Genomic DNA, 55,260 nt, shown 5'->3' on the forward strand with positions numbered 1-55,260 from the left:
ATCACGGTCCCGGCCTGGTGCAGCGCATCAAGTCCGGCCTGGTCAAGCGGCTTCAGGCCGATGGGTTCGTTTCGGTCGCTGAAGCGGTCGGGGTCGATTGCAACCGGCGCTCAAGCGACGGGTAAGCGATGACCAGCGTGCCGCCGCGCGCGATATAGAAAACCAGAAATGCCAGCCAGACGCCATGATTGCCGAGCGGCGTGGCCAGCAGGGCGTCGGCGATCAGATAGACCAGCAGGGATGCGAGCCCCGCATTGCGCAGGATCTTGCCGCTTGTCGTGCCGATAAAGACACCGTCCATCAACCAGGCGCCTGCGCCCAGGAATGGAACAATGGCGCACCAAGGCAGATAGCGGATCGCCGCTGCGCGCGCGTCGGCATCCTCGATCAGCAGGGTCAGCAATTGCGCGCCGAACAGCCAGGTCAGAACCGCGAAGATCGCACCAGCGGCGAACATTGGCTCGCCCGTCAGGCGCACGGCCCGGCGCAGACCGTCCAGCGAGCGGCGGCCATAGGCGCGGCCGGCCTCGGTCTCGGCGACGAAGGCGAAGGCGTCGAGCACGAAGGCCCAAAGCGTGATCACCTGTAGCAGAACATGATTGCCGGCCAGGATGGCGGTGCCCTGCCGGGCGCCGGCATTGGCAAACCAGGTGAAGCCGATCACCAGGCTCCAGGTGCGGATCATCAGATTGATATTGACGCTGAACATCTGCGCGATGGCGTGGCGGTCGAGCAGGCTGGCGCGATTGAGCACGCCGCCGGCCCAGCCACCCTGGCGCATCAACGTGTGGGCGACGAAGCCAAGTCCGACCAGAAGTCCGGCCCATTCGGCAATCGCGGTGGCGGCGCCCACGCCGCCCGGGCCATAGCCGAGCCCGAGGACGAACCAGAGATCGAGCCCGATATTGATGGCGCTGAACACGGCGTAGATGGCCAGTGTCGCACTATTGCGGCCCAGCCCGATCAGCCAGCCGGTCAGGGCGAAGGTCGCCAGCGCGGCCGGTGCACCCCAGGCCCGGGCCAGCAGATAGTCTGCGCCCTTGGCCTCGACGCCAGGCTGCCCCTGCAAGACGGCAAAGCCGCCCCAGGCGATCGGATGGCGCAGCAGCCAGACCGCGATGCCGAGCAGGGCGGCGATGGCGACGGCACGGATCAGTATGCGCTGGGTTTCGGCCCGGTCATGGGCGCCGTCGGCCTGGGCCGTCAGCCCGGTCGTGCCCATGCGAAGGAAGTAGAAACTCCAGTAGAAGACCGAGAAGATCGCGCCGCCCAGCGCCACACCGCCGAGATCGCTCTTGTCGCCCGACAGGCCCAGCACGAAGGTATCCACGACCCCGGCCAGGGGGACGGTGGCATTGGCTGCGACCAGCGGCAGGGCGCGCTTGATTACCTCGAGACGGGTGAGGTCAGGCCGGGTGGCTTCAGTGTGGCTGGACATGATCCGCCACTAGCCCGCTCCGCGACAGCTGGCAAGCTGCCAGCGTATCGTTGTTCAAAAGCTCACAAGTCGGCCATTCACGAGGCGCTAGACGCCACACACACCGTCGCGGCATTGATCGCGAGGCCGCAGCGGGGCGAGCCGGCGATACAAGGCGTCGAGCGGGATCCGGATCGGGGCCGGGCGTGTCAGCGAGGCGAGCAGGCCCCAGCCGGGGACGCGCTCCCAGATCGCAATGAAGGCGGCCCAGCCATCGACCAGCTGACCATCGGGGAGGCGGACATGGAGGGATGCCAGCGCCGCCTCCCGATCGACATCATCGGGCAGATCATCATTCGCATCGTGCAGGCGAATGATGTGGTCACCATGACGGGCATATCGCGCCATCTCGCCGCGGCAGAGCGGGCAAAGAGCGTCATAATAGGCGATCAGCGGGCCGGTGGTGTCCATGGGTTCAATCTGCACCGGCGAACCGGGCGCGGCCAGCGGTCATCGGGTCGCATGTGACGCGGTGCCGCGGCGGGGCTTAGCCTGCCGGGTCCGTGCGCCCCGGTGTGATCAGGAAATGACCATGCAGGGTGGCGACGGGGGCGCCGCTGCGGCCCTGCCAGGCTTCGGCCCGGACATTGGCGACGCGGCGGCCGCTGCGATTGACGATGGCGCGGGCATAGACGTCGGCCGCGCGGCCGGGACGCAGATAGTCTATCGCCACATCAATCGGTCGCGGCAGACGCTCCAGGGATTGACCGGCCAGCAGGGAAGCCGATGCGACGATCTCGAGAAAGGCACCGATGGCGCCGCCATGCAGGGCGGGGATGAGGGGATTGCCGACCAGGATTTCGGAATAGGGCAATATGCCGGTCAGTTCATCGCCCTTTTGTTCGAGGCGAACGCCGAAGCGCGCGACATAGGGCGCGGCCAGCAGGGTTTCGATCAGGGCATGGCTCATAAGGGCTGTCCCGAGCGCAGGGCTTCGACCGCGCGTTCCTGTGCCGCCTTCGACGCACCGGTCACCATGAAGGCGGCCTGGGCGGTTGCGACGGGATCATCGATATCGCCATCATGGGCGGTGGCGCGGACAAAAGCGACCAGACCATGGGATTTCAGGCAGATCGCCTCGGCGGTGACATCGAGCCCGGGCTTGGCCGGGCGCATGTAATCGAGACGCAGATCGAGTGTCGCCGGGGTGTCCTGCCCGCCAAAACCACTGAATGCCGCAAGGCCGCAGACATGGTCGAGCAGGGCTGTGATGACCCCGCCATGCAGGATGCCCGAGTCCGGGTCACCGACCAGATCAGCCGAATAGGGCGCGCGCATCACGGCCAGGCCGGGCTTTAGCGAGACCAGGGTGAGGCCGAGCGCGACCGCATGCGGCGAGCCATCGACGAGCAGGGGCGCCAGCTCGTCGAGCAGGGCCTGTAGATCGCCGGGATTATCAGGGTCGGACATGCGCCACTTCTATTGCAGCGCGGACGCGCTCGCCAGATGCAATTCAGCGCTGGCCAAGGCGTTTGTCGACGATCATTTCCAGTCCGGTCACGACCGGATCGCGAAGTGGGTCGCCATTGTCCGCCATACGGGTGAGCAGAGCCAGCGCGGCGCGGTGCATTTCAACCACTTCCGACTCGGCAGACGTATAAGTGTCCTGCAGGGCGATGAAGCGTTGCAGGGAGCGCCCGACACGAATGGCGAGCGGATCGCCGCTCAGCCGGGTTTCATGCGCCAGCGCCAGCGCGGCCCTGCGGGCGGCCTCCATCGGCGTGGTCAGTCCGGCTTCGACATCGGAGCTTCGTTTGAAACCGGGCTTGCGCTCACGGCGCGGCCGGCGGCGTCTATCGGGGCCGGCAAAGCGCGAGGAATCGACGAAAGCTCGCTGGTCTGTTTGCAGGGATTTGAGACGATTGATCAGCGTGATCGGCGCCAGTGGCGTCACGAGATATTCGCTGGCACCGGCGTCACGTGCGCGCTCGATATCGGCACGCGGCCGCGGCGCAGACATCAGGATCACCGGGGTTTCGCGATAGTGTGAGCCTTGAGAAGCGCGAATGCGCTGCAATAGTCGCACACGGTCTTCATCGGGATCGGCCTGCTCGGCCCAGTCGGCGACAATCAGCGCCGGCGAGATTTCGCGCAAGGCATGCATGGCGCGGCTGGCGTGAGTCTCGACCATGATGTCGCGGACGCCGGCATCACGCAGCACATTGATCAGGATATTGCGCATGAAACTGTTGGAATTGAGCACAAGCGTCGGCCTGCGACTCCAGTCGCGAACAATGGGTGCCGGAGGAGCGGTGTCCGCTTCGGTCAGTCTGATGGGCTCAATATTCATGCCGGCAGGCTAGCGCACGGAAGTTTCGAACCTGCCAAGAAGAGTGGTTAACAGGTGGGAAATCCGGCGTTTAGGCCAGATTTGAGCCCACAATGCCGCGGCCCTAGTCGCGTCGCAATGCCTTCACGACCCGGACCACGATCCAGATCGGCACCACGAGGACAGCACCGAGCAGGAGATAGTCCACAGCCCACAATGCGCTATCGCTGATGAAGCCGATAAACCGGCTCCAGGATTCCGCCAGCGTGCCGAAAAAGTCGACCCAGAGGCGTCGCGGGTTGACGTGGAAAGCCGCTAGGAAGAAACCCGCCAGCACACACAGGAAGATCAGCCGGATCAGATCCGACGGCGCGAAGCGCAACAGGCGTTGCACAAAGCTGCGCCGGGGCTGAGCTGTCGTTTCGGGTCGGGTTTCATTGTGTTCGGTCATGCGGTCACTTTAGCGCTAATTGCGGCGCAATCGGGGCCGCAGCCCCGATTGCCGGCAGGGTTCAGGATTTGCGGGTGATGTGAACTTCGTGCGGGTAGGGAATGGAGATGCCATCCTTGTCGAAGGCTTCCTTGACGTTCTTCATCGCGTCGAAGAAGACGCCCCAGTAATCGCCGGTCGCACACCAGGCACGACAGACAATATCGACCGAGGAGGCGCCATGCGCCTTGACCGCAGTGAACACGGCCGGGTCCTTCAAGACGCGCTTGTCGGCTTCGAGCACTTTGGTGATCGTCGCCATCGCCTTGTCGATATCATCGCCATAATCGATCGAGAAACCCAGATCGACGCGGCGCGTTTCATTGGCGGAATAATTGACGATCACACTGCCCCAGCCTTCGCCATTGGGCACGATCACCTTCTTGTTGTCGCCGGTCGCCAGAATAGTGGTGAAGAGATTGATGTCCTTCACGGTACCCGATTGTCCGGCTACCTCGACCCAGTCGCCCAGCCCGTAGGGGCGGAACAGCACGATCATCACGCCGGCAGCGAGATTGGACAAAGTCCCTTGCAGCGCCAGACCGATCGCCAGGGTCGCCGCACCGAGTGTCGCCACAAGGCTGGTGGTCTCGACCCCGAAACGCGCCAGCACCGCGATCAGCACCATGATCATCAGGCCCCAATAGGCCAGCGAGGCAAAGAAGCTGCCGAGCGTATTGTCGATCCGGTCGCTCTTGTGCACCGCCTTGACGACCGCCTTGCGGACCGTGCCGGCGACAATCATCCCGACAATCAGGATCAAGGATGCGAGCACGAGGCTGGTCCCGGCATCAAGCGCGCGCTGGGTCAGTACGGCAATGGTTTCGGGGTTGAAAAAGTCTTCGGGAATCATGGGGCGTGTCCTGTTTGGTAATTACCGCCGGACGGGTAGCAAAGTTTGCGTGTCAGGGGAATGGGGGAGGGCTGGCCGGCTGATGCCGTCCGCGCCTGCGGCCCGTTGGTATCTGGCCGGCGATCCCCTACGGTGGACAGAACGCTATTCGAGCCGTCAGGGGACAGCATGTTTGGAAGTCGGTTCTTTTTCGCACTCAAGACCCTGCGCGAACGTCTCTGGGTGAGGCCGCTGACCTATGTGTTGATGGCGGTCGGCCTGATCTTCCTGGCGCAGTCCGCGGACCGCTTGCCCGAACATATACCGCTGCCCGATATCAGCGCCGACACCATCGAAAAGCTCCTGACCGTGATCTCCGCCAGCATGCTCGGCGTTGCCACATTCGCCGTTGCATCAATGGTGTCCGCCTATGCAGCCGCTGGCCGGAGCGCGACGCCGCGCGCTTTCTCCCTGGTGATCGCCGACCAGGTGTCGCAGACCGCGTTGTCGAGTTTCATCGGCGCTTTCATCTACTCGATTGTCGGTATTGTCGCGATCCGGGTCGGCCTCTACGAGACCGCCGGGCGTTTCACCATCTTCATCACCACACTGGGCATATTCAGCTGGGTGGTCCTGACTTTCGTACGTTGGGTCGACAATATCGCCAGGCTTGGACGACTCGGAAACACCATTGAAAAAGCCGAGGCGGCGACCCGGGCCGCCTTCCGGCCCTGGAGCGGCTCAACCGCCCTGGGCGGGGTGGCGGTCCTGGACATGAGCGAAGGCGGTGCGCCGGTGTGCCCGGCAGCGTTCGGCTATATCCAGCATATCGATATGGATGGCTTGCAGAGCTGGGCCGAAGAGCAGGATGTCTGGCTCGATTTGCGTTCAGTTCCGGGAGCCTTTGTCTCGCCGGCGCGGGCCTTGCTGACGATTGACTGGCCGGGTGCGCCGCGTGAACTTGAGGATGCGGAGCGCGAATGTCTGGTTCGCGCCTTTGTCATCGGCAGCAAGCGGACGTTCGACGAGGATCCGCGCTTCGGGCTGATTGTGCTGTCAGAGATCGGGTCGCGGGCCCTGTCCCCGGCGATCAATGATCCCGGAACGGCGATCGAAATCCTCAACAAGCTGACCCATATCCTCCTGGAGCGGGATGGTGCAGCGAAGCAGGAGGAGGCGAGCGCGCCGCGCTGCAGTCGGATCCGTGTGCCGGCGCTTAGCCCGGATGATCTGTTGGAGGACGCGTTCGCGGCGATCGAAAAGGACGGCGTCAACGCTGTGGAACTGGGAATTCGGCTGCAGAAATCCTACAGCCTGCTGGCCAGGGCGCAGGATAGCCGTATGCGCGAAGCTGCAAAACGGCGGTCGGGCCTCGCCCTGCAACGTGCCGAACACGCGCTGACCTTCCCCGATGATCTCGAGCGCGTGGTCCGCGCGGCCCGTGATGGCGCGGGCGGTCTGGTCGATGGAAAATCAGCGAACGCTGGGGACTGACGCCCTGGCTGGCGCCTCAATGCGCCCCCACAGCCACTGCACCTGTACTCGCCGTGACCGCAGCGACCATTGCCGCTTGGGCCGCCAGGATTGCGGCGAGATCGCCGGCCGCTGCGATCGGTCTGGCCGTGCCGGCCCGGGCCTGGGCGAGCCGCAGGGCGAGGCGGGCAGCGGTTTGGCTTGCCGGTTTGGGTTTGAGTTTCGCGACGGCTTCAAAAGCCTCCACCAGTGCATCCGCCATGGCGGGACCATTGCCGCTGGCAGCGAGGATGGCGAGGCCGGTCTTGCCGGTGCCATGGCGCAGGGCGGGGCGGCCGCGCACGGCGATATTGAGACTGGTCCAGGCACCGGCGAGTCCAGCCGGGTCGGGCTGACTCATGGCGACTTCATAGGAGGCCGCTTCGGCATGATGGCGCGGCACGCCGGCGGTAATCAGGGCCTGGCGGGCGCGGGTCAGATGATTGACCGCGTCCTCTGGCGTTTCGCCCATGGCCGTGAAGGCGGCGGCGAGGACTTCCTCGCGCGGGGCATCGCGCTGCCACCAGGGCGCGGCTATGGCGTCAAGTACATCAAAGAACTGGTCGGCCTGCCAGGCATGCCCGCCGGCTGTGACCAGGGAGAGGGCCGCGCAGGAGCCACCATGGGCGAGACTGCGTGCGCCGCGGGTCTTGCGCTGCAGCGCCAGGGCGCGGCGCGCTTCAAGGAATTGTTGTGCCGTGCGACCGCCCGCGACCAGCGCCGCGGCGAAGACCAGGCGCATCGGCCGGTTTGGCGAGCGCCAGGGCCCGAGCCCGGCATTGAGTTCATCGCGGGTCCGGAAACAGTTTTCAATCAGGGTTTCCAGATCGAGCGGGGCATTGAGCACCGCCAGGGCTGCGAAGCGGGCCTGCAGGCGTTCGCCGCGCGGTGCGCGCGTGTGAAACGCGGCGTCGAGGGCCCGAAAGCGTTGCGTGATCGCATGTCCCATGCCGAAAATTCCCTCAATCATCCAGTTCAGGCCAACTCTATGCCGCACATGGCGCGGGTGCGGCAGAGGGACGGTTTTGTGCTTTGTCCCCCCATCTCTGGCGCGCTAAGTCACAGATATGAGCCCCGTCACCGCGCCCTCGTCCCTGCCGCCCGTCTTCCAGGCCTGGTTTGCCGCGCGTGGCTGGACGGTGCGCCCGCATCAGCTGGCGATGATCGAGGCCGCGGCCCGCGGCGAGGATGCGCTGCTGATCGCACCGACCGGCGGCGGCAAGACGCTGGGTGGCTTCCTGCCCAGCCTGATCGAACTCGCCGCATTGTCGGAAACCACTCCGAAGCAACGCCCCCACCGGCTGCACACCCTCTATATCTCGCCGCTCAAGGCGCTCTCGGTCGATGTCGCGCGTAACCTGACCACGCCCGTCGCCGACATGGGGCTCAATCTGCGCATCGAGACTCGCACCGGCGACACCTCGCCGTCCAAGCGTCAGCGTCAGCGTGCCTCACCGCCCGATATATTGCTGACGACGCCCGAACAGCTGGCCCTGTTTTGCGCCTCGCCGAATGTCTCGACCTTTTTTGCCGACCTGAAGCATATCGTGATCGACGAGATCCACGCCCTCGCACCGCAAAAGCGCGGCGACCTTCTGTCCCTGGCGCTGGCCGCGATCTCGCGCTGGGCGCCTGATGCGCGTCGCGTCGGCCTGTCGGCGACGATCAAGGATGAGGGTGAGCTGGCGCGCTGGCTGACGCCGCAGAATCCCGGCGAGCCGGAGCGGCAGGCGGCGATCATCCGCGGGGCACCCGGCGCACGGCCGGAGGTCGAAATTCTTGAGCCAGAGGAACGCATACCCTGGGCGGGGCATTCGGCCCGCCACGCGATGGGCGATGTCTATCAGCGCATCAAGGCCGCACGGTTGGCGCTGGTCTTCGTCAACACGCGCTCCCAGGCCGAGTTCACTTTCCAGGAGCTCTGGCGTCTGAATGAGGACAAGCTGGCGATTGCCCTGCACCACGGGTCCTTGGCCCCGGAGCAGCGGCGCAAGGTCGAGGCGGCGATGGCGGCGGGCCAGCTTGATGCGGTGGTGTGTACCTCGACGCTCGATCTGGGCATTGACTGGGGCGATGTCGATCTGGTCATCCAGATGGGCGCGCCGAAGGGCTCTTCACGCCTGATCCAGCGGCTCGGCCGTTCCAATCACCAGCTCGACAAGCCCTCTCGCGCCTTGCTGGCGCCCAGCAATCGTTTCGAGCACCTGGAATGCGAGGCCGCGCGCGAGGCCGTCGCTGCCAATGCGCTTGATGGCGAGCCGCTGCACGCCGGCGCGCTCGACGTCCTGGCCCAGCACATTATGGGCCGTGCCTGCGGCGAGCCGTTTGCGGCTGATGCGCTGTTCGACGAAATCCGCACCGCCGCTCCCTATGCCGGGCTGGACCGTGACACATTCGACCGGGTGCTCGATTTTGCTGCGACCGGCGGCTATGCGCTGAACAGCTATGAGCGTTTCCGCCGCATGGTGAAAACGCGCGACGGCTTGTGGGCCGCGCGCGCGCCGCAAATCGCCCAGCGCCACCGGCTCAATGTCGGCACCATTGTTGAAGCGCCGATGCTGGACGTCGTGGTCTCCTCGCGTGGCCGCGGCGGACAGCGACTGGGTCAGGTGGAAGAGTATTTCATCGAGCAATTGGCACCGGGTGACACCTTCCTGTTTGCCGGCCAGGTGCTGCGTTTTGAAGCCATCGAGGAGATGACGGCGCGGGTTACGCGCAGCCAGGATACGACGCCGAAAATCCCCAGCTATAATGGCGGCAAATTCCCGCTTTCCACCTATCTCGCTGCGCGGGTGCGCGAGATTGTGCAGGACCCGGCGCGGTGGGCCACCCTGCCGGACCAGGTGTGCGACTGGCTCGACATCCAGCGCCTGCGCTCAAGCTTGCCACGAGCCGACGGTCTGCTGGTTGAGACCTTCCCGCGCGCAGCGCATTTCTATCTCGTCTGCTATCCGTTCGAAGGCCGTCTGGCGCACCAGACGCTGGGCATGCTTCTGACACGGCGGCTGGAACGTCTGCGCATGCGGCCGATGGGCTTTGTCGCCAATGAATATGCTCTCGCGGTCTGGGGGCTGCGCGATATGTCGGGGCTCGATCTCGACGCCCTGTTTGCTGAAGACATGCTCGGTGATGATCTCGAGGCCTGGCTGGCCGAGAGCGATCTGATGAAGCGGACCTTCCGCAATTGCGCGATTATCGCCGGCCTGATCGAGCGCCGCTTTCCCGGCCAGGAGAAGAGCGGCCGCCAGATCACCTTCTCGACCGATCTGATCTACAATGTCCTGCGCGAGCACGAGCCTGACCATATCCTGTTGCGCGCGGCCTGGATTGATGCCGGTACCGGACTGCTGGATATCCACCGGCTCGGCGAAGCCTTGGCCCGTGTTCGCGGCCATATCGAACACCAGGCGCTCGCCCGCATCTCGCCGCTGGCCGTGCCGGTGATGCTGGAAATCGGCCGCGAATCCGTTCGGGGTGAGGGGCAGGAGAGCATTCTGGTGGATGCCGCTGATGATCTGATCGCGGAGGCGACGCGCCTTGACTGACCCCGTCCGCCCCCGGGCCCATGCCTTCCGCCTCAATGGTGTCGACGCGCTTGCGGATGCCGCCGGGGTGCTGATCCTGCCGGCCAGTGAAACCCTGATCGTCTCCGACCTGCATTTCGAGAAGGGCTCGGCCTATGCTGCGCGCGGCCAGCTCATCCCGCCCTATGATACACGTTCGACCCTGCGACGTTTGGCGGAGCGCATTGCCGATCACCGGCCGCAGCGCGTGATCGCGCTGGGGGACAGTTTTCACGATCTTGGCGCCGATGGCCGCATGGATGATGCCGATGCGGGGGCGCTGCAGGCCCTGGTCGCTTCGGTTGCGGACTGGGTCTGGATCGAAGGCAATCACGACCCCGCCCCGCCGCCGCGCTTTGGCGGCACCATCATGCATGAGTTGAACATTGACGCGTTGACCCTGCGGCATCTGCCCGCCGAGAGTGCGGCACCGGGCGAGATTGCCGGGCATTTGCATCCCTGTGCCAAGGTGAGGGGCAAGGGCCGCGCCGTGCGGGCGCGTTGTTTCGCCACCAATGGCACACGTCTGGTCATGCCCGCCTTCGGGGCATTTACCGGCGGGCTGAATGTGTGTGATGCCGCCTATGATCGCTGTTTTGGTGCCACGCCGGACGCGCTGATCATGGGGGCTGACACGGTCTACCCGGTGGCTGCGGCGAAACTCATCCCTGACAGGGCTCAGTCGCGGCCGAAAATCACCGCCGCGAGATAGCCGGCCAGCATCGCCAGGGCGACACAGAACAGGCCGTAAATCATCGGCGCATTGTGGGCGAATTCATAGACCAGACGCTCGAACCCGGCCTTCTCCACGCGCAAGCTGGTGGTCCGGCTGGCGACCGGTCGGCCGTCGCGGAACAGATAGACCTCGGCTGTGTAGTTGCCGACCGGTGTGCGCGGCGGCATTTTCAGCACGGCGCGGAACAGGCCGCCATCAAGGACATCGACGCCGCCGGGCGTTTCCGCGTAGAGCGCATCGCGGCTGCCGGCGCGCAGGACCGCGGCACGGTAGTTTTCCAGTTCCGCCTCATCGGGGCTGTCCTCGTCCGGACCGGTCTGCGGATGCAGCAGGCTGTCGAGTCCGATGCCATTGCGCGCCAGGGATTCGGGCGGGGCGATGACGTCAATCGGCAGGGAGCTGGCCATCGCGTAATAGCTGGGCACGGTGGGGAAATCGACCGGCGTCGTATTGACCCAGATGCCGAAACTGCGGCGCTTGCGCATGACGCGCAGGTCCTGATCGGGGCCACGCAGAACAACCACAATCTCGTCACGCAAGGTCAGGCCGCGCGTGGCGCCGTAGAGCACCAGCGATGTGCCGGCGAAATTTTCACGGATCTCCACCGTTTCCTGGGTCAGGGCGGCCATGATGCCAGGCGCTTCATTGACCATGGGCTGCTGCACCAGTAGCGCGAGGGCGAGCATCATCATCAGCTGCCCCCTCCGCCATGCGGCAAAACGACAAACATGTCAGCCGGGGTCACGACCAGATCGAGCCCCAGCTTGATGCAGACGCCGACGACCATGATCGCCAGCAGGGCGCGCAATTCCTCGGCCTTGACGTGGCGGCCCGCCCGGGCGCCGAACTGGGCGCCGATCACGCCGCCGACCGTGAGCATCATCGCCAGCACGACATCGACGGTCTGGTTCTGGGCCGCCTGCAGGAAGGTGGTCAGTGCGGTGACGAACAGGATCTGGAACAGCGAGGTGCCGACCACGACATTGGTTGGCATGCGCAGGATGTAGATCATTGCCGGCACGATCACGAAGCCGCCGCCGACACCCATGATGGCTGACAGCGCGCCAACGAAGAACCCGATCAGGACGGGGGGGATGACGGAGATATAGAGGCCCGAGCGCGGGAAACGCATCTTGAAGGGCAGGGAGTCGATCCAGCCACGCTTGCCACGCTTCACTCCACCCTCGCGCCGTTCCGGCGTCTGGTTGCGGCGCAGGATCGAGCGTACGCTCTCGATGAACATCAGCGCGCCAATCGTGCCGAGGAAGCCGACATAGCTGAGCGAAATGATCAGGTCGATCTGGCCGAGCTCGCGCATGGCGGTGAATATCTGGACGCCGACAATCGAGCCGGCAGCGCCTCCGACCAGCAGCAATGTGCCCATTTTCGGGTCGAGTGTCTGGCGGCGCCAGTGGACCAGCGCGCCGGAAGCCGAGGAGGCGACGATCTGATTGGCCTGGCTCGAAACGGCGACGGCCGGCGGGATGCCGATGAAGAAGAGCAGGGGGGTCAGGAGGAAACCGCCGCCGACACCAAACATGCCCGACAGAAAACCCACACCCGTACCCAGTCCCAACAGCAAGAAGATGTTTACCGAGATCTCGGCGATCGGGAGATATATTTGCACCGCCCGCTACCCCGCCGCAGCGCGTTCGAGCCGGTCGAGCAGGCCGGAATCAACACGCCCGGTTTGCGGTAATCCCTGATCGACTTCGAAGGCCATCACGGCGTCATAGGTCTGGCCGCCGATCATGCCGTCAATCGGTCCCGGCGAATACCCCAGTGCGGCCAGGAAGCCCTGGGCGCGGTAGACGTCATCGGTATTGGCCACCGGTGCCTGTTCCCACGGCAGATCGCGATAGAGGCCATTGGCCTGGGCATCGATTGGGCGGGGCTGGAAGGAGGAGGTGATGCGGCGAGCTTCCACGAGGGCGGCCGGCTCCATCATTTCCTCAAGCGCGGCGGCGCGCTGGGAGGCGGTCGGGTCAGATTCGCTGGCGGCAATCGAATACCAGGTGAAAGCATCGGGCACGCTCAATGGCACACCCTGGCCGCTCTCGAACAACAGGGCGAGATTGAACTGGGAATCGCGCAGGCCGAGTAGGGCCGCTTCCTGGAACCAGCGGGCGGCCTCGTCGAAATTCACGGCTGTGCCGGTTCCGTAATAATGCATCACGGCCAGATTATGCATCGCCCGGCGGTGGCCGGCATTGGCGGCGCGTTCGGTCCAGCGGCGGGCCGCTTCCAGATCGATGCTGACACCTTCGCCGGTCTCGAGCAATTTGCCATAGCGGTACTGCGCTGACGGGACGCCCTGTTCGGCGGCGCGGCGCAGCAGGATGGCGGCGGTCGCGGTATCGCCGCTATCCAGACTGCGCATGCCGAGCAAATAGCGCGCCACAGGATTTCCATCGGCAGCGGCACTTTCGAGCGTGTTGGCGCCACTATTTGTAGTGCTGCGTGCCGCGGTTCGGCTGGGCTCCTGCGGCGTGGGCATGGTGAGCGGAATGGTATTGCCCGAAGCGTCGGCGACGGCATTGGCAGGCGCCGTCTGACGCGTGGCTGTCGTGTCGCTGGTGGTGGCGCGAGGCTCGGTACCGGCGCTATCGCCGGGATTAGCTGCTGGGTTCGGCGTCGTTTCGGTCGTGGCCGGATCGGCGGCAGTTGCGGGCGCGGCTGTGCCTGGTGCGGCGAGATCTGCAGTGGCAAAACCGGCTTCGACCGAGGCAACGAAACTGCGCTCTTGCACAGCATTGGCCGCCTGGCTGGCGGCATCGCCGCGAATGGCTTCCCAAACCAGGATGGCGCCGGCTCCACCGAGCATGACCAGGGCGACGACGGGCAAGGCGATGAGCAGGGTGCGGCCGAGCTTGGACGGGCGGCTGCCCTGATCATAATCGACGGTCGAGCTCTGGGTGCGGGTGCGTTCGCGCGCTGAAGCCAGGAAGTCGGCATCCGCCGTGGCGCCAATCCGCTGGCCCGGACGTGGTCCCGATTGTTGTGGTGCGGCCTGCGGCGCGGGTTCTGGTCTTGCCGGTACCGGTTGCGGCACAGCCTGCAATGTGGGGTGAGGCGCGGCTTGTGGGGCGGGCGCGGCGGGCGGACGCACGGGCTGTGAGATGGCGGATTGCGGCGCCGTCGCAGCGGCGACCGGGCGTGGCTGTGGTGCCGGCTGAGGCGCCGGTGCCGAGGCGGGCTGGGGGGCGCGCAAGACCGGTGCGGCCAGCGGTTGAGCGGCCGCGGCTGGCTGCGCTGGTGGCTCGGGCGTCAGGAAAGGATCGGCATCGTCGGGCGCGTAGTGGCTGCGGGGCGTTTCGGCCTGGGGCGGCGGTGCCAGCGGTGTGTCGAAGTCGATCGGCTCGGCCACAGGTGCTGGCGCGCCGACTTCAGCGACAATGGCCTCCGCTTCGGCCTCGGCCTCAGCGCCAGAATCGGCGTCGTCCTCCTGCTTGCGGGCCTCGCTGGCTTCGAGCCGGTCGGCCAAGGCTGACATGGCGCGTTGCACCGGCGAGAGGACTTCTTCTGTATCGGCACGCACCGTGGCGAGGCGATCCTTGACGCCACTCATCGCATCCTCGATGCGCTGGGCGGTCCGTTCCTCGGACTGGCGCAGCCGGTCGGCCAATGCTTCGTCGGAGGCTGCCTTCTTCTCGTCCAGACGGGCAATGACCTCGGCCATCCGGTCGGTCGCAGCGGCGACGGCGGTCGAGGATTGCGCCTCGGCATAGCTGATGCGATCGGCCAGCGCCTTGCCCATACGGGTGACTTCATCACCCATCCGGCGCAGCGATTCCTTGCCCTCCTGGCGGACATCATCCAGCCGGCGGTCGATATTCTGTTCCGCACGCGTATCGCGTAGCGCGTCCTGCGTGCGGCGCTCATTCTCTGTCAGGCGCCGTTCGATGGCGCCGGCCAGCTTGGTCAGCTCATGGCCGAGCTTGTGCATGCCATCACCCTGGCGGCGTTCGGCATCATCAATGCGGCCCAGTGCCTGGGTAAGCGCGTTCTCGAGCCGGTCGACCCGGGGCTCGGCTGCAACATTGCTCAGGGCGCTGGCGAGCTGGGAGCGGGTCTCGGCAATCATGCCGGCGACTTCGCTGGACAGGCGGTCGAAGCGGCGTTCCAGTTCGACATTATCCCCGGAATTGCGCGATTCCAGAGTCTTGAGTCGGCCTTCAAGGCGCGCGACCGTGGTGTCGAGCGTGCGCGCGGCATCATTGGTCTGGCGCTCGGCGCCCTCAACCCGCAGGCGCAGGCTGTCGGTCGCGCGGTGCAGTCCGTTGAGAACCTCGCCCGAGCGCTCATCGCGCCGCTTGGCCTGGTCGGCCAGATCGGCGGCGCGGTGCTCGGCCCGTTCCAGCTTCAGCGCCAGCGCCTCGGCGGATTTGCGGGCGGCCTCGCCCTGATCCTTGACATGCTGGCCGGTGTCGTGGAGCCGCGCGGCCACGTCGTTCTCATGTTCATAGAGCCGGCGTGCCAGTTTCATGATGGTTGTTTCGATGGCCTTGCCGGCTTCGGGATTGCCCGTCACCTGACCGGATTCCATCTGCGCGATCCGGCCGGCCAGATCGTCCTGGCCCTGTCGCACCCGGCCCAGATCCTCGCGCGTTTCCTCGAGTTGTTCCGCCTGGCGTTCGCTAGTGCGGCCCACCTTGTCGACGAGCTGGTTGATGGCCTTGTCGAGACTGCCGAGTGTTTGTGAGGACTGGTGTTCGGCCGCTTCAATGCGTTCGGTGAGCCGATTGACCATGGCGCGCAGCAGACGGTCTTCGCCGGGCTCGACCGGGCTGGCACCGCCGCCAAAGCCCGGAAAACCTTCCAGCGCGTCGTCCCAGCTCGGATTGGCGGGATCGGAATCGTCGAGAATCACCCGGTTGAGCCACTCGCCCAGGGTAACCCCGTCATGACGCGCCGCCGTCTTGGCACGCGCCCGAGCGCGGGGATCGATTCCCTTGACGCTCCAAGGACCTGCAGACGACATGCGAATCGCTCACCTAATTGCCCAGGCTCAAGCTACCGGGCGGTTAATATTGTGTAAACCAAGGCTGGTAACGCTATATGTAGTGTTTCCACACCCAATGCTGGAAAACGACGCCAAAACGCCGAAATCCTGAGTCTGAACAAGGCTCCGACTCGGTTAACGCGGCGTAAAACCTGTGGGTAAATGGCGTTAATCTCTGTCGGTGGGCGGTTCAGTTTCCGCGTCGGCCTCGGCTGGGTCCGTGGAAGGAGCCTGGGCCGGCGCCTCGACCAACGGCTCGACTGGCGCGTCGACTGAGGCCTCATCGGGCGTTTCAGCTGGCGCTTCGACCGGGGGCTCGACTGGCGTGTCAACCCGGGCCACGGCCGGGGCCGGGGGTGGGCGGAAATAATTGGGCGCAATCGCCTGCAATTGCGCATTCATAACGCCGGCTTCGCGAACCGGCGGTGTCGTTGCGGCGGCGGGCAGGCTGACGGCAATATCGAACAGCATCCAGGCCGATTCGACATCGGCCTGGCTCGCCGCATAACGGCCTGCATGCCAATAGGTCAGCGCGCAATGCGGGTCGGCCTGGGCGCTGGCGGCGAACAGGCTCAAGGGATCGAGCTCCGGGGCGTGGGCGGCGTCAGAGGTGCGCAGCGCTGCCAGGGTCTCGGCGGCGAGCAGATTGGCGGCCGCTCCAGCCAGATCACCACGGTCGAGATAGGGGCGCAGGCCCTCCAGCGCGGCCGCGCGGTCGCCCTGCAGATCCGCAAGCGTCGACATCAAAGCCTCGAACTGTTCGTTGCCGAGGCCGGCGGCAACGAGTTGCGAGATCCGTATGCACAAGGGGTCGGTCGACCGCGTCGGGCAGGCGCCCAGGTGATGGGACGCCTGGTACAGCATCAGCAGCGCGCCGGGCTTGTCGCCAGCGCTGGCAGCGGCCTGTGCGGCGTCAAGGAAAACGGCTTCATCGGGGCTGCCGCCCGGGTGGGCCGCGGCGTTGAGGCCGGCATGGGCAATGGCGGCGAGTTCCGGGTCAGACCAGTCATAATTGGCGGCTGGCGCGGCCGGCAGGTTTTCGGGCCAGGGAAAGCGCGCCGTACTCTCGCCGGCGCTGAGCCGGCTCCAGACTTCGCGCCGGCCATCCGGGCTGCTCGGGCTAAAGACGATGAAGCCAAACCGCTCGGGAATGCCGGTCAGCGTGCTCATGATATTGAGAGCGTCCGGATGGATAGGTGTCGTGTGGCGCAGCCAGCGCCGGAAGAGTTCGACATCGGCCGGGCTGCCGTCTTCGCCTGGCGTGATGCCGAGAATGACGGCGCCGTCGGGATTGCGGCGGATTTCCTGCGCGCCGGTTTCCGTGGTGGTGAGTTGCATCGGCACTTCGGCGAGCCGCACGCCCATCGCTGCTTCAATCCAGAAGCGTTCGAACCGGCTGCCATCGGGGCCGGTCACTTCGTCGAGTTCGCCGCCACGCGTGTAGAAGGTAAAGGTATCCATCTGCCGGTGGACATAGCCGATCACCGGGCGGTTGCGCATTACCGGTCCGGTCGGGGTCGCGACCCGGGTCAGGATGCGCTCCTGGCTGAAATCAATCACGGCTGCGCCGGGGTCGGTGGCCTCGGTGACATAACCATCGCCAATGACGACTTCGCGCGTCTCGCTGGACTGCTCCGTTCCGTCGAGGTCAAAGCGTTCGATGCGCCAGCGCGTGCGCAGGACCTGTTCGGCGGTCTCGCCGCGGGCGGCGAGATAGTCGTCGCGGTTCAGGAATGCACCGGCCGGCGCGTAGACCGGAATTTCGGCCGCGGCCTCCTCCGGCGCGACAGGGCTGCGCTGGACGATGGAAAACGGATCGTCGGCGGCTTGCCGGGCGAGCGCCGGCGTGGCGGCAGGGGCGGCTGCAAGGGCGAGCAGGGCCAGCAGCCAAGAGTGTGTGGATCGGGTCATGCGCTAACATTGCCGCGCGGCGATCCTCGAGGGAAGGGGGGACGGTAAAAAGACCTGCATCTCGGTCCGGAAAATCAAAATGACGTTGACGTTCGCGTCAACGTGTGCGCATAAGAATGGCATGATTGATCCGGTCGCTCCCGATTCCGAATTCACCATCCGCGAACTCGCGCAGGAGTTCGATGTCACGCCCCGTACGCTGCGCTTCTATGAGCAAAAGGGCATGATCCATCCGGTCCGGCGCGGCGCCAGCCGCATCTATTCAGCGATCGACCATGCCCGGATCGAGCTCATCCTGCGCGGCAAGCGCGTCGGTTTCGCGCTCGACGAGATCAAGGAAATTCTTGACCTTGAGCCGATCTATCGCGGCGGCCGCGAGCGGCTTGAGCCTGCGATTGAACGGTTCGAGGCGCGGGTGGCTGTCCTCAAGCAGCAGCGCGAGGATGTCGACCATGCCATTGCCGAGCTGCAAGCGGGGCTCGACTGGATGCGTGACCGGCTCGCAGACCGCGAACCGTCTGAAGATGTGCGCCGCCGCGCCCGTGCGTTTGAGGCGCTGGCCGCGGCGCGTCTCGATCCCTGGTCAAGCCTGAACGCGGAATAACCAGAACACTCACACCCTTTCCTTGCCCCCTTTCGCCCGACGGAGATTCACCATGACAACCCCTTATCGCGCCCCGGTTCGTGACCAGCGTTTCATTCTCCATGATGTGCTCAATCTGGCTCAATATGGCGACCTGCCCGGCTTCGCCGATGCTGATGCGGACACAGTCGATGCGATCCTGGAAGAGGGCGGCAAATTCTGTGAGGGCGTGCTCGCACCGCTGTCGCATATTGGCGATGTCGAGGGCTGCGTTCGCGACATGGATGGCAATGTCAAAACGCCGGCAGGTTTCAAGGACGCGTTCAAGCAGATGTCCGAAGGCGGCTGGACAGCGCTTTCGTCAGATCCCGAATATGGCGGTCAGGGCTTGCCGCATGTGCTCAACCTGGCATTCAACGAAATGGTCTCGGCCGCCAATATGGCCTTTGGCATGTATCCCGGCCTAACCCTGGGCGCTGCCGCGGCGCTCCACACCGGTGGCAGCGACGAGCAGAAGCGCCTGTATCTGCCGAAGATGATTTCCTGCCAGTGGGGCGGGACGATGAACCTGACCGAACCGCATTGCGGCACCGATCTGGGCCTGTTGCGTACCAAGGCCGTGCCCCAGGCGGACGGTTCCTACAAGATTACCGGCCAGAAGATCTGGATCTCGTCCGGCGAGCACGACATGGCGGAGAATATCATCCACCTGGTCATTGCCCGTATCGAAGGCGCCCCGGACGGCGTGAAGGGCATCTCCCTCTTCGTGGTGCCGAAATTCCTGCCCGACAGCGATGGCAATCCGGGCACCCGCAACACGCTGAAATGCGGCGGGCTGGAAGAGAAAATGGGCATTCACGGCAATGCCACCTGCGTGATGGATTATGACGAGGCCACCGGCTGGCTGGTCGGGGAAGAAAACAAGGGCCTCAAAATCATGTTTATCATGATGAATGAAGCCCGCCTCGGCGTTGGCTTGCAGGGCTATGCCCTCGCCGAAGCCGCCTACCAGCAATCGCTTGGCTTCGCCAAGGACCGCCTCCAGGGCCGCTCCCTGACCGGACCGAAAAACCCGGAAGGCCCGGCCGATCCGATCATCGTGCACCCGGATGTGCGCCGCATGTTGATGGACCAGAAATCCTTCGTTGAAGGCGCGCGGTGTTTCGCGCTCTGGACCGCGTTGCAGGGCGATCTCGAGGAAAAGGCCTCCGATCCGAAAGTCCGCGAGAAGGCCGGCGATTACATGGCCCTGCTCACCCCGGTGGTGAAGGGTTATCTGACCGGCAAGGGTTTCGACATGGTCTCCAGCGGGCTGCAGATCCATGGCGGATCGGGCTTCACCGAGGAATGGGGCGCCTCGCAATTGCTGCGCGATGCCCGCATCACTCTGATCTATGAAGGCACGAACGGTATCCAGGCGCTTGACCTGGTCGGTCGCAAGCTGGCGATGAATGGCATGCGCCCGATCATGAGCTTCTTCGCCGAGCTCGACGCCTTTGTCGCCGAGGGTGGCGGCGAGAGCGAGCAGGTCTTTATCGCCGCGGTTGCCGATTGCAAGGCCAAGCTTGAGGAGGCCACCAATTGGCTGGTCGAGAATGGTTTGAAGAATTTCGACCATGCCGGCGCCGCCTCGCATGACTATCTCCAGCTCTTCGGCCTGACCTGCCTGACCTATATGTGGGCCAAGATGGCCAAGGTTTCGGCCGCGAAAATCGCCGCCGGCGACGGTGACCCGATCTATGCCAACAAGCTCAAGACCGGCCTCTATTTCATCGAGCGCTGGGTGCCGGAAGGCGCGATGCATCTGGCCAAGGTCAAGACCGGTGCCGATGCGATGATGGCGCTGGCGGCGGAGGATTTCTGAGGGCGCGCCTGAGCAGGGCAGCCAGGACAAGAAACGATACGAGCACCATAACACTGGGGAGTGGGTGATATGCAGGATCCGTTGAACGTACCCAAGCCGGCCTGGCTTGACCGTGAAGACGTCAATATCTTTTCCGACGCCATTGCCGGCTTCCTCGACAAGGAATGCGCGCCCAATGCGGATCGCTGGGAAGCGGCCGGCATTGTTGATCGTGAGCTCTGGTACAAGGGCGGCGAGGCCGGCCTGCTCGTGCCGTCATGCCCGGAGGAATATGGCGGCGCCGGCGGCGACTGGCGCCATGACTACGTCTTCCACATGCAGGCCTCGATGCGTGGCACTGGCGGCTGGGGTGCCTCGCTGCACAATTCCATCATCGGCCCCTATATCTGGCATTACGGCTCGGAAGAGCAAAAACACGCCATCCTGCCGCAAATGGTCTCGGGTGAACTGGTCGGCGCCATCGCGATGAGCGAGCCGGGTGCCGGTTCCGATTTGCAGGCGATCAAGACCACTGCCGTCAAGGACGGCAATGGCTATCGCATCAATGGCGCAAAGACCTTCATCACCAATGGCGGCACCGCCAATCTGATCATCGTCGTCGCCAAGACCGATGCGTCAAAGGGCTATGACGGCACCTCGCTTTTCCTCGTCGAGACCGACGGGCTGGAAGGCTTCCGTCGTGGAAAATTGCTCGACAAGGTCGGGCTGAAATCCCAGGACACCGCCGAGCTTTTCTTCGACAATGTCTGGGTGCCGGCCAGCGCCCTGCTCGGTCCGGAAGAGGGCCAGGGCTTCATCCAGCTGATGCAGCAATTGCCGCAGGAACGCCTGCAGATCGCTGTCCAGGGTGTCGGCGTCATGAAACGCGCCCTGATCGAGACCATTGCCTATGTGAAAGAGCGCGAGGCCTTCGGCCGCCCGATCATCAAATTCCAGAACACCCAGTTCAAACTCGCCGAGTGCAAGACCAAGGCGACGCTGGCGGAAGTCTTCGTCCACCATTGCTCCGAACGCCTGCTGGCCGGAACGCTCGATGTCTCGACCGCCTCGATGGCGAAATACTGGGTCTCGGACGTTCAGAATGAAGTCGTCGACGAATGCGTGCAATTGCATGGCGGCTACGGCTTCATGAATGAATATCCCATCGCCAAAATGTGGCGCGACAGCCGCGTCCAGCGTATCTATGGCGGCACCAATGAGATCATGAAACTGCTGATCGCAAGGTCGTTATAGGGCTTATTGGAAGCGAACCATGTACACGCCGAAATATTTCAGGATTGAAGACCAGGCCTCGCTCTCGGCGCTGATGCGAGCCTATGATTTCGCCATTGTCCTGGTGCCCGGTGAGCCGGATCTGGCGGCGACGCATATACCGCTCAAGCTTGATGATGGCCGCCAGATGCTGATCGGCCATGTTGCCCAGGCCAATCCGATCGCCCAGGCGATCCGTGACGGCAAAGAGGCGGTGGCGATCTTCTCCGGCCCGCATGCCTATGTCTCGCCGACCTGGTATTCCGACCCCGACAATAATGTGCCGACGTGGAACTACATGGCCGTGCATGCTTTCGGGCATTTCATCCCGCTCGAGGGCGAGGCGGCGGAACGTTCGCTCTCGGCCCAGATCGCCGATTTCGAGTCTGATTGGCGCATCACCAATATCGAGCTCGGCCAACGCGTCCGGCTCGAGAGCGCGATCCAGGCCTTCGAATTCAAGATTGTCCGCCTCGAGGGCAAGGCCAAGCTCTCGCAAAACAAGCCGGCCAAGGAGCGCATGCTGATCGCCAAGGCGCTCGAAGCGCGTGGCGAAAACGCCGTGGCCCACCATATGACTGAAGTCGGGGCGGAAGAATGATGCCCCTGAACAGATTTACCCCATCGGTCCGGACACTGTCCGGCCCATTCCCCCGGTCAGCCGGGGGCAAAAGCGACCTTCAGAAGTCGAAACAACTTAGTCGATAGAGCATTCAACCCGAACACGGGAAAGGACGTTACATGACCGAAGCTTACATCTATGACGCCGTTCGCACGCCGCGCGGCAAGAAGAAGAATGGCGCGCTCAATGCGATCACCTCGCTTCAGCTGGCGACCCAGCAGCTGCAGGCGATCCGCGACCGCAACGGGCTCGACACCGCGCTGGTGGATGATGTCATCATGGGCTGTGTCTCACCGGTTGGCGAACAGGGTGCTGATATTGCGCGCTCGGCGGTGATCAATGCCGGCTATGCCGAAAGCACGGCCGGCTTCCAGGTCAATCGCTTCTGTGCCTCGGGACTGGAAGCGGTCAATCTCGCTGCCGCCAAGGTGATGTGCGGTGAAGCCGATTTCGCGATCGGTTCCGGCGTTGAATCCATGAGCCGCGTGCCGATGGGCAGTGATGGCGGTGCCATGGGCGTCGATCCGGAAATGAGCTTCGACCACTATATCGTGCCGCAGGGCATTTCCGCTGATCTGATCGCGACCAAGCATGGTTTCAGCCGTGATGATGTCGATGCCTATGCGATGGAAAGCCAGCGTCGCTCGGCCCAGGCCTGGGCCGAAGGCCGGTTCAAGAAGTCCATCGTGCCAGTCAAGGACCAGCTCGGCCTGACTATTCTCGACCATGACGAGCACATGCGTCCCGGCACCGATATGCAGGCGCTCGGCAGCCTGAAATCGGCCTTCAAGGACATGTCCGATTTCGTCGGTTTTGAAGCCGTGGCGCTGCAGCGCTATCCCGAGATCGAATATCTCAACTGGGTCCATACCGGCGGCAATTCCTCCGGCATCGTCGATGGTTCCTCGGCCGTGCTGATCGGTTCCAAGGAAGCGGGCATCAAGGCCGGCCTCAAGCCACGCGCCCGCATCCGCTCAATGGCCTCGATTGGTTCCGAGCCGACCATCATGTTGACCGGCCCGGTCGCTGTCACCGCCAAGGCTCTGAAAAAGGCCGGCATGTCATCCAAGGACATCGATCTGTGGGAGCTCAATGAGGCGTTTGCCGCCGTCGTGCTGCGGCTGATGCAGGCCTATGAAATCCCGCACGACATCATGAACGTCAATGGCGGCTCGATCGCCATGGGTCACCCGCTCGGTGCCACCGGTGCGATGATCCTCGGGACCTTGCTCGACGAGATGGAGCGGACCGACAAGGAAACCGGCCTTGCGACGCTCTGCGTCGGCGGCGGCATGGGTACTGCGACCATTATTGAACGCGTTTAATCGGATCGATCAGGAGACAACACGATGAAAAACTTCACATTCGAGATCGACGCCGACGGTATTGCTCTCATCACCTTCGACAGCCCCGGCAAGTCGATGAATGTCATTTCCGCCGACGTGATGACGGATTTTGACACGCTGACGGCCAAGATTGCCTCAGACGACAGCGTCAAGGGCGCGGTCATCACCTCCGGCAAGGATGCGTTCTGCGCCGGTGCCGACCTGTCCGAACTGGGCGGGTCTGCCGCCGAATATGCCAAGCTTCCCCAAGACGAGATGAAGGCCAAGCTGTTCGAGCAATGCTTCCGTCTCAACAAGACGTTCCGGGCGCTGGAAACCTGCGGCAAGCCGGTTGCGGCTGCGATCAATGGCCTCGCCCTTGGCGGTGGTTTCGAGATCGCACTCGCTTGTCATTACCGCGTCATGCCGTCGGATAATTCCAAGGCCAAGCTGGGCCTGCCCGAAGCCATGATCGGCGTTCTGCCCGGCGGCGGTGGCACCCAGCGCCTGCCGCGTCTGGTCGGCCTGATGAATGCTGCGCCAATCCTGCTGCAAGGCAAGCAGATCGACGCCAATACGGCGCTGGCCCAGGGCATTGTCCACGCCGTCGTGCCCATGGCCGAGCTGGTCGCCAAGGCCAAGGAATTGGTCAAGGAAAACAAGCTCGCGTCGAAACAGCCCTGGGATGCTGACAAGTTCCGCTTCCCCGGTGGTGGCCCTTACCATCCGGCCGGTGCGCAAATGTTCGGCGCTGCCAGCCCCATGCTGCGCAAGACCACCTATGGCAATTACCCGGCCCAGCGCTACATCCTGTCCTGCGTTTATGAAGGCGCCCAGGTCTCCATGGATGAGGCGATCCAGATCGAGAGCCGCTATTTCACCAGGCTGATGCTGCGGCCTGAAAGCCGCAATATGATCCGCTCGATCTTCCTGTCCAAACAGGCGCTCGACAAGGGTGGCCGCCGTCCGGCCAGCCAGACCAAGGGCGAGATCAAGAAGGTCGGCGTCATCGGTGCCGGCTTCATGGGCGCAGGCATTGCCACGGTTTCGGTCCAGGCCGGGATCGAGATTGTCCTGATCGACGCTACGCAAGAAGGCGCTGAAAAGGGCAAGCAGCATGCGATGGATTATTTTGCCGGCGGCGTGAAGCGCGGCAAGGTTTCCCAGGAAAAGGCCGACAAGCTGGCCGGCATGATCACCCCGACTACCGATTACGCCCTGTTGAAGGATGTCGATCTGGTCGTCGAGGCGGTGTTCGAGAATTCCGAACTCAAGCACAAGATCACCAAAATGGCCGAGGATGTCATTCCCGAAGGCGCCGTGTTTGGCTCCAACACTTCCTCGATCCCGATCACCTCGCTGGCCACCGCCTCCAAGCGTCCTGACCAGTATATCGGCATCCACTTCTTCTCGCCGGTCGAGAAGATGAACCTGGTCGAGATCATCATGGGCGAGAAGACGGGCGATTATGCCCTCTCGCGCGCGATCGATTTCGTCACCCGGATCAAGAAGACCCCGATCGTCGTTGCCGATACGCGTGGCTTCTACGCCAATCGTTGCGTGATGCGTTTCATCGGCGAGGGCATGAATATGCTCGCCGAGGGCATCAAGCCGGCCCTGATCGAGAATGCGACCAAAATGGCCGGCATGCCGGTTGGTCCGCTTTCCCTGCAGGACGAGGTTGCGCTGGATCTCGGCGTGAAGCTGATCAAGCAGACCAAGGCCGATCTCGGCACCGCCTACAAGCCCTCGCCGACCGAACCCATCCTGTTCAAGATGGTTGAGGAATATGAGCGTTTCGGCCGCAAGAATGGCAAGGGCTTCTACGACTACCCGGCCGAAAAAGGCCAGCCCAAGCGGTTATGGCCCGAGCTGGAGCAGTTTGCTCCGGGCGGTAAATACGCGGAAGACCAGCCATCGGCCGACGAGATCAAGGACCGCATCCTCTACACCCAGGCGCTCGAAGCGGCGCGCTGTATGGAAGAGGGTATTGTCCAGGATCCACGCGAAGCCGATGTCGGCTCCATCCTCGGCTGGGGTTTCGCACCCTATACCGGCGGGGCGCTGAGCTTCATCGACACGGTCGGGGCAGCCGCCTTCGTCAAGCGTGCCGATGAGCTGGCAAAGGCCTATGGCGAGCAATTCGCCGTGCCGGCCCTGCTGCGCGAAATGGCCAAAAAGGGCGAGACTTTCTACGGCCGCTTCGGCAAGGAAGCCGCCGCCGCCTGATTGGCAGTGGCAGACTGAGTGAGGGAAGGCCGGTCCGGTAATCCGGGCCGGCTTTTCTGCGCCCGTGCGCAACTCGCTTCAACTCACTGTAAACCTTTCATTAATCAAATATGACATGCGTGGCGTCGCGAAGTGGCGATGATAAGGCGTCTCATCTAAGTGAGTCGTGACATGGAAATGCGCATGCCCCGTTTTGAACGAATGACGTGGCAGTCGTCCGCGAGGCTTGTTGCCCTTGCCTCCTGGGTCTTGGCGATTGCCTTGACCGGTGGCATGGGCTGGCAGGCCTGGACGGCGATCCAGGAAACCAATCATGCGCCCCGTTACGGTTCAGCCCGGACCGAAACCGTGGCGCGGGTAGCGCATTCGCTCACTGATGCCCAGATTATTGCCCAAAAGGACCGGGTCGTGCGCTAGCAGGCGTACGCCCTTGTTCAAGCCCCGGCCGGGGCCGTGACTGTGCCTGTCTTCCCGATCTGGAATCGAGCGGTATTCCCGTTGACAGCTTACCGCTTGCTCTGTGTGCGGCATGCGTCCAGACTCCTGAAAACATGAGGGAGTCTCGCCATGACTTACACGCTGATCGGCACCGCAGTCTCGCTCTATACCGGCAAGGTGCGCGGCTATCTGCGCTGGAAGAATGTGGCGTTCCGCGAACAGCTTTCGACGGTTGAGACCTATAAGACGGTTATCCTGCCGCGGATTGGCTGGCCCGTTGTCCCGGTCCTGCTGCATGACGATGGTAGTGCGCGTGGTATCGTCGTGCAGGACACCACCGAGATCATCGACTATGTCGAGGCGCACGAGCCGGGACCTTCGGTCTATCCGGACGGGCCGGTGCAGAAGCTGGCGGCGCTGATCCTGGAATTGTTCGGCGATGAGTGGCTGGTCATTCCGGCGATGCATTATCGCTGGGCCTATAATCGCGATTTCGCCCAGGCCGAATTTGGCGCCACTTCCTATCCCGACCTGCCGCCGGACGAGCGCTTTGCGGCGGTGCAGAAATCGGTCGATTTCTTCTCCGGCGCACTCCCGGTTCTGGGCATCGCTCCGGAGAGTGTCGCCGCCGTGGAAGCTTCATTCGAGGCCTTTCTTGCCGCGTTTGATGCGCATCTGGAGCGCCATGACTTCCTGTTCGGCTCGCGGCCCTCGATCGGCGATTACGGTTTTCTCGGACCGCTCTACGCGCATTTGCTGCGCGATCCGGCCTCCGGTGAAATCATGGAAAGACTGGCGCCGCGCGTCGCCGGCTGGGCTCGTCGCACCCATGCACCGCAACACGGCCTGACGGGTGGATTTCTCGGGAATGACGATATTCCGCCAACCCTGATACCGATGCTGGAAATGTTCGCGGCGCAGCAATTGCCGGTCCTCTTCGACACCGCCGTGGCGCTGGCGGAATGGGCCGACGCCAACCCGGATCTTACTGAACTGCCACGTATATTGGGCTTTCACAAAGCCATGATCGGGCATCGTGATACGTCCGTCGAGACCGATCGCGCCATCTTCCCCTATCCGCTCTGGATGCTGCAACGCGTCACCGACCATCTCGCTTCATTGCAGGGAGGTGCGCGTCAGGACGCCGAGAAAATGCTGCGCAGCATTGGCGCAGCAAAGCTAATCGATTTTTCGCTGCCGATCCGGCTGAAGCGGGAAAATTTCACGCTGGTCCGGGGGTGATTTCGCCGAAGCGCCAGACATCCATCGCCAGAACGCCGCGACTCCAGGAATGGTGCAGCAAGTGTCCTGGCTGACCCTGTCCTGCAGCAATGGCGGTGAGAAGCGGCCGGAAATGCTCGGGGGTGGGATGATTGCGCGCCGCATGCGGAGCGTCGCGCCACTGGCTCAGCGCCGCGAGGTCGCCGCGCGCAATCAAGGGCCGGACCCAATCATGGAAGGCGGCCGCGAATGGCGCTGACGGGGCGGTTTCGACCGGCCCAAAGGCATCGGCCAGGGCATGGGTCAGCGAGCCGGAGCCGACAAGCTGAACACCACGTCCGCTCAGAGGAGCAAGGGCGCGGCCCAGGGCGATGGCGGCGGCATCGCTGCGTGGCAGGCTGATCTGGATCACGGGGATATCGGCCTCGGGGCGCATCAGCGCCAGCGGGATCCAGGCACCATGGTCGAGGCCGCGCGAGCGATTGAGGCGCGCCGCGATTCCCGCCATCTGCAACAGGGCATGAATCTCGCCCGCCAGCTCCGGGGCTCCGGCGGCCGGGTAGATGGCCCGTTCCAGCGCCGGGCCGAAACCGCGGAAGTCATGGATGGTCGCGGGCCGCTCCGACGCAGTGATCTCTGCGGTCTCGCTCTCCCAATGGGCCGAGATGACCACAACCGCTGCGGCCAGGTCCGGCAGACCAATCTGCTTGAGGGCCTGGTTGGCTGCCGACCCGTTGAGCAGCAGGTCGGGCGCGCCGTGCGATATAAAAAGTGGTGGCAGGGTCATCGGACCTGTCCGCTTGCTGCATGAAGGAATATACCAAGCATTAACAGGGCGGGCGTTTCGGGTTAATCACAGCAACTGGCGAGTTACTATTTCGCGTGAGGAAATAATGGACCGGATCGACGCCTTGAGACTCTTCTCCTCTGTCGCCGAACTGGGCAGTTTCACCCAGGCCGCCGAACGCGAGGGCATCACGCCCGGCGCGGCATCGAAACAGATCACCGCCCTGGAGACCCGGCTGCAGGCCCGCCTGTTCGAGCGCACGACGCGCTCGGTCCGTCTCACCGAAGCCGGCGGGGCGCTGCTCGACCGGGTGCGGCCCTGGCTGGGCGAATATGATGCGCTGGAAGAGGGCGTCGCCGATGCCCGTTCCGCTCCGGCCGGCCTATTGCGGGTCACGGCCTCGGTCGATTTCGGCTCGCGCCAGCTGATGAGGCCCATTGCCGGGTTCATGGCGGCCTGGCCGGGCGTCGAGGTGCGGCTTTCGCTGGTGGACCGCATGGTCGATCTGGTCGAGGAGGGTTTTGATGTCGGGGTGCGGATCGGCAATCTCGATGACAGCGCCCTGATCGCCCGCCGCCTGGCACCGGCCTGTATGAGCATCGTCGCCTCGCCGGCCTATCTGGCCGCACGGGGCACGCCGCGCCATCCGTCGGAACTGGCCACGCACGACATCATCATCGACCGCAACAAGCCGGCGCCGCAACAGCTCAAATTCACCCGCGGCAGCGAGGAGATCGATGTGCGCGTGTCCGGCCGTCTGACCCTGAATGGGGCCAGCGCCGCAATCGAGGCCGCCGCCGCCGGTGTCGGCATCGCCTGCTCGCCGCGCTATGCCGCCCGGGCCGCACTCGAGGATGGCCGCGTCGTGTCGCTGCTGCCGGACTGGGAGCCGGACCATCGCAATCTCTGGGCCGTTTTCCCGTCAAGCCGCTATCTCACCCACCGGGTACGCCTGTTTGTGGATCACCTCGCCGAGCACTTCACCAGCAGTATTTGACGCTGTGGACAAGTCTGTGGAAACTGTGTGGGACATTTGAAGACAAGCCTGTGGGGAAGCTGTGTATTACTCCAAGGCTCAAGGCAGCTGAAATGCGGGGAAATTGCGGATTCTGCCTGGTCGCGCTTCATGATATACGGCCTGGCGAGGCAAGGATGGATTTCGGGGGAAATCAGATGAAATATTTATGGTTCGTGGGGCTGGTTTGCGCCGGTCTGACCGCTTGTGCGACCACGAATGCCGGCATCGGCGGTGGTGTCGCCAACAGCGCTTTCGATTACGCGCCCTCTCGGGCCAGCCGCAGCGCCGATACGCGCTTCGGTTACCGCCTCGCCGGTGCCGACTGGCAGGGCCGGATGGTCTTCGAATCCGTTGGCGGTGAAGCGCGCGTCGATCTCGCGCTCGACGGACTGGCGAGCGGCGATGCACGCGCGGAATTGCTGATTGCCATGCCGTATCTCGATGGCGGTGTGCGCCGTTATGAGGGCGTGACCGGCGCCGGCACAGCCGTTCTGGTCGAATTGCAGGCGGGGCCATGCCAGGAGCGGGTTGACCTCACCCAGCCATATTTTGCCACCGTCCGCATCGGGCAGGACGAGATCCATGGTTGCGCCGCAGAAGTCGCCCCGGTCGACCGCTGGTCGAATTATCTCGCCGAATACCTGCCGGCGATTGATGCCTGCCTCGCGGAGATGTCCGGCGAGGCCGACCATGTTTCCCTCGCCTATACGCTGTCTGGCGGCGCGACCGGAATCCGGCTGGTTGACCGCGACGGCGGCAGCTGGGAATGCGCCACGCGCGAGGATGGTCAGCGCGTCAATTCGCTGCGCGCGATCAATGCTGCCGATGCCGTGCTCGGCGAGGGCGATCCGATCTTTGTCCGCTCCGCCATGCCGGATGCGATGATGAGCTGCTATGTCTTTGAATCCGTGCGCGAAGCCGATGGCCGACTGATTGGCGCGCTGGGTCATGATACCTGTGATGGCGGTGTTGATCAGAGTATTGGCTGAGGCTGCGCACGGGCCAGGATTTGCCATCCGCCCCGCCGCACTTAACGCGGCCTTAACGCGAAGCGGTGGAGGGCATGCAGATGCGCGCCCTGATCTATCTCTGTCTTGCCCTGTCGATGGCCTCCCCCGCCCATGCCGAACTGCGCGATCTTCGCGCCCGGCTGTCCGGTCAGGAGGGCCTGATCTGGATTGCCTTTGACGGCCAGCCGACCGTTTTGCGCCGGGAGCGCACGGCGTCCGGCCTTGATCTTGTCATTGAGGGCATCGAGGCCAGCCCCCGCCATATCATACCGCGCCGCCGCGAACTGGTGACCGCCATTGAAGTCGAGCCCACCGAACGCGGTGTGCGGATCCAGGTCCGGGGCGCGCAGGCCTGGAGCGCGAGCGAGGCGGAATTACGCCTGGGCGGGGTTCTGGTCCGGGTGCAATTGGCTGCAGGCGCTGCGGCGACCGAGATGGCTCCGGCGGCTCCGGCCTATCCGGCTGCCGCGCCCGGCTGGCAGCCGACGCCGACCACGGGGCATGACCCAGCCTCGCCGGCCTCCATACCGCCGCCCGCGCGCGCCGAGCCGCACACGCCACAGCCACAGACCCCGTCCCGGTCGCCCGCTCCAGCTGAGCCGTCGCGCGCGAGTTCCATGCCGGCCCAGGCCGCCAGCATGGCAGCGGCTGCCTTGCCTGCCGAGCTCACGGCCTGCGCCGATGCGGCAGCAGCGGTCGAGGCGAACCCCTGGGATGATGCGCGGCTGATGCAGCATGCGGGCTGTCTGGCCCGCGCCGGTGAAACGGCCGCGGCCAGCCGCATCTACGAACAAATGCTGGCCTTCGAGCCGGAAAACGTCACCGTGGCTCTGGCCCTCGCGGATCTCCGGCTGCAACAGGGTGATCGCGCCGCAGCCCGGGCGCTGTATTTGCGCGCCGCCAGCCATGCGACCAGCGATTCCGAAGCTCTGCGCGCGCGCGGGCAGGCCCAGTTGCTACAGCCGGAATAATGCTTCAGGTCAGGGGATGGTCATGGCAGAGATGATGACGGAAATCGAACATGCGGGCCGCGTGCTCGTGATTGCCGGATCCGATAGCGGCGGCGGTGCCGGTATCCAGGCCGATATCAAGGCGATCGCGGCCATGGGCGGTTACGCCACCACCGCGATCACGGCAATCACGGCCCAGAATACGCTTGGCGTAACGGCTGTGCACCCGGTCCCTCTCGACATCGTCATCGCCCAGATAACCGCTGTGCTCGACGATATCGGCACGGATGCCATCAAGACCGGCATGCTGGTCAATGAGGCGATTGTGCTGGCCGTCGCCGATATGATCGAGCAGCGCGCCCCGGGCCGCCCCTTCGTGCTCGACCCGGTTATGGTCGCGACCTCCGGCGATGTCTTGCTGGATGAGGGTGCCGAAGCGGCTATCCGCGACCGGCTTTTGCCACTGGCAACGCTTGTCACGCCGAATATCCCGGAAGCCGAACGGCTGGCCGGCGGCAAAATCGAGGATATTGACGGGCAGATCGGTGCTGCCGAGGCGTTGATCGAAATGGGCGCCCGTGCCGCATTGGTCAAAGGTGGTCATGGCAGTGGCAGCGTCGCCCGTGATGTGCTGGTTTCGGCGCGCGGCATGGAGATCATCGAGCGCCCCCGGATCGAGACCCGCCATACCCATGGCACGGGCTGTACCCTGGCCTCGGCCATCGCCGGACTGCTGGCGCGCGGCTATTCCCTGTCGGATTCCGTCAAGCATGCCGGGGATTATCTCTATGAAGCGATTTCCCGCGCGCCGGGCTATGGCAGCGGTCACGGCCCGGTCGACCATATGTGGATGATCCGGGAATAGTTCGCGTGATCAGACCGGCGGTGGCAGGGGCTTCTTGCGCGCAATCCAGACCCCGGCGAGGATGATTGCCAGCGCCAGAAGGGCCGTCCAGCCCAGGGTCTCACCGATCAGAACGCCGGTCGCAACGGCCGCGATCGGGGTCATGTAGTTGACCGTCGCCAGAAAGCTCGGCCCGGCGGTGCGCGCGATCTGCATCAGCAGGACCGAGGCCAGCGCGGTTGGTCCGATCGCCAGCCACAAGACGCTCATCCAGGCTGATGCCGGCGCCGCCGGCATGTGGGCCAGGTCCCAGACCCCGAAGGGCAGTGACAGCAGTGCGCCCATGATCAGCATGCCCGCCCCCGAGAGCGAGGGCGGTGTGTCGGGCAGGAGACGGGCCAGCACGGCATTGATCCCGTAACAGATCGCCGCGCACAAAATCCCGATCTGGGCCAGCAGACCCGACCCGCCCAGCCCTTGCAGCGCGACCGGTCCGAGCAGGATAACGACGCCGCCGAAACCGATCAGAAAGCCGGCCAGACGGCGGCCATTCATCCGTTCGCCGGGCACGAAAACATGCGCCAGCGCGATGGTGGTGAGCGGCATGGTGGCGATCAGGATTCCGGTCAGCGAACTGTCGATGGTCTGTTGGCCCCAGCTGATCAGGAAGAAGGGCGCGGTATTGCCGAACAGGCCCAGCGCGCCAAACCAGAGCCAGCGCTTGTCATTGAGCGGCGGCAGGCGGTGGCCGCGGGCATAGGTCCAGCCGGTCAGGAGAATCGCCGCGCCGCCAATGCGCACCAGGATCAGCGCAGAGGGGGGGAAACTGATCACTGCGTGCTTGATGAAGGCATAGGCCGAGCCCCAGAGCAGGGTCAGCACAAGCAGCATGGCCCAGTCGCGCAGGGACGGGTGGTGGACGGGCCGGGTCAAATCAGAGCTCGGCCTGCAGCGCGGCGCGCAGCCGGGCCAGATCAGTCTCGTCATTATACAGATGCGGGGTGACGCGCAGCCGGTCGCCGCGTTGCGAGACATAGACCTGCCGCGCTGCGAGACGCTTGACCAGGTCGGCCGGCGCGCCGTCGGGCAGGGCGAGGCAGAGATAATGCGGCGCGCGCTGCGGTGTCACATCGCGCAGGCCGAGCGGGGCCAGGGCTTCGGCGATCTCTGCCGTTCTGGCCCCGAGGGTTTCCGATATCTCAGCGACGCCCCAGTCGAGCATGTGCTGCAAGCAGACATTCGCCGCCGGTACCAGCTGGAAGGCCGAGCGCTCGCCCATGTCGAAACGGCGCGCGCCCGGTGCGTATTCATCGGCATAATCGACCAGGCGGGCGAAATCCTCGGCCCGGTCGCGCACGATCCAGTTCTCTTCCAGCGGCTCGCCCTGCTGGTGTTGCGGCGCGACATAGAGGGCGCCGATCGAATACGGCCCCAGCATCCACTTATAGCAGGCGGCAACCGCGAAATCGGGCTGGATCGCCGCCATGTCGAAGGGCAGGACGCCGAGCGACTGGGTCAGGTCGAGAACGAGCGCTGCGCCCTGGCGCCGCGCGGCATCGCTGATCGCCGCGAGGTCGAGCTGGCCGCCATCGGCCCAGTGCACATGCGGGCAGGCGACGATCGAGGTTGCGGTGCTGATCGCGCCAAGCATGGCATCAGTCCAGCTCTGATCCTCATGGCGCGAGACGGTGCGGATGCGGGCGCCATACTGCTTTGCCAGGCCGTGCCAGACATAGATATTCGACGGGAATTGCGCGTCCAGGACGAGGATTTCCGATTGGGCGTCGGGTGCCAGATTGCGCGCCGCCGTCGCCAGACCGTAGGAGGCCGCCGGCACGATGGCGACATCATTGCGGCTCGCCCCGAACAGGGCCGCCGCGCGGCTGCGAAAGGCCTCCGGCGCGGCAAAGAAGTCGGCCTGGATGTCGAGTGTCCAGGGCTGCGTCTTGCGGGCATAGCTGATCGCCCCGGCACCCGAGGCGGCGATCGGCATTGGCCCCATATAGGCGGCGTTGAAATAGGCGACCTCGCGCGGCAGGTCGAACAGGGCGCGTTGTGATGCGATCATGCAAAGCCTCTTGCCCCGCTGCGCGCGGGGCGTCAACGTGTCGCCGACTCCCTCACGCCGCCGATCCGGAGATACACGTGGCCGATCCCAAGAGTGCAACTGTCGACAGCCCCAATTCGAAACCCATGATCCGCCCGGCCGATCCGCGGTTTTCCTGTGGACCGGTCAAGAAACATCCGGGCTGGACCTGGGAAGGGCTCAGCGAGGCGCCGCTGTCGCGCACCCACCGCGCGGGCCAGGCGGTGGCGCGGATCAAGGAAGCGATCTACCGCACTCATGCGCTGCTGGAATTGCCCGAAGGCTATCATGTCGGGATCCTGCCGGGCTCCGATACCGGGGCGATGGAAGCGGCGATGTGGTCATTGCTCGGTCAGCGCGGCGTCGATGTGTTCGGCTGGGACGTGTTCGGCAAGCGCTGGATCCTCGATGCCCGCGACGAGTTGCCGCTGGATGATCTGCGCATTTTCGAGACCCCGGCCGGGCAATTGCCAGATCTGGCGCAGCATGATGGCCAGCGGGACACGGTCTTCACCCTGAACGGCACGGCGGCCGGTGTCTGGGTGCCCGATCTCGACTGGATCGATGCGAAACGCGAGGGCCTCACCCTGTGTGACGCCACCTCGGCTGCCTTTGCGGTCGATATCGACTGGTCGAAGATCGATGTCCTCACCTTCTCCTGGCAGAAATGCCTCGGCGGCGAGGCCCAGCACGGCATGCTGGTGATGAGCCCGCGCGCGATCGAACGGCTCAACAGCTACAAGCCCGCCTGGCCGATTCCCGGCCTGTTGCAGCTGCATGCCGGCGGCAAGGCGAATATGGCGATCTATGAGGGCTCGACCCTCAACACGCCGTCGCTGATGTGTGTCGAGGATTATGTCTCGTCCCTGAAATGGGCATCACGCATTGGCGGATTGCCCGAGCTGGTGCGCCGCTGCGAGGCGAATTTCGCCGCGCTCGATGCCTGGGTAAGACAGTCGGACTGGCTGGGATATCTGTGCGAGGACGAAGCAGCGCGCTCGCCGGTTTCGGTGACGCTGAAATATACCGACCCGCGCATTGCAGTCATGGATGCCGAGGCGCAATGGGCGCTGACCAAGCGCATTTGCTCCCTGCTCGAGCGTGAAAATGCGGCGCTCGATATCTCGATGCACCGCCAGTCCGTGCCCGGTATCCGCATCTGGTGCGGGCCGACGATCGAACGTGATGATTTGGCCGCACTCGGTCCCTGGCTCGACTGGGCCTGGCGCGAGGCGCTGGACGCGGCGTAACGGGCGCGCTATCCGTTGCACGACAGGGATTTGGCATCAGGCCATAGCTCAAAGGGGTGATCATGACACGTTTGATGATGGCGGCTTCTGCCGCCGCCTTGCTGGCCGGAACGGCGCAGGCGGAAGACCGCGGGATGGAGTTCCGCTTCGGCGTGACGGCGCATGACCTGGCAGACCATGTCGAGGACGGGCCCAATCTGACCGCGGAAATCCTGTTCGGTTCGCCGGACTTTCTCTCCGCCATCTGGTCGCCGCGGCCTTACGTCTATGGCTCGTTCAATACCAATGGCCTGACCAATTTCGGCTCGGCCGGCCTGGCCTGGAATATCCCGCTGACGGAACGCCTGAATTTCGAGATCAAGGAAGGCCTGTCCTATAATGACGGCGTCGTCGATATTGATCAGAATGCGCCGGCCAGCGATCCCAACCGGATCCGTCTGGCCACGACGCGGGCCTTGATGGGCAGCCATATCCTGTTCCACACCACGCTCGGTCTCGATTATGACATCAATGAGCGTTGGGCGGTCGGGGCCTATTACGAGCACATTTCCCACGGCCAGATCCTCGCATCCGGGCGCAACCAGGCGCTCGACAATGCCGGTGTCCGCCTGAGCTATCGCTTCGGGCGCTAAGCCGTGCCGCGCTCGCTGGTCTTGCGATTTCTGATCGTCATCGCCGGCGTGCTGGCGCTGCTGCTCGCAGGGGCCTGGCTCTGGCTCGACTCCCTGTTCGAAGTGCCCGGCACGCGAACGGTTCCTTCGATTGCGGGCGAAGTGGGCGCGCAATCCGTGCTCGCAGTGTTTGCCCATCCCGATGATGAGCAGTCGGTCACCGGCCTGCTGATCCGGGCGAACACGCGTGACGGAGCAGTGACGCGCATGATTACCGCGACGCGCGGTGAGGCGGGAACGCCCTTGCCGCAGGTCAGCCGGATGGAAGAATTGGGCATCATCCGCCATGCGGAAGTGCTCAAGAATGGCTGGGCGCTGGGGCTCGAGGAACAGGAAGTCTGGGATTATCCCGATGGCGGACTGCCGGATGCGGATTTCGAGCTCTATGTCGAACGTCTGATGGAACGCATGCAGGCCTGGCAGGTCGATCTCGTGGTGACCTTCTGGCCGGAAAGCGGCCTGTCCTGGCATCCCGATCACCGCACCGCCGGGCGCGGCGCGACCGAGGCGGTACGGCGTTTGCGCGAGCTTGATCCGGACAACGCCCCGCGCGCGATCGCCTATATACTGGCCCCGCCGCGCATGATGGAGCAGTTCGGCGGCGAAACCGGGCAGTTGATCGTCGACAACCAGCCCGCGCCCAATCTGCAAATGCCGGGCGAGGCCTGGGCGAAGGTTCGCGGTTGGCAGATCCACGCCTCACAACGCGATTACCTGCAGCATCGCTACGGCTTCCCGACGCAGGTCATCTACGGCCTGTACGACAAGGAACATTACTACCTCGTCGAATTCTAGCAGCGCGTCCGGTCCTAGACTCCGGCCAGGTTCGCGAGACGTTGAAGCTCGGCCATGTGCGCCTTGAACGCGTCGCGGCCGGCCGGTGTGAAGGCCAGCCAGGTGCGTTGCCGCGTCTCGACCGTCGCCTTGCTGATCGTCAGATAACCGGCCTCTTCGAGCACACGCGCCTGTTTCGACAGCACCGAATCCGACACGCCCAGCCCCTCGCGCACGACCGAGAATTCGATCTCGCCGAGCGGCGCCAGCATGGCGCAGATCTGCAGCCGGTGCGGTGCGTGGATGACGGGGTTGAACGCTGGCGTCACGACCCGGTGCCCGTTTCGGCACGATAGGTCGCCATCCAGATGCGGCTGCCGATCATGGCGAGGATGAACATGACGCCAGCGCCGACCAGCATTGGCCAGAACAGGTGCAGGACATGAAAGCTGTAAAGGCTCACCCCCAAAATGCCGAGATAGAGAACGAACAGGGAGAGCGCGATCAGACGGGTCTTGCCGGCGCGCCAGCCGGAGACCCAGACACCATAGCGCCTGCGGTATAGCCATACGGTCAAGCCCAGCGCGCCGAACAAAAAGAGTTGCGCCAGATTGAGGAAGGGAATCGGCAAGGCGAGCACGAGCACCATGCCGGCGATGATGCTGGACAGGGCGAGATCAAACCAGATCGGTGCGACGACCTTTCCAGCCGATGTGGCGCTGGCCTGCTTTGCGGCATCGATGGCCCGCGCCGCGTCGTCCGGGGAAATTTCTTCGGTCATCCGGGGCTCACAATCCGTTGCGACTTTCCAATGTGGAAAGTTATAGATCATGACTTTCCATTTCGTCAAGTCACGACTTGCGCCAATGGAAAGCAACCGGTTTCAGGGTGAGTGGCGGTTTTATTCGCCGCGCGCAGCGGCGGCTTCGGCGGCGCGGGGGTCACCGTCCTGGCGGACATAGATGCCAATAAACCAGTCGACCCAATTGCCGTCGGCATCCGCCTGCTCGAAGTGCTGCCGCACCGAGCCATCGGCCTGCGGCGTCCAGACTCCGCGGAACGGCGCACGGGTGCCATTGCCCGGATAGTAGATCTCGCCGGTCAGCTGCATCGCGCCACTGGCATCGAGCCCGCCCGTATAATCGATGAAATTGCCGGGGCTGACCCAGACCTGACGCCAGGCGCCCATCAACGGGTCGTGGAAATTCATGCTCTCGCCGCTGCTGCCGCTGGCGCCGCTCCAGTGCTCGGTGATCAGACAGCCGCCCTGGGTTTTGGTGATCGAGTTCTGTCCCTGATAGGGGCCGCTATCCGGGGCATAGACATTCCATTCCCCGACCCAGAAATCGAAATCATCATGCATCACGTCGCTGCATCCTTGTGGCGGGGTTTGCTGCGCACTGGCAATCGGCGCCATGGCAAAGGCCAGCGCTGCTGAGGCGAGAAGTGTTCGTGCTGAAATCATCATGGTCTCCGCATGAAACTGTCGATGGAGGATTTTCCGGGCCCGATGTTGTCGGGACCACCGGATGAATGCAAATTGATCTGGTCCGGGTCACGGCTTCGTGACAAAAACCCGCGACAGCACAGGAGTCAGACATGGCGAACGTAACCGTGGTGGGCGCCCAATGGGGCGATGAGGGCAAGGGCAAGCTGGTCGACTGGCTCAGCCATCGCGCCGATGTCGTCGCGCGCTTTCAGGGCGGGCATAATGCCGGCCACACGCTGGTCGTTGGCGAGAAGGTCTACAAGCTCTCGCTGCTGCCCTCCGGTGTCGTACGCGGCAAGCTGTCGGTGATCGGCAATGGCGTTGTCGTCGACCCCTGGGCCTTTATCGCGGAAGCCGAACGCATCAGCGCCCAGGGCGTTGATATCAATCCCGACGTCGTCAAGATTTCCGAGACCGCGGCGCTGATCCTGCCGATCCACCGCGAGCTCGATGCCTTCCGCGAAAACCGCGATGACGGCGAAGCCATCGGCACCACGCGCCGCGGCATCGGTCCGGCCTATGAAGACAAGGTCGGCCGCCGCGCCATTCGCGTCATCGATCTGATGGACGAGACGGCGCTGAAAGCACGCGTCGCCGATATCCTGCACCATCACAATGCCCTGCGACGCGGGCTCGGCCATCCGGAATACCCGGCCGACCAATTGCTCGCCGAGATCCTCGAGATCGCGCCGAAAATCATCCCCTATGCCGCGCCGGTCTGGCGCGTGCTGGCGGACGCGATCCGCGCTGACCAGAAAATCCTGTTCGAAGGCGCGCAAGGTGCGCTCCTCGACGTCGATCACGGCACCTATCCTTTCGTCACCTCCTCCAACACCGTCTCCGGCCAGGCCTCGGCCGGCACCGGCGTCGGGCCGAAGGATGTCGGCTATGTGCTCGGCATCGCCAAGGCTTATATGACGCGCGTCGGCGCCGGTCCGTTTCCCAGCGAGCTGCATGATGATGACGGTCAGAAGCTCGGCGAGCGCGGCCATGAATTCGGCACCGTCACCGGACGCAAGCGCCGCTGTGGCTGGTTCGATGCGGTGATCACGCGCCAGACCCTGCAGGTCGGCGGCGTCTCCGGTGTCGCCCTCACGAAGCTCGACGTGCTCGACGGTTTCAAGACGCTGAAAGTCTGTGTCGCCTATGAGCTCGACGGCGAGCGTCTTGATTATCTGCCCGCCGGCAAGGAAGCCCAGGCCCGGGTCACCCCGGTCTATGAGGAGCTTGAAGGCTGGCAGGGCTCGACCGCCGGCGCGCGCTCCTGGGCCGATCTCCCGGCCGAAGCGGTCAAATATGTCCGCCGCGTCGAGGAATTGATCGAATGCCCGATCGCCCTGGTCTCCACCAGTCCGGAACGCGAGGACGTGATCCTGATGCAGGATCCTTTCCGGGCGTGATGCTTCGGGCGGGGGAGACGCGATAATGGCGCTCTCCAATGCCCTCATACTGGCCGCGGCCCTGCTGGTCGGCCTCGTGCTGGCCTCGCCGCGCGTCGCCGACAACCGGCTGTGGCGCGCGACCATCACGCCGCTGGCCTCGATCATCGGCAGCGGCTTTCTCGTGCTCGGTCCGGTGCTGGAAACCTCCTATGGCTATCTCGCCCCGCTGGTGATGGCGGGCCTTTGCCTGGGGGCCTGGCTGTTCGGCGCCGCGATCCGCGCCAATATCCGCCAGCTCGACCAGACGGGCAGCCAGCGCAGCGCGCTGGAAACCCATATCGAGACGGCCTCCTCCTGGGTGCTGGCCTTCGCCTACATCATCTCGGTGGCCTATTATCTCAACCTGCTGGGCGTATTCGGCGTCAGCCTGACCGAGGTCGATGACCGCTATCATGCGCGCCTGCTGGCCAGTGCCGTGCTGGTGCTGATCCTGGTGGTGGGCTGGACGCGCGGCTTTCATGCGCTGGAGCGGCTGGAGCAGATCTCGGTCGGCATCAAGCTGGCAATCATTGCCGGACTGATTTTCGGGCTGATCCTGTTCAATGCCGGGCACTTGCGCGCCGGCGATCTGCAATTCACCCCGCCGGAACTGACCGGCTGGCCGGCCATCACCCTGGCTTTCGGACTGATTGTCACCATCCAGGGCTTCGAGACCTCGCGCTATCTCAAGGCCAGCTATGACGCCGCCACCCGGATCCGCTCGATGCGGCGGGCGCAGCTGATCGCGACGGCGATCTACATCGTCTATATCGGCCTGATCGCCTATGTCTTCACGCCCAGCGAACTGCCCTTCAGCGAGACTGCGATCATCGACATGATGCGGATCGTCGCTCCCGTTCTGCCGGTCCTGCTGGTCGCCGCCGCGCTCAGCGCCCAGTTCAGCGCCGCCGTCGCCGATACCGGCGGTTCAGGCGGTCTGATGGTGGAATTGAGTGGCGGACGCATCAAGCTGCGCCAGGCCTATGCTGTGCTGGTTGGCGCCGGACTGGTGCTGACCTGGACGGCCAACCTGTTCGAGATCATCGCCTACGCCTCGCGCGCCTTCGCGCTCTATTACGCGTTTCAGGCGGCGATTGCGGCCCTGGGTGCCCGGCGGGCCGGCGGTCAGAATTTGCGCATGGCGGGCTATGCCGGCCTTTGCCTGCTCGGACTGGCGATGACCGCCTTCGGGACGCCGGTTGAGGGCTAGCCCCTATTCCGCCGCAACCATGCGCGGCTGGCGCATCAAGTTCAGCAGGTGGGGCTTCAGGGCCAGGGCGGGTTTTTCCACGGTCACCCGCAGCACCCAGCCGGCGGCGATGGCGCTGACCAGCATCAGTGCGAACAGGGCGTTGTAACCGAGGCCCGGCATCAGGGCGAAAGCCATCATGCCCAGCGGCCAGTGCAGGATATAGACGCCGTAGGATACATCCTCGACCTCGCGCAGCGCCTTGCCGATACGGCCCGGCACGTCGAGGAAGCCGATCCAGAGGTAAAGCCAGGCCAGTGCGATCTGCAGCATCACCGGACCCATCGCGGTGCCCTGGCTGGCAAAGGCCGCCAGCAGCGCCAGGCCGGCATAACCGGCCGAGAGCGGGATCTGGTCGCGGGCGGCATAGAAGCCGGCACCGATCATGAAGGCGGGACCAAAACGGGCCATGGTGCCGATCGTCTCGTCGCCAATGCCGCTATAGCCGAAGATCTCGTAGAGCACGCCGCAGACCGCAGCCAGGCCGGCCCAGACCAGGATCAGGCTGCGATGGCGATACAGGCCAACCGCGGCCAGCAGGCCGACGCCGAGATAGGCGAGCAATTCATAGCGGATCGTCCACAATGCGCCATCCATCGCCTGGCCAACCGGTGAGGCATTGAAAACCTCCGGCAGGCCGGCCAGCGGATCGGCCTGCGAGATCACCAGAAGCGGGAATTGCAGGGTTTGCGCATGGCTCCAATACTCGCCCAGGGTCAGGCCGGTGAAGAGCGGGCCGACCACCAGCCACATCAGCAGGACAGCGGCGACCAGACCCGGGAAGATGCGCAGCACGCGTGACAGGGTGAAGGAGAGCATGTCGGGGCGATTGAGCAGGCTGGCGGTGATCATATAGCCGGACAGGATGAAGAAGCCGTCGAGCGCCAGCTGTACCGTCGCATCGACAAATTCCGGCCAGACACCGTGATAGGGCAGGCCCATCGGGATCAGGATGGCGTGGGCATAGACAACGACAATCGCGAAGACGATCCGCATGGCGGTGAATGTGTTCGATTTGTCTTCGAGCCGGCCATGGCCGGAATGAAAGATCGCACGCATGGTTTCGGCCTCATTTGATCGTTTGTGTTAGGGAAGTAGCAATAATTGGGCCGCGCCCGGCAGCGCTCGAAACCTTTCGTTATTGAATTGAATTTGTTGAAAAAACGCACGCCGCTCTCGGGGCGCACTCAAGCCGGCGCGCCCGATTGGCTTCCCGTATCGAGAAGAATTGGGGGCGATGTCCCGTTTCAGCTTGCCGGATGCACCGGCCAGGCTGTCAGTGCGCCTCGACGTCCTCGACCACGCAGCGCTCGAATGGCTGCAGTACGGCGCCATTCATCGCGGCGCCGTGGACGCCCTGCGCACGGGCCGAACTGACGAGGATGATTGGCGCACCGTCATAGGACAGGACGGCGCTGACGAGTTCGGCATCGCCATTGGCATTGGTGACAATAATGCTGCGCAGCGGGTAGGGCGGCGAGCCGTCGGCCGGTGTGTGCAGGCCATCGACCAGATTGATGATGCGCATGCCGTGATCGAGCTCCGGGAAGGGCCCGGGTTCGGCCAGGGAGAGCGCATAACTCACCCGGTAACGTGCCGCTTCGCCGCCCAGGGCGAGGACGAGTTGGCCGGCATCGCCATCCACGCCCGATGGATTGTCCGGCGTGGCCCGGATGTCGAGGTCGAAGCTGCGCCCCGATGCATCGCCGCAGGCGGAGCCGCCATCGGCCAGACGCTCGACATAATGTCCATTGGGCAGGGCGGGCAGGCCTGGTGGCTCGGGCGGCGTGCTGGTGCCCTGGAACAGAATGGCGGCGAGTAGTCCGGTTGCGATCAACATGGCACTTCCCTGATTTACTGGCCCCAACCCGCTGGCCCCAACCCGCTGGCAGGGACGCGGTGGCAATCCTGTTCGTCCCTTAGTTCGTACCGGCCGGGCAGAGCTGGAAGGGCTGGAGCACGGTGCCATTGGACAGGGTGCCATGGACCTCCGGCGTGCGCACGGTTGAGATGAGATGGATGGGCGGCCCGCCATCGGAGGCGGTGGCGCTGACGATCTCGGCATCGCCATTGGCGCTGGCGAGAATGCTGGTGCGCAGGACGTAGGGCGCTGAACCATCCGCCGGGGCGAAAGTGCCATCGACCATATTCATCGTGCGCATGTTGAACATCGGGTCGGGCTCGGCGAAGGCGAGCGCATAGGTGAGCTGGTAGACCACCGGGTCGGCGCCCAGCGCCAGGGCGAGTTCACCGGCATGACCATCCACGCCGCCAGGATTATTGTCGGGCACGCGCACATCGAGATCGAACCAGCGCGCCGAGGCATCGCCGCAGGCCGAGCCGCCGTCCGCGGTGCGCTCGACATAATGGCCATTGGGCAGCGAGGGCAGGCCGTGCAGCCCGTCAGCCGGAGCGGCGGCCGGGGTCTGTAGCAGGCCGGCGATGATCAATCCTGATAGGGCAAGCATGGCAGTCTCCCGATTGTCTGTCCCCACTCTAGCGGGAAATACCCCGCGGGGAATCCCCGAAACGGGGGAGGTGGCCGCATATACATTGGCTGGCTGTGAGCCTAGGGTTATTGTTCCACACACCGCTCGGGAGACCGCCATGTTTGATACCGGATCGATGACCGATTTCCTGCTTCGCATGTTCGGGCTTTATTATCTGGCAGCCGGGATTGGCCTCTTCACTGCGCCGGACGCGTTCCAGACCATCGCCGGGGAGTTGAAGTCGAGCGCGCTGATGCGGTTGATCTCCGGCATTCTGGCGCTGACATTCGGCATGATCGTGCTGGCGCTGAACAATGACTGGACCAGCTGGCAGGCGGGCATTGTCACCGCCATTGGCTGGGCCGGCCTGATCAAGGGCGTGACCATTCTGGCCTTGCCCGCTCCTTTTCTGGGGCTGACGGTGGCGCTGTTCGCGCGCACCGAAATCCTGCGCATCATGGCGCTGATTGTCACCGCTGCCGGCGCCGCGCTGCTCTGGCTCGGCTTCGCCTGAGCGCCCGTCACGATCGGCGAACCCTCAAGGGCAGGGCGCGAAGCGGCGCAGTGCGCGTGGCGCTGACAATAGCTGGCCGCCAGCTTCAGGACCATTGCCGGGCGCGACAAGGTCATGATCCCAGGCAGCGGCACTGCGCGGGCCGCGCCAGTCATTTTCCTGCAATTGCACGATTTCGATATCGCCATCGCCGTGGCGTCGCAGGAACAGGCTCAGCGCGCCGACAGTGCCGCCCGTGAAAACGTCATTGTCATAGTGTCCGACGACATTGATCCGCCCCGCTTCGATCAGCGTGTCGCCCGGATAATAATCGTTCCGGACAAATCGCGCCTGACGGATCGCATAGAGCGGGCGATCAGCGCCTTTGCCCTCAAGGTCAAATGAGACCAGCCCGGCGCGTCCGACGGTCTCAATGCCTTCGCCGCCGGCGTCTTGCTCCAGCTCGCGCACCCGGATCGAGATAAAGGCCGCGTGCTCTGCCGTGCAATCCAGCGTCCCGCCGGGTGTCCGCTCGACATAGCGTCCCTCGGGAAAGCTGGCCCCGTCATCCAGCGGCGCCAGAAGCGCCGCCGCGATCAATCCAGCCAGGACAACACTCATTGCCGCCACCCTTTTCAATGATCATCACGAACAATCTGCGTCGAAGCCGCGTGAACCGCAAATGAACAGGTTGGATGACACCCGCCTGACCGCCCGCTTGCCAGAATCGCCGCGCCGCTCCATGCTCATTACCAGTTTTCCGGGGGGCGTCCTGCCAGTGATGGCGTGGACTGAGAAGCACCCTTAGGACCGGATCCGGGTCATGCCGGCGGCGGGACGGAGCAGGGATATGGACGAAGCCGAATTCAATGCCTTTTGCGGCACGCTGCCCGCCACCAGCACGGTGGTGCAGTGGGGCGATGCGCATGTGTGGAAGGTGGGCGGCAAGGTGTTTGCCGTCGGTGGCTGGTCGAAGGATATCGACGGCTTCGGCATTTCCTTCAAATGCTCGCCCCTGACCTTCGAGATTTACAAGGACGAGCCGGGCATGCGCCCCGCGCCCTATCTGGCCTCGCGCGGCATGAGCTGGCTGCAATGGACCGGGCCGCAAACCCTCGATACCGACATGCTGCGCGACTATCTCGGCGAGAGCCACAGGCTGGTCGCCGCCGGGCTGACGAAGAAGCTGCAGCGCGAACTGGGGCTCGCCACCGATTGAGCTCCCCCATTTCACACCCAAAACCGGACGCCCGCACATGAACAAGCCCATGAATTTCGCAAAAGATGGCCAAGCCACATTCGAGACCCCGAAAGTCACCACCGGGCCCTTGCCGGGCTCGCGCCGCGTCTGGACCTCGCCGAAGGCCTCGCCGGGGCTGAAGGTTCCGCACCGCGAGATTGATCTGCATCCGACGGCGAATGAGCCGCCTGTGCGGGTCTATGACACCTCCGGGCCGTACAGCGATCCGGATGCCAAGATCGATGTCGAGCATGGCCTGCCGCGCATCCGCCTGGCCTCGATCCTCAAGCGTGGCGGCGTCGCGGAATATGATGGCCGCCCGGTCACACCGCTCGATAATGGCGGCGCGACGGGCAAATATCTGGCGCGCGAATTTCCCAGCCTGCACAAGCCCTTGCGCGGCACTGGCGAGGCGCCGGTCACCCAGTATGAATTCGCCCGTGCCGGCATCATCACCGATGAGATGATCTATGTCGCCGAGCGCGAAAACCTCGGCCGCAAGACGCCGATGGCCGGCTATAAGGAACGCATGGCCGACGGCGAGAGCTTTGGCGCCTCCATCCCGGAATTCGTCACCCCGGAATTCGTCCGCGACGAGATCGCCCGCGGCCGCGCCATTATTCCGTGCAATATCAATCACACCGAGCTGGAGCCGATGATTATCGGCCGCAATTTCCTCACCAAGATCAATGCCAATATCGGCAATTCCGCCGTCGCTTCCTCCGTCGAGGAAGAGGTCGACAAGATGGTCTGGGCGATCCGCTGGGGCGGCGATACGGTGATGGATCTGTCCACCGGCAAAAATATCCACAACACCCGCGAATGGATCTTGCGCAATTCCCCCGTCCCCATTGGCACGGTGCCGATCTACCAGGCGCTGGAAAAGGTCAACGGCATCGCCGAGGACCTCACCTGGGAAGTGTTCCGCGACACGCTGATCGAGCAGGCCGAGCAGGGCGTGGATTATTTCACCATCCATGCCGGCGTCCGCCTCGCCTATGTCCCGATGACCGCCGACCGCGTCACCGGCATTGTCAGCCGCGGCGGCTCGATCATGGCCAAATGGTGCCTGGCGCATCATGAGGAGAGCTTCCTCTACACGCATTTCGAGGAGATTTGCGACATCATGCGCGCCTATGATGTGAGCTTCTCGCTGGGCGACGGATTGCGACCCGGCTCCATCGCTGACGCCAATGACAAGGCTCAGTTCGCCGAGCTGGAAACGCTGGGGGAGCTCACAAAGATCGCCTGGGACAAAGGCTGCCAGGTGATGATCGAGGGGCCGGGCCATGTCGCCATGCACAAGATCAAGGAAAACATGGACAAGCAGCTGGAGTGTTGCCACGAGGCGCCCTTCTACACGCTTGGCCCCCTGACCACCGATATCGCGCCCGGCTATGACCACATCACCTCCGGCATCGGCGCCGCCATGATCGGCTGGTTTGGCTGTGCCATGCTCTGCTATGTCACCCCGAAAGAACACTTGGGCCTGCCCGACCGCAATGACGTCAAGACCGGCGTCATCACCTACAAGATCGCCGCCCATGCCGGTGACCTCGCCAAGGGCCACCCGGCCTCGAAAATCCGCGACGACGCCTTGAGCCGCGCGAGGTTCGAATTCCGCTGGGAAGACCAGTTCAACCTCGCCCTCGACCCGGAAACCGCAAGAGATTTCCACGACAAGACCCTCCCCAAAGACGCCCACAAGGTCGCCCATTTCTGCTCCATGTGCGGCCCGAAATTCTGCTCGATGGAGATCACGCGCGAGATCCGCGACCGGTTTGGCTCGGCGCGGGCGCCGAATGAAGTCGATGCCGGCATGGCGGAGAAGGCGGCGGAGTTCCGCGAGAAGGGCTCGGAGATTTATTTGAGCGAGGACGGGAAGGTTCGGGAGGTTATTGATTGACTTGATTTGGCTTTTTCGACCAGCATGCTGAAGGCAGATGGCTGAACCGCGTATGCCAGCGGTGCGTTTCAAATGCATAGGGGTTGCGCTATGAGCGACGACGCGGATTTTAAATTTGATGATGAGACTGAGGCGTTTGAGGGCAGCGCAAAATCGACTAGTGACCGAGCGATCGAACGGAAGTTCGAGACAGGTCGGCTTCGCGTTGTACAAGAGCAGAATTCATTCTTTCTGCCTCATGTCGTAGATTTTATTGAGGGGCGAAAATGGGGCAATCTTCGGCCAAAGTATCAACGTAGATTAAGATGGGACAATCGAAAAAAATCGAAGCTTATTGAAAGCTTTCTGATGAACGTTCCAGTTCCTCCTGTGTTTCTGTATGAGAATGGAATTGGCAAGTTCGAGGTGATGGATGGGCAGCAGAGGCTAAACGCAGTCTTGGAGTACATGACCAACAGGTTTCCGCTTTCAAATCTCGAAATTTGGAGCGAACTGAACGGTAGGACATACTCTCAATTGCCGCCGTTAGTTCGGCGTGGTCTGGACCGGGCGAAGGTGTCGGCGATCACGTTGATGTCCGACATGGGTAGCGAGAAAGTGGATTCTATTGACCTCAGAGCACAAGTCTTTGATCGACTAAACTCTGGGGGAGTCCGATTAAATCAACAAGAGCTTCGAAACTCGCTGTTCGGCGGATCGTTCAATGATCTGATCGTTCATTTATCGGGAACCGCAAAATTTACGGATGCCTGGAATATCCCGGCGCACGCAGAGAACGTTTTTGATGATGGGACGGTTTCAGACCTTCTGATCAGCAATACGCTTTATAAACAAATGATGGACTGTGAAATCGTCCTTCGCTTTTTCGCTTTTCGTCAGGACGACAAGTACATCGTCGGCTCCGTCAAAAAAATTCTCGATAATACTATGAAGCGATATCGGAATGCTCCGGATGAGCAGATAGCTGAGTTATCTAGATCATTCTCGACTACATTAAATTTTGTACGGAAGGTCCTCGGGGAGACGGTGTTCCGGTTGGCACCTAGCGAAGACAATACACGCCGTCTCTCACGACCACTGTATGATGCTGAGATGGTTGCGTTTGAGAAATTCCTGGACCGTGAAGCTGAAGTTTTGCGGGCAAAACCGCAAATTGTTGAAGCACTGGAGGCCGCGACTAGACCGAATTCAAATGACTACGAGACTCTTGTTGGACGGGGAAATACAGCCCAAACGATCAAGGATCGGATTCAGCGAGTCGAGGAGATCATCAACGGTGTCATCTAATGGCTGATGCTCTCGACAGATTATCGGCGACGGCTAGAAGTTCGATCGATGAAATAAATGCAAATCTCTCAGTATATACGGGATTTCGAGATTTATTTGTCGCTAGAGCGGGAGAACTCTATGCATATGGAACGATCGGCGGCGAGCTCCGCGGAAAGCTGGACGAGACGCTCAAACTCAAAATCTTTGATCCGGTTCCCATGTACAGAGGACTCTATGTACAGTTGATCAGTCTGTTTGAGCGTAGTGTAGCGTCAGCGATTATCGCTCACGTTCAGCGGATTGACAAAACGAGCACTAGGTTTAGCGATTTACCTGAGCCGTTTCGAAATCAGTACATTCGTAGTTCCGGTGGATTATTGGGGTACTACGGTCAAGGGAGCGTTGATGGTGTCAGCTTCGACTTCGACAATCTTTTGGGTGGTCTATCGGCAAGTTTTGGCGATGGTGAGAAGAAACGACTTGTTGGAGAGGTTTTTACTACCCGACTCGGCAATGTGACACCGGATCGATTGATCAGGTTGTTTGAAGCGTTGAGTCTGCCCGAGCCTTTCAGTGACGCGTTTGGAAAACTCGCCCCGATCCAGAGTTGGACTGGGACACGAAAGGCCCGGGAGGCAGCGAATGAATCGCGTAAGCGCTTGTCAGCCGGGATAGAGCGACGCAACCAAATCGTTCATGGTGCCATCGGCGAAGCGGTAATTGAAGTTTCGGACGTTGAGCAAACTGGCGAGATGGTATTCGCGTTACTCGAAGGTTTGATCTTGCTAATCCGAGAAAATGAATTTTGGTAAACTTGCCTTGGTTCGTCGAATGTGTGTCGTCATTTCTAATCGATGATGCATAATGGGGATACACGCCATTTAGTCCGTGCCGGAAACGGGTGCCCACCCACACCCCACCTCAAAACCCCATGCCGAGAGTCCGCCTCAGGGGACAGGCGTGGTCAAGGGCGCCGCTTCGCGGATTCACCGGACGCGCGCCTGGCCCCTGAGGCCCTTTGGCTGGCAAGGAGGTTACGGAATCGCCTCGCTTTCCCATCCGAAACACAACCCAAATACAAAACACTGTCATCCCCGCCGGATAGCCCGACTTGATCGGGCTGGAGAGCGGGGACCCAGACCCACCAGCCTTGGCACGTCTGGGTCCCGGATCTGCGCCCCGCTTTTGCGGGGCATTCGTCCGGGATGACAACGCGTTTGTGTGTGTCGTCAAAACCGGCGTGGCGCGCGTCATCCTCACCAGCTCCGCCGGCTTCGCCGCCACCTCTTCCATCAAGGAACAGGTGGGGGGCGCTTTTCCACCCCAATCATCAAAGCTCACCTTCCCCCGGAGGAGCGTAGCGAATTCCGGGGTCTACCGGAGGGTGGTGATTGATCTCCAGGCTCCGGTCGGCCCCGGAACAGGTCCGGGGGAAAAGGTGAGGGGGGAGGCGTTTTTCTCGCCCGGGAGACCGGCGTGGTGCGCGTCACCCTCACCAGCTCCGTCGGCTTCGCCGCCACCTCTTCCATCAAGGAAGAGGAGGGGCGTCTTCATTCTCCCCAGGGAGAGGGCGGGCTTGGGTGCCTTGCCGGGGAGAGGCACCAGCGCTTCCCCCGCATTGCGGCGGCAGAAAAGGCGTCCGGGCTTATCTTGTGCGTGGTCTTCACGCTCTCTTCATGCCGGCCGGAGCAGGCTGTCGGCCAGGCAAGACGAAGAGGGGGCCTCATGCGCCATTTCACGATCACAGCACTGACCGCGCTCGCTGCCCTGGCGGGTGTGGGCGTTGACGTCCTGGCACAGGATGCTGCCTCGCCGGAGGGGCAGGTCTATGCCGTGACGTTCGGGGATAGTCCGCCGGTCAGCGGCAAGACGGTCCTCTATACCTTCGAAACCGGCAATATGATCTCGTCGCAAGTCCCGCTTGCCTTTGGCGAGCATGACCAGCCGGGCGGGTCCGGGACGTGGCGGGCTGAGGGAATGGTGGGGATACAGGGCAATGGCGCGTCGGGCGGCGATGGGCCGCCGGAGATCGGCAGTCACCCGCTCCAGCATCTGCAATTGCTGGCGGCGGGGTCTGACCTGGCGATGTGCCAGAGCTGGCCGCAAATCGCCATTGGCGAGAGCGCCGATCCGCAAACATTGTGCTGGATCACCAACCCCGATGTCGTTTCGGTGGAACGCCGCCAATAGGCGGTGGCACGCAGCCCGCTTCGCCCGCCTTGCGGCCTCGAGCCGGGCGGAGAGCCGGGATGACAACGCGTTCTGGTCGCCCGGAATGCCGCCAAGGCGTGCCCCTAGGCCGCTCCCGCCTCGCGCACCCTTTCCCCCATCACGCCATTGGCGCGGATCGCCTTTTGGCATTCGAAACTGCCCGCACGGAAGGCGCGGCAGGCTTCGGGGCGGTGTTCGTAGACGGCGCACAGCGCCTCGCCGGTCTCAAGGCGCAGATGGGTGCAGTGGCCGCAACTGAAATCGACGAAAGCGCGGCCGCCCTCCTCGAACAGGCTGTCTGCGGGCAGGGCGGCGGGACCGATCCGGGCCTGGTCTTCCGGCAGCAAGACGAGATAGCGCGGATGGCGGCTGAAACAGCAGGCTCCGCAGGCGACGCAGTCAAACGCCAGATCCGACATGTGAAGTGACAAACCCGCCGCGCGAAGGCGCCCTTGCACCCCGGCCCGCAGCGCGCGGGATGTACGCCAGTCAGCGGCGATTTGCACCTGGAAAATTGGCGGCCGGTGTGAACACGGCCCGTTAATCCGGGCCGTGCTTGGCTGGCCCTCAAGCAAGACGACGGGGAGGTCCTATGCGTATTTCCATCCACACCGGCTGTTTCGGGGCGCTTGCGGCCTGTGCTGTGGCCTTGATGCCGTTTGCTGTGCCGGCCGCGACAGCCCAGGCATCGGCTTCGCCCTCGGGGCAGGTCTATCAGACCGGTTTCGGGTCCGAGACAACCACGACGCTGGCGATCGAGTTTGGTCGTGGCGAGCGCGGAGGGACGGTGAGCATTACCGAGCTCGGTCTCGCACCCGCCCCGCCACCGCCCGGCCTGGAATTCGGCATGCTGGGGCAATGGAGCCAGGCGGCGGACGGTTCGGTGACGGTCAGCGGCTCGCTCTATTTCCTGCCCGGCGGTGGTCCGGCTGTGTGCGAGAGCTGGGCGGCGGATTATTCCGAGCAGGAGGAGACCTGCTGGTTCAGCCATAATGGCGCCAGCTATGGCCCGCTCCTCCTGCAATAGGTCTCGCTGCAATGGCGCCGGGCCGGCCAGCCGGGGTTGATGCCAGTTTCTTCGGGAGCGTCGGGATCGGTAAAATTCTACGCGCTCACCAAGCGCGATCTTAAACCCCGGCCGCTAGACCGGTGTCCAACCCGCTCCAGTCAAGAAACGGAAAACCTCATGAAAACAACGCTGCTGGCCAGCCTGAGTGTCCTCCTCCTCGCACCTGTCGCCTTCGCCGATGACGGCCCTGCGGGACAGGAATTCACGGCGGTCGCGACCCGCAATACCGATTTCGCCCGCGAGGGCCAGACGGCGACCATCCGTTTCGAGGCTGGCGGCGATATCACCGTGTCCGGCGTCATGGATGCGATGGGGTCGGATCCATGGACGAGCTATTGGCAAGCGGAATCCAACGGCGAAATCACCAATGGTGCCTCGATTTTCTGGATGGATCCCTTTGGTGATCGTCCGACCTGCCGCAGCTGGCCGGACTATCCGATCGGCGCCGATATCGAATCCGTCGGCGGAGACTGGGAAGCCACCGGCGTCTGCTGGATCGGCCCCGAGGGCGGCGAAGGGGATTGGCGGATCACCCGCACGCAATAGTGAACGCCAAAGCCTTGCCCATGCACGTTGATATCAAGGGGATTATATCATGCTGAAATCATTCGCCGTCGCCACCATTGCCACGCTCATGCTCGCTGGCGCTGCCGCCGCGCAGGACGCCTCGGCCGCGGCCAGCCCGAGCGGTCAGATCTATCGGGTCAGCTTCGCCAATGTCGATCCGGTGTTTGGCGGGTCGATCTATTTCGAGTTCGATGACTGGGGGATTTCTTCCTACACCGAGAGCGGTATTGGCGGCGCCGACAGTCCGGGCGGGACGGGCTCGTGGGATGCCGAGGGCGCCGCAATCTCGATTTATGGCGATGCAGGCGAGGCGCCGGACCCCGGTGACCCCCTTCCGCCCGCGCCGGCATTTCAGCTCTTCGCTGACGGACAGAGCCAGGTTCGTTGCGAGAGCTGGCCCCGGATTGAGGTCGGTGCCAGCGCGGATCCGCAATCGCTGTGCTGGATCACCAGCCCCAATGTCCTGGCGGTCGAGCGCACGCAATAGTGTGCCGGGCCACCAAATATTAAGGATGACGCTCTAGCGGTTGGACTGGAAGAAAGTGGTGCGCTCGTGTCCGCTGCAAGCCGGGAATATCGCGATGCGCCTGCCTGTCTTATCATTTCTGGCCCTGATCCTCGCCGCCGCCGCGCCGGGGGCAGCCACCGCCGAAATCCCGCAAGCCTATCAGGCGCTGCTGGCCGAGGCGGCTGAACGCCAGAATGATGATGCACGCTTTCTCGAGACCGCCGATATGGTCGCGGTGCTGGTCGAGGGCGGCCGCGCCGCTGTGCATGCGGATATTCTCGCCCATCTGCCGCACCGCGCCAGCGCCGTCGCCGATTGGCCCTTGCCGGAACCGGCCGCACCTCCGGACCCGGCTGCTGCACCGGAGCCTCAGCGAGAGCATCGCGATCTCGGCGGCGCGCCGATCGATCTCAGCGAAGCGCCCGAAGGGTCCGGCGGCTGGCTGGCCGGCTCGATCCGCAGGCTGCGGCCTGACAGCTGGGCCGGCCATGTCCGCGCCGGTGTCCAGCTGGAACGCGGTAATTCCGAACTCACCGATTTCACCTTCGCCATCGAGCTGGACCGCGAGCTTGAGGATGGCTGGCGCATTGACAGCCAGTTCGAATATTTCCTGTCGGAAAGCGCCACCCAGACCACACGCGACAACTGGCTCGCCGAGCTCCGCACCACGCGCGAACTCGACAGCGGCATCGGCTATTACGGCGGCGGCTCCTATGAGCGCGATCTGATCGGCCTGTATGAACGCTCGGCCTTTATCACCGGGGGCGGGATCTGGCATGCGCTGGACGGGCCAAAGCTGGATTGGGTGCTGCGCGCCGGCGCCGGCCAGCGTTTTCGCGAAGACCGCCTGAATGGCGAGACCTACACCGATTGGGTCGCCGAGGCCGGATCGAGCCTGCATTACCAGATTTCCGAAACCTCCCGCTTCGGCTCGGAGACGACCGCTTTCCTCGGCGGCGGCTCACGCATCGATCAGCGCTTCACCCTGACCAATCGCCTGTTTGGCAACTGGGCGATCCAGACCGGCCTTCGCATCGAGCATGAATTCGCGGACCGCCCCGGCTATGAGCCAACCGATATGCGGCTGGACATTTCCCTGCTCTACGCTTTCGATTGATCCGTGCCGCCTGAGGTCTTGTTATCACCTGGCGCTGGCGCGCACGGCTGATACAGGGCAATCTGGCCGTCGTGGCCAGTGGCGGTATCGGGGGACTCCGGGTGAGCGAAATCGTGCAGCCAAAGCGATCGGTGGGATATCCACGCATTGAGCGGACCGTGCCGGAGTCGGATCCGGTCGCAGAACAGGGAGGCTAGATTGATCCTTCAGGCCGAAGCGGGGTCATTCCCGCGCCATATCGACCGCATCCTCTTCATCGCCGGACTGGTGATCTACACCGCCGGCCAGGTGCTGCTCAATCTCGGCCAGGACTTTGTGGCGGCGCAGAGCCCGGTGGATTTCGCCCATTGGCTCTTACTGACCGGCGCGCTCTTCCTGATCCCTTTCGTGGCGCGTCTGCCCTGGCGCAATCTTCACCTCATCACCATCCCGCTGATGCTGGTCGGGATCGCCTCCGTGGTCGGGATGTGTGTGCTCGACTTCATCTTCTGGAGCCTGCCGGACGGGGAGTTTGAGCGTGAGGTGGCCGGCCATCTGATCGCGACGCCGGCGATCTGGCAGCCCTTCATGGCCATCGGGCCGAATTATATTTTCGGCGCCGGGCTGATGCTGCCCAGCCTGTCCTACTGGAACCGGTCGCGCGCCGGTGTGGTGCTGGTCGTGGCCGGCACGGCGATCATCGCGCTGCTGTTTCACTGGTTCAATGTGGTCGGCTATATCGCGCTGACACTGGGCTATGTGTTGTGTTTCGATGTCCTGCGGCCGGCGCGGACGCTCCAACCCGCACAGGAGACATCATGACGGATGCCCCGATACAGGATACCACGGCACAGGATGCCCATACCGGCTCGTGCTTTTGCGGCGCGGTGCAATACCGGCTGACGCGCGATCCGATGTTCGTGCATGCCTGCCATTGCCGCGATTGCCGCAAACAGACCGGTGGCCCGTTCGCCATCAATGGCCTGATCGAACGCGATGCGGTCGAGCTGATCGCCGGTCAGCCGGTGCGCCATGAGCAGAAGACCGGCAGCGGCAAGCCGCATGATATCTGGCGCTGCGAGACTTGTGGCAATGCGGTGTGGAGCGATTATGGCCGCCGCGAAGTAATGGTGTTTATCCGCGTTGCGACGCTGGATGATCCCGAGCGCTGCCCGCCCGATGTCCACATCTTCACGCGCAGCGCTTTGCCCTTCACCGAAATTCCGGACGAGGCGCGTCAATTCAGGGTTTTCTACGATATGCGGGCCGAATGGCCGGCCGCGGCGCTGGAGCGTTTTGCGGCGCTCGATACGCGCTGGCTCGGAGCCTGATCGGGCAGGGACTTATCCGCCCCCCGTCGATGGCGACCTATACTGCAGTCACGTTCAAGAGGCGGCCGTGCACAGCCGCGTCCCGAACGGGTGGCGCTGGACGCGCAAGGGCTGACGGGCCGGACGCGCTTCCTTAATCGGCTTCACCGGGTTGTGGATGGTCCGCCGGATCGCAGACACCTCAATACCCATACCAGACTGACCGGA

Annotated in this window: 56 protein-coding genes and 1 riboswitch (1 of these 57 running past the window's edge); of the genes, 33 read left to right on the top strand and 23 right to left on the bottom strand. The window is 63.7% G+C overall.

The features are described from left to right. Positions 1-125, top strand: the end of a protein-coding gene (locus ACN0YJ_RS06185) for a quinone-dependent dihydroorotate dehydrogenase (RefSeq protein WP_417477750.1). Its footprint begins 934 nt before the window's first position; 125 of the gene's 1,059 nt are visible here — the last part of the coding sequence; the start codon falls outside the window, past its left edge; it ends in the stop codon at positions 123-125. Here ACN0YJ_RS06185 and ACN0YJ_RS06190 read toward each other — a convergent pair. The 7 genes from ACN0YJ_RS06190 to ACN0YJ_RS06220 all read right to left on the bottom strand — a co-directional run bounded on the left by ACN0YJ_RS06190 (position 53) and on the right by ACN0YJ_RS06220 (position 5,089). Then, entirely contained in the window at positions 53-1,438 is a 1,386-nt protein-coding gene (locus tag ACN0YJ_RS06190; protein WP_417495652.1) for an MATE family efflux transporter, read from the bottom strand. The genes ACN0YJ_RS06185 and ACN0YJ_RS06190 overlap by 73 nt on opposite strands. 87 nt (positions 1,439-1,525) lie before the next feature. Beyond that, positions 1,526-1,888, bottom strand: coding sequence for a thiol-disulfide oxidoreductase DCC family protein (locus ACN0YJ_RS06195; protein WP_417495653.1), 363 nt, complete (start codon positions 1,886-1,888; stop codon positions 1,526-1,528). 76 nt (positions 1,889-1,964) lie between these two features. Then, complete coding sequence (locus tag ACN0YJ_RS06200; RefSeq protein WP_417477747.1) at positions 1,965-2,387, bottom strand: PaaI family thioesterase; 423 nt, start codon at positions 2,385-2,387, stop codon at positions 1,965-1,967. Beyond that, a complete protein-coding gene (locus ACN0YJ_RS06205) occupies positions 2,384-2,887 on the bottom strand; it encodes a PaaI family thioesterase (RefSeq protein WP_417495654.1) in 504 nt (167 codons plus the stop codon). Before ACN0YJ_RS06205 ends, ACN0YJ_RS06200 begins: the two co-directional genes overlap by 4 nt. 43 nt (positions 2,888-2,930) lie before the next feature. Next, on the bottom strand, positions 2,931-3,767 hold the full coding sequence (locus ACN0YJ_RS06210) for a response regulator (protein ID WP_417489989.1): 837 nt from the start codon (positions 3,765-3,767) through the stop codon (positions 2,931-2,933). A 103-nt stretch (positions 3,768-3,870) separates the two neighbouring features. Continuing rightward, entirely contained in the window at positions 3,871-4,197 is a 327-nt protein-coding gene (locus ACN0YJ_RS06215; protein ID WP_417477744.1) for a DUF6460 domain-containing protein, read from the bottom strand. 61 nt (positions 4,198-4,258) lie between these two features. Beyond that, a complete protein-coding gene (locus tag ACN0YJ_RS06220) occupies positions 4,259-5,089 on the bottom strand; it encodes a mechanosensitive ion channel family protein (RefSeq protein WP_417477743.1) in 831 nt (276 codons plus the stop codon). 168 nt (positions 5,090-5,257) lie between these two features. On the opposite strand from ACN0YJ_RS06220, the gene ACN0YJ_RS06225 reads away from it, so the two are divergent. Beyond that, the gene (locus tag ACN0YJ_RS06225; protein WP_417495655.1) at positions 5,258-6,562 is read left to right on the top strand and encodes a DUF2254 domain-containing protein; all 1,305 of its coding nucleotides are present in this window, start codon (positions 5,258-5,260) and stop codon (positions 6,560-6,562) included. 16 nt (positions 6,563-6,578) lie between these two features. Here ACN0YJ_RS06225 and ACN0YJ_RS06230 read toward each other — a convergent pair whose 3' ends face one another. Then, the gene (locus tag ACN0YJ_RS06230) at positions 6,579-7,529 is read right to left on the bottom strand and encodes a hypothetical protein (RefSeq protein WP_417495656.1); all 951 of its coding nucleotides are present in this window, start codon (positions 7,527-7,529) and stop codon (positions 6,579-6,581) included. A gap of 118 nt (positions 7,530-7,647) precedes the next feature. Here ACN0YJ_RS06230 and ACN0YJ_RS06235 point away from each other — a divergent pair, with 118 nt between their 5' ends. Together ACN0YJ_RS06235 and pdeM are read left to right on the top strand one after the other, a co-directional pair. Continuing rightward, on the top strand, positions 7,648-10,125 hold the full coding sequence (locus tag ACN0YJ_RS06235) for a ligase-associated DNA damage response DEXH box helicase (RefSeq protein ID WP_417495657.1): 2,478 nt from the start codon (positions 7,648-7,650) through the stop codon (positions 10,123-10,125). Next, positions 10,118-10,855 carry a ligase-associated DNA damage response endonuclease PdeM gene (pdeM, locus tag ACN0YJ_RS06240; protein ID WP_417495658.1) on the top strand — a complete coding sequence of 246 codons (738 nt, stop codon included), beginning with the start codon at positions 10,118-10,120 and terminating at the stop codon, positions 10,853-10,855. The genes ACN0YJ_RS06235 and pdeM overlap by 8 nt, the downstream gene beginning before the upstream one ends. Here pdeM and ACN0YJ_RS06245 read toward each other — a convergent pair. The 4 genes from ACN0YJ_RS06245 to ACN0YJ_RS06260 all read right to left on the bottom strand — a co-directional run bounded on the left by ACN0YJ_RS06245 (position 10,822) and on the right by ACN0YJ_RS06260 (position 17,792). Continuing rightward, a complete protein-coding gene (locus tag ACN0YJ_RS06245; RefSeq protein WP_417477738.1) occupies positions 10,822-11,571 on the bottom strand; it encodes a TIGR02186 family protein in 750 nt (249 codons plus the stop codon). The genes pdeM and ACN0YJ_RS06245 overlap by 34 nt on opposite strands. After that, on the bottom strand, positions 11,571-12,506 hold the full coding sequence (locus ACN0YJ_RS06250; protein WP_417495659.1) for a sulfite exporter TauE/SafE family protein: 936 nt from the start codon (positions 12,504-12,506) through the stop codon (positions 11,571-11,573). The genes ACN0YJ_RS06245 and ACN0YJ_RS06250 overlap by 1 nt, the downstream gene beginning before the upstream one ends. Before the next feature lie 6 nt (positions 12,507-12,512). After that, the gene (locus tag ACN0YJ_RS06255) at positions 12,513-15,860 is read right to left on the bottom strand and encodes a peptidoglycan-binding protein (protein ID WP_417495660.1); all 3,348 of its coding nucleotides are present in this window, start codon (positions 15,858-15,860) and stop codon (positions 12,513-12,515) included. 189 nt (positions 15,861-16,049) lie between these two features. Further along, on the bottom strand, positions 16,050-17,792 hold the full coding sequence (locus ACN0YJ_RS06260) for a hypothetical protein (RefSeq protein ID WP_417495661.1): 1,743 nt from the start codon (positions 17,790-17,792) through the stop codon (positions 16,050-16,052). A gap of 121 nt (positions 17,793-17,913) precedes the next feature. On the opposite strand from ACN0YJ_RS06260, the gene ACN0YJ_RS06265 reads away from it, so the two are divergent. From ACN0YJ_RS06265 to ACN0YJ_RS06300, 8 genes are all read left to right on the top strand, one after another. Further along, positions 17,914-18,396 (top strand): MerR family transcriptional regulator, encoded by a 483-nt coding sequence (locus ACN0YJ_RS06265; RefSeq protein ID WP_091769476.1) that lies wholly within the window; start codon positions 17,914-17,916, stop codon positions 18,394-18,396. Positions 18,397-18,448: 52 nt separating this feature from the next. After that, positions 18,449-20,239: an acyl-CoA dehydrogenase C-terminal domain-containing protein gene (locus ACN0YJ_RS06270; protein WP_417477734.1), complete on the top strand. Its 1,791-nt coding sequence runs from the start codon at positions 18,449-18,451 to the stop codon at positions 20,237-20,239. A gap of 69 nt (positions 20,240-20,308) precedes the next feature. After that, positions 20,309-21,472 carry an acyl-CoA dehydrogenase family protein gene (locus ACN0YJ_RS06275; RefSeq protein ID WP_417477733.1) on the top strand — a complete coding sequence of 388 codons (1,164 nt, stop codon included), beginning with the start codon at positions 20,309-20,311 and terminating at the stop codon, positions 21,470-21,472. Between the two features lie 19 nt (positions 21,473-21,491). Then, positions 21,492-22,091: an FMN-binding negative transcriptional regulator gene (locus ACN0YJ_RS06280; protein WP_417477732.1), complete on the top strand. Its 600-nt coding sequence runs from the start codon at positions 21,492-21,494 to the stop codon at positions 22,089-22,091. A gap of 140 nt (positions 22,092-22,231) precedes the next feature. After that, positions 22,232-23,437: an acetyl-CoA C-acetyltransferase gene (locus ACN0YJ_RS06285; protein WP_417495662.1), complete on the top strand. Its 1,206-nt coding sequence runs from the start codon at positions 22,232-22,234 to the stop codon at positions 23,435-23,437. Positions 23,438-23,461: 24 nt separating this feature from the next. Further along, on the top strand, positions 23,462-25,666 hold the full coding sequence (locus tag ACN0YJ_RS06290; RefSeq protein WP_417495663.1) for a 3-hydroxyacyl-CoA dehydrogenase NAD-binding domain-containing protein: 2,205 nt from the start codon (positions 23,462-23,464) through the stop codon (positions 25,664-25,666). A gap of 183 nt (positions 25,667-25,849) precedes the next feature. Beyond that, positions 25,850-26,083, top strand: a complete 234-nt coding sequence (locus ACN0YJ_RS06295) for a hypothetical protein (RefSeq protein ID WP_417495664.1) — start codon at positions 25,850-25,852, stop codon at positions 26,081-26,083. Between the two features lie 150 nt (positions 26,084-26,233). Beyond that, positions 26,234-27,346 (top strand): glutathione S-transferase family protein, encoded by a 1,113-nt coding sequence (locus ACN0YJ_RS06300; protein ID WP_417495665.1) that lies wholly within the window; start codon positions 26,234-26,236, stop codon positions 27,344-27,346. Here the strand turns inward: ACN0YJ_RS06300 and ACN0YJ_RS06305 are convergent. Next, a complete protein-coding gene (locus ACN0YJ_RS06305) occupies positions 27,327-28,112 on the bottom strand; it encodes a DODA-type extradiol aromatic ring-opening family dioxygenase (RefSeq protein WP_417495666.1) in 786 nt (261 codons plus the stop codon). The genes ACN0YJ_RS06300 and ACN0YJ_RS06305 overlap by 20 nt on opposite strands. Before the next feature lie 106 nt (positions 28,113-28,218). Here ACN0YJ_RS06305 and ACN0YJ_RS06310 point away from each other — a divergent pair, with 106 nt between their 5' ends. From ACN0YJ_RS06310 to thiD, 4 genes are all read left to right on the top strand, one after another. Next, positions 28,219-29,109: a LysR family transcriptional regulator gene (locus ACN0YJ_RS06310; RefSeq protein ID WP_339739109.1), complete on the top strand. Its 891-nt coding sequence runs from the start codon at positions 28,219-28,221 to the stop codon at positions 29,107-29,109. A gap of 176 nt (positions 29,110-29,285) precedes the next feature. Continuing rightward, positions 29,286-30,119, top strand: a complete 834-nt coding sequence (locus ACN0YJ_RS06315; RefSeq protein ID WP_417495667.1) for a hypothetical protein — start codon at positions 29,286-29,288, stop codon at positions 30,117-30,119. A gap of 74 nt (positions 30,120-30,193) precedes the next feature. After that, positions 30,194-31,111, top strand: a complete 918-nt coding sequence (locus tag ACN0YJ_RS06320) for a tetratricopeptide repeat protein (RefSeq protein WP_417495668.1) — start codon at positions 30,194-30,196, stop codon at positions 31,109-31,111. A 22-nt stretch (positions 31,112-31,133) separates the two neighbouring features. After that, complete coding sequence (gene thiD / locus ACN0YJ_RS06325; protein WP_417495669.1) at positions 31,134-31,955, top strand: bifunctional hydroxymethylpyrimidine kinase/phosphomethylpyrimidine kinase; 822 nt, start codon at positions 31,134-31,136, stop codon at positions 31,953-31,955. Positions 31,956-31,964: 9 nt separating this feature from the next. Here the strand turns inward: thiD and ACN0YJ_RS06330 are convergent, their stop codons facing one another. Further along, on the bottom strand, positions 31,965-32,867 hold the full coding sequence (locus tag ACN0YJ_RS06330) for a DMT family transporter (protein ID WP_339739101.1): 903 nt from the start codon (positions 32,865-32,867) through the stop codon (positions 31,965-31,967). 1 nt (position 32,868) lies between these two features. Then, entirely contained in the window at positions 32,869-34,002 is a 1,134-nt protein-coding gene (locus ACN0YJ_RS06335) for an aminotransferase class V-fold PLP-dependent enzyme (RefSeq protein ID WP_417495670.1), read from the bottom strand. Positions 34,003-34,127: 125 nt separating this feature from the next. On the opposite strand from ACN0YJ_RS06335, the gene ACN0YJ_RS06340 reads away from it, so the two are divergent. The 3 genes from ACN0YJ_RS06340 (at position 34,128) to ACN0YJ_RS06350 (ending at position 36,736) form a co-directional block, all read left to right on the top strand. Beyond that, a complete protein-coding gene (locus tag ACN0YJ_RS06340; RefSeq protein WP_417495693.1) occupies positions 34,128-35,270 on the top strand; it encodes a phosphoserine transaminase in 1,143 nt (380 codons plus the stop codon). 62 nt (positions 35,271-35,332) lie between these two features. Continuing rightward, on the top strand, positions 35,333-35,902 hold the full coding sequence (locus ACN0YJ_RS06345; protein WP_417489332.1) for an acyloxyacyl hydrolase: 570 nt from the start codon (positions 35,333-35,335) through the stop codon (positions 35,900-35,902). A gap of 3 nt (positions 35,903-35,905) precedes the next feature. Beyond that, positions 35,906-36,736 (top strand): PIG-L deacetylase family protein, encoded by an 831-nt coding sequence (locus tag ACN0YJ_RS06350; protein WP_417495671.1) that lies wholly within the window; start codon positions 35,906-35,908, stop codon positions 36,734-36,736. Between the two features lie 14 nt (positions 36,737-36,750). Here the strand turns inward: ACN0YJ_RS06350 and ACN0YJ_RS06355 are convergent, their stop codons facing one another. The 3 genes from ACN0YJ_RS06355 to ACN0YJ_RS06365 form a co-directional block, all read right to left on the bottom strand. After that, positions 36,751-37,044 carry a transcriptional regulator gene (locus ACN0YJ_RS06355; RefSeq protein ID WP_417495672.1) on the bottom strand — a complete coding sequence of 98 codons (294 nt, stop codon included), beginning with the start codon at positions 37,042-37,044 and terminating at the stop codon, positions 36,751-36,753. Beyond that, positions 37,041-37,496, bottom strand: coding sequence for a hypothetical protein (locus tag ACN0YJ_RS06360; RefSeq protein ID WP_417495673.1), 456 nt, complete (start codon positions 37,494-37,496; stop codon positions 37,041-37,043). Before ACN0YJ_RS06360 ends, ACN0YJ_RS06355 begins: the two co-directional genes overlap by 4 nt. 120 nt (positions 37,497-37,616) lie before the next feature. Beyond that, positions 37,617-38,183 (bottom strand): hypothetical protein, encoded by a 567-nt coding sequence (locus ACN0YJ_RS06365; RefSeq protein WP_417495674.1) that lies wholly within the window; start codon positions 38,181-38,183, stop codon positions 37,617-37,619. A 131-nt stretch (positions 38,184-38,314) separates the two neighbouring features. Between ACN0YJ_RS06365 and ACN0YJ_RS06370 the strand changes: the two genes are divergently transcribed. Both ACN0YJ_RS06370 and ACN0YJ_RS06375 read left to right on the top strand, forming a co-directional pair. Further along, positions 38,315-39,604, top strand: a complete 1,290-nt coding sequence (locus tag ACN0YJ_RS06370; RefSeq protein ID WP_417495675.1) for an adenylosuccinate synthase — start codon at positions 38,315-38,317, stop codon at positions 39,602-39,604. A 25-nt stretch (positions 39,605-39,629) separates the two neighbouring features. After that, a complete protein-coding gene (locus ACN0YJ_RS06375) occupies positions 39,630-40,835 on the top strand; it encodes a hypothetical protein (protein ID WP_417495676.1) in 1,206 nt (401 codons plus the stop codon). A 3-nt stretch (positions 40,836-40,838) separates the two neighbouring features. Here the strand turns inward: ACN0YJ_RS06375 and ACN0YJ_RS06380 are convergent, their stop codons facing one another. The 3 genes from ACN0YJ_RS06380 to ACN0YJ_RS06390 all read right to left on the bottom strand — a co-directional run bounded on the left by ACN0YJ_RS06380 (position 40,839) and on the right by ACN0YJ_RS06390 (position 43,342). Continuing rightward, positions 40,839-41,933 (bottom strand): acyltransferase family protein, encoded by a 1,095-nt coding sequence (locus ACN0YJ_RS06380; protein WP_417495677.1) that lies wholly within the window; start codon positions 41,931-41,933, stop codon positions 40,839-40,841. 217 nt (positions 41,934-42,150) lie between these two features. Further along, the gene (locus ACN0YJ_RS06385) at positions 42,151-42,714 is read right to left on the bottom strand and encodes a hypothetical protein (protein WP_417495678.1); all 564 of its coding nucleotides are present in this window, start codon (positions 42,712-42,714) and stop codon (positions 42,151-42,153) included. Between the two features lie 79 nt (positions 42,715-42,793). Continuing rightward, positions 42,794-43,342 carry a hypothetical protein gene (locus ACN0YJ_RS06390; RefSeq protein WP_417489326.1) on the bottom strand — a complete coding sequence of 183 codons (549 nt, stop codon included), beginning with the start codon at positions 43,340-43,342 and terminating at the stop codon, positions 42,794-42,796. A 139-nt stretch (positions 43,343-43,481) separates the two neighbouring features. On the opposite strand from ACN0YJ_RS06390, the gene ACN0YJ_RS06395 reads away from it, so the two are divergent. After that, positions 43,482-43,877, top strand: a complete 396-nt coding sequence (locus ACN0YJ_RS06395) for a hypothetical protein (protein ID WP_417495679.1) — start codon at positions 43,482-43,484, stop codon at positions 43,875-43,877. A gap of 24 nt (positions 43,878-43,901) precedes the next feature. On the opposite strand, the gene ACN0YJ_RS06400 is transcribed toward ACN0YJ_RS06395, so the two are convergent. Next, complete coding sequence (locus ACN0YJ_RS06400; RefSeq protein ID WP_417495680.1) at positions 43,902-44,477, bottom strand: hypothetical protein; 576 nt, start codon at positions 44,475-44,477, stop codon at positions 43,902-43,904. A gap of 132 nt (positions 44,478-44,609) precedes the next feature. Beyond that, positions 44,610-44,711: riboswitch (TPP riboswitch) on the top strand. On the opposite strand from ACN0YJ_RS06400, the gene ACN0YJ_RS06405 reads away from it, so the two are divergent. From ACN0YJ_RS06405 to ACN0YJ_RS06425, 5 genes are all read left to right on the top strand, one after another. Continuing rightward, positions 44,707-45,075, top strand: a complete 369-nt coding sequence (locus ACN0YJ_RS06405; RefSeq protein WP_417495681.1) for an MmcQ/YjbR family DNA-binding protein — start codon at positions 44,707-44,709, stop codon at positions 45,073-45,075. (Overlaps the previous riboswitch by 5 nt.) Before the next feature lie 49 nt (positions 45,076-45,124). Further along, on the top strand, positions 45,125-47,002 hold the full coding sequence (gene thiC / locus ACN0YJ_RS06410) for a phosphomethylpyrimidine synthase ThiC (RefSeq protein ID WP_417495682.1): 1,878 nt from the start codon (positions 45,125-45,127) through the stop codon (positions 47,000-47,002). Positions 47,003-47,092: 90 nt separating this feature from the next. After that, positions 47,093-48,289 carry a DUF262 domain-containing protein gene (locus ACN0YJ_RS06415; protein ID WP_417495683.1) on the top strand — a complete coding sequence of 399 codons (1,197 nt, stop codon included), beginning with the start codon at positions 47,093-47,095 and terminating at the stop codon, positions 48,287-48,289. Continuing rightward, entirely contained in the window at positions 48,289-49,083 is a 795-nt protein-coding gene (locus ACN0YJ_RS06420) for a hypothetical protein (RefSeq protein ID WP_417495684.1), read from the top strand. The genes ACN0YJ_RS06415 and ACN0YJ_RS06420 overlap by 1 nt, the downstream gene beginning before the upstream one ends. Before the next feature lie 913 nt (positions 49,084-49,996). After that, the gene (locus tag ACN0YJ_RS06425; RefSeq protein ID WP_417495685.1) at positions 49,997-50,461 is read left to right on the top strand and encodes a hypothetical protein; all 465 of its coding nucleotides are present in this window, start codon (positions 49,997-49,999) and stop codon (positions 50,459-50,461) included. 104 nt (positions 50,462-50,565) lie between these two features. Here the strand turns inward: ACN0YJ_RS06425 and ACN0YJ_RS06430 are convergent, their stop codons facing one another. Next, entirely contained in the window at positions 50,566-50,901 is a 336-nt protein-coding gene (locus ACN0YJ_RS06430; RefSeq protein ID WP_417477705.1) for a YkgJ family cysteine cluster protein, read from the bottom strand. Between the two features lie 173 nt (positions 50,902-51,074). Between ACN0YJ_RS06430 and ACN0YJ_RS06435 the strand changes: the two genes are divergently transcribed. The 6 genes from ACN0YJ_RS06435 (at position 51,075) to ACN0YJ_RS06460 (ending at position 55,053) form a co-directional block, all read left to right on the top strand. Further along, entirely contained in the window at positions 51,075-51,509 is a 435-nt protein-coding gene (locus ACN0YJ_RS06435) for a hypothetical protein (protein ID WP_417495686.1), read from the top strand. Between the two features lie 159 nt (positions 51,510-51,668). Then, positions 51,669-52,097, top strand: coding sequence for a hypothetical protein (locus ACN0YJ_RS06440; RefSeq protein WP_417477703.1), 429 nt, complete (start codon positions 51,669-51,671; stop codon positions 52,095-52,097). Positions 52,098-52,146: 49 nt separating this feature from the next. Beyond that, complete coding sequence (locus ACN0YJ_RS06445; RefSeq protein ID WP_417495687.1) at positions 52,147-52,605, top strand: hypothetical protein; 459 nt, start codon at positions 52,147-52,149, stop codon at positions 52,603-52,605. Between the two features lie 94 nt (positions 52,606-52,699). Then, on the top strand, positions 52,700-53,743 hold the full coding sequence (locus ACN0YJ_RS06450; RefSeq protein WP_417495688.1) for a DUF481 domain-containing protein: 1,044 nt from the start codon (positions 52,700-52,702) through the stop codon (positions 53,741-53,743). 198 nt (positions 53,744-53,941) lie between these two features. Beyond that, on the top strand, positions 53,942-54,544 hold the full coding sequence (locus ACN0YJ_RS06455) for a hypothetical protein (protein ID WP_417495689.1): 603 nt from the start codon (positions 53,942-53,944) through the stop codon (positions 54,542-54,544). After that, complete coding sequence (locus tag ACN0YJ_RS06460; RefSeq protein ID WP_417489314.1) at positions 54,541-55,053, top strand: GFA family protein; 513 nt, start codon at positions 54,541-54,543, stop codon at positions 55,051-55,053. The genes ACN0YJ_RS06455 and ACN0YJ_RS06460 overlap by 4 nt, the downstream gene beginning before the upstream one ends. The last annotated feature ends 207 nt before the right edge of the window (positions 55,054-55,260 follow it).

The organism is Maricaulis sp. (assembly GCF_048270095.1).
In the GTDB taxonomy this organism is placed as follows: domain Bacteria; phylum Pseudomonadota; class Alphaproteobacteria; order Caulobacterales; family Maricaulaceae; genus Maricaulis.

Bases quoted from the DNA above. Each gene is read 5' to 3' on its own strand.
- ACN0YJ_RS06190 (WP_417495652.1), bottom strand. From the start codon at position 1,438: ATGTCCAGCCACACTGAAGCCACCCGGCCTGACCTCACCCGTCTCGAG.
- ACN0YJ_RS06195 (WP_417495653.1), bottom strand. From the start codon at position 1,888: ATGGACACCACCGGCCCGCTGATCGCCTATTATGACGCTCTTTGCCCG.
- ACN0YJ_RS06200 (WP_417477747.1), bottom strand. From the start codon at position 2,387: ATGAGCCATGCCCTGATCGAAACCCTGCTGGCCGCGCCCTATGTCGCG.
- ACN0YJ_RS06205 (WP_417495654.1), bottom strand. From the start codon at position 2,887: ATGTCCGACCCTGATAATCCCGGCGATCTACAGGCCCTGCTCGACGAG.
- ACN0YJ_RS06210 (WP_417489989.1), bottom strand. From the start codon at position 3,767: ATGAATATTGAGCCCATCAGACTGACCGAAGCGGACACCGCTCCTCCG.
- ACN0YJ_RS06215 (WP_417477744.1), bottom strand. From the start codon at position 4,197: ATGACCGAACACAATGAAACCCGACCCGAAACGACAGCTCAGCCCCGG.
- ACN0YJ_RS06220 (WP_417477743.1), bottom strand. From the start codon at position 5,089: ATGATTCCCGAAGACTTTTTCAACCCCGAAACCATTGCCGTACTGACC.
- ACN0YJ_RS06225 (WP_417495655.1), top strand. From the start codon at position 5,258: ATGTTTGGAAGTCGGTTCTTTTTCGCACTCAAGACCCTGCGCGAACGT.
- ACN0YJ_RS06230 (WP_417495656.1), bottom strand. From the start codon at position 7,529: ATGGGACATGCGATCACGCAACGCTTTCGGGCCCTCGACGCCGCGTTT.
- ACN0YJ_RS06235 (WP_417495657.1), top strand. From the start codon at position 7,648: ATGAGCCCCGTCACCGCGCCCTCGTCCCTGCCGCCCGTCTTCCAGGCC.
- ACN0YJ_RS06245 (WP_417477738.1), bottom strand. From the start codon at position 11,571: ATGATGATGCTCGCCCTCGCGCTACTGGTGCAGCAGCCCATGGTCAAT.
- ACN0YJ_RS06255 (WP_417495660.1), bottom strand. From the start codon at position 15,860: ATGTCGTCTGCAGGTCCTTGGAGCGTCAAGGGAATCGATCCCCGCGCT.
- ACN0YJ_RS06260 (WP_417495661.1), bottom strand. From the start codon at position 17,792: ATGACCCGATCCACACACTCTTGGCTGCTGGCCCTGCTCGCCCTTGCA.
- ACN0YJ_RS06265 (WP_091769476.1), top strand. From the start codon at position 17,914: ATGATTGATCCGGTCGCTCCCGATTCCGAATTCACCATCCGCGAACTC.
- ACN0YJ_RS06270 (WP_417477734.1), top strand. From the start codon at position 18,449: ATGACAACCCCTTATCGCGCCCCGGTTCGTGACCAGCGTTTCATTCTC.
- ACN0YJ_RS06275 (WP_417477733.1), top strand. From the start codon at position 20,309: ATGCAGGATCCGTTGAACGTACCCAAGCCGGCCTGGCTTGACCGTGAA.
- ACN0YJ_RS06280 (WP_417477732.1), top strand. From the start codon at position 21,492: ATGTACACGCCGAAATATTTCAGGATTGAAGACCAGGCCTCGCTCTCG.
- ACN0YJ_RS06285 (WP_417495662.1), top strand. From the start codon at position 22,232: ATGACCGAAGCTTACATCTATGACGCCGTTCGCACGCCGCGCGGCAAG.
- ACN0YJ_RS06290 (WP_417495663.1), top strand. From the start codon at position 23,462: ATGAAAAACTTCACATTCGAGATCGACGCCGACGGTATTGCTCTCATC.
- ACN0YJ_RS06295 (WP_417495664.1), top strand. From the start codon at position 25,850: ATGCCCCGTTTTGAACGAATGACGTGGCAGTCGTCCGCGAGGCTTGTT.
- ACN0YJ_RS06300 (WP_417495665.1), top strand. From the start codon at position 26,234: ATGACTTACACGCTGATCGGCACCGCAGTCTCGCTCTATACCGGCAAG.
- ACN0YJ_RS06305 (WP_417495666.1), bottom strand. From the start codon at position 28,112: ATGACCCTGCCACCACTTTTTATATCGCACGGCGCGCCCGACCTGCTG.
- ACN0YJ_RS06310 (WP_339739109.1), top strand. From the start codon at position 28,219: ATGGACCGGATCGACGCCTTGAGACTCTTCTCCTCTGTCGCCGAACTG.
- ACN0YJ_RS06315 (WP_417495667.1), top strand. From the start codon at position 29,286: ATGAAATATTTATGGTTCGTGGGGCTGGTTTGCGCCGGTCTGACCGCT.
- ACN0YJ_RS06320 (WP_417495668.1), top strand. From the start codon at position 30,194: ATGCAGATGCGCGCCCTGATCTATCTCTGTCTTGCCCTGTCGATGGCC.
- thiD (WP_417495669.1), top strand. From the start codon at position 31,134: ATGGCAGAGATGATGACGGAAATCGAACATGCGGGCCGCGTGCTCGTG.
- ACN0YJ_RS06335 (WP_417495670.1), bottom strand. From the start codon at position 34,002: ATGATCGCATCACAACGCGCCCTGTTCGACCTGCCGCGCGAGGTCGCC.
- ACN0YJ_RS06340 (WP_417495693.1), top strand. From the start codon at position 34,128: ATGATCCGCCCGGCCGATCCGCGGTTTTCCTGTGGACCGGTCAAGAAA.
- ACN0YJ_RS06345 (WP_417489332.1), top strand. From the start codon at position 35,333: ATGACACGTTTGATGATGGCGGCTTCTGCCGCCGCCTTGCTGGCCGGA.
- ACN0YJ_RS06360 (WP_417495673.1), bottom strand. From the start codon at position 37,496: ATGACCGAAGAAATTTCCCCGGACGACGCGGCGCGGGCCATCGATGCC.
- ACN0YJ_RS06365 (WP_417495674.1), bottom strand. From the start codon at position 38,183: ATGATGATTTCAGCACGAACACTTCTCGCCTCAGCAGCGCTGGCCTTT.
- ACN0YJ_RS06370 (WP_417495675.1), top strand. From the start codon at position 38,315: ATGGCGAACGTAACCGTGGTGGGCGCCCAATGGGGCGATGAGGGCAAG.
- ACN0YJ_RS06375 (WP_417495676.1), top strand. From the start codon at position 39,630: ATGGCGCTCTCCAATGCCCTCATACTGGCCGCGGCCCTGCTGGTCGGC.
- ACN0YJ_RS06380 (WP_417495677.1), bottom strand. From the start codon at position 41,933: ATGCGTGCGATCTTTCATTCCGGCCATGGCCGGCTCGAAGACAAATCG.
- ACN0YJ_RS06385 (WP_417495678.1), bottom strand. From the start codon at position 42,714: ATGTTGATCGCAACCGGACTACTCGCCGCCATTCTGTTCCAGGGCACC.
- ACN0YJ_RS06390 (WP_417489326.1), bottom strand. From the start codon at position 43,342: ATGCTTGCCCTATCAGGATTGATCATCGCCGGCCTGCTACAGACCCCG.
- ACN0YJ_RS06395 (WP_417495679.1), top strand. From the start codon at position 43,482: ATGTTTGATACCGGATCGATGACCGATTTCCTGCTTCGCATGTTCGGG.
- ACN0YJ_RS06400 (WP_417495680.1), bottom strand. From the start codon at position 44,477: ATGAGTGTTGTCCTGGCTGGATTGATCGCGGCGGCGCTTCTGGCGCCG.
- ACN0YJ_RS06405 (WP_417495681.1), top strand. From the start codon at position 44,707: ATGGACGAAGCCGAATTCAATGCCTTTTGCGGCACGCTGCCCGCCACC.
- thiC (WP_417495682.1), top strand. From the start codon at position 45,125: ATGAATTTCGCAAAAGATGGCCAAGCCACATTCGAGACCCCGAAAGTC.
- ACN0YJ_RS06415 (WP_417495683.1), top strand. From the start codon at position 47,093: ATGAGCGACGACGCGGATTTTAAATTTGATGATGAGACTGAGGCGTTT.
- ACN0YJ_RS06420 (WP_417495684.1), top strand. From the start codon at position 48,289: ATGGCTGATGCTCTCGACAGATTATCGGCGACGGCTAGAAGTTCGATC.
- ACN0YJ_RS06425 (WP_417495685.1), top strand. From the start codon at position 49,997: ATGCGCCATTTCACGATCACAGCACTGACCGCGCTCGCTGCCCTGGCG.
- ACN0YJ_RS06430 (WP_417477705.1), bottom strand. From the start codon at position 50,901: ATGTCGGATCTGGCGTTTGACTGCGTCGCCTGCGGAGCCTGCTGTTTC.
- ACN0YJ_RS06435 (WP_417495686.1), top strand. From the start codon at position 51,075: ATGCGTATTTCCATCCACACCGGCTGTTTCGGGGCGCTTGCGGCCTGT.
- ACN0YJ_RS06440 (WP_417477703.1), top strand. From the start codon at position 51,669: ATGAAAACAACGCTGCTGGCCAGCCTGAGTGTCCTCCTCCTCGCACCT.
- ACN0YJ_RS06445 (WP_417495687.1), top strand. From the start codon at position 52,147: ATGCTGAAATCATTCGCCGTCGCCACCATTGCCACGCTCATGCTCGCT.
- ACN0YJ_RS06450 (WP_417495688.1), top strand. From the start codon at position 52,700: ATGCGCCTGCCTGTCTTATCATTTCTGGCCCTGATCCTCGCCGCCGCC.
- ACN0YJ_RS06460 (WP_417489314.1), top strand. From the start codon at position 54,541: ATGACGGATGCCCCGATACAGGATACCACGGCACAGGATGCCCATACC.